Source organism: Planctomycetaceae bacterium (assembly GCA_041398825.1).
Taxonomy (GTDB): Bacteria; Planctomycetota; Planctomycetia; order Planctomycetales; family Planctomycetaceae; genus F1-80-MAGs062.
The window spans coordinates 346,028-403,698 of sequence record JAWKTX010000004.1 but is presented as its reverse complement, the minus strand read 5'-3'; the positions used below and the strand labels follow the sequence as shown (position 1 = coordinate 403,698).

Annotated in this window: 41 protein-coding genes and 1 pseudogene (2 of these 42 running past the window's edge); 19 read left to right on the top strand and 23 right to left on the bottom strand. The window is 54.5% G+C overall.

Annotated features, from left to right (window positions below; genetic code table 11):
• Window positions 1-697, bottom strand: the 5' end (the start) of a protein-coding gene (locus R3C20_09890; GenBank protein ID MEZ6040807.1) for a HEAT repeat domain-containing protein. The gene continues 2,657 nt to the left of window position 1, outside the view; the window shows 697 of its 3,354 coding nt (coding positions 1-697); it begins with the start codon at window positions 695-697; its stop codon lies off the left edge, out of view.
• 453 nt (window positions 698-1,150) lie between these two features.
• Between R3C20_09890 and R3C20_09885 the strand changes: the two genes are divergently transcribed.
• Window positions 1,151-1,834 carry a Maf family protein gene (locus tag R3C20_09885; GenBank protein ID MEZ6040806.1) on the top strand — a complete coding sequence of 228 codons (684 nt, stop codon included), beginning with the start codon at window positions 1,151-1,153 and terminating at the stop codon, window positions 1,832-1,834.
• The gene (locus R3C20_09880) at window positions 1,831-3,042 is read left to right on the top strand and encodes a tRNA-dihydrouridine synthase (protein ID MEZ6040805.1); all 1,212 of its coding nucleotides are present in this window, start codon (window positions 1,831-1,833) and stop codon (window positions 3,040-3,042) included. The genes R3C20_09885 and R3C20_09880 overlap by 4 nt, the downstream gene beginning before the upstream one ends.
• Window positions 3,043-3,108: 66 nt before the next feature.
• Here R3C20_09880 and R3C20_09875 read toward each other — a convergent pair whose 3' ends face one another.
• From R3C20_09875 to R3C20_09845, 7 genes are all read right to left on the bottom strand, one after another.
• Window positions 3,109-3,903 carry a response regulator gene (locus tag R3C20_09875; protein ID MEZ6040804.1) on the bottom strand — a complete coding sequence of 265 codons (795 nt, stop codon included), beginning with the start codon at window positions 3,901-3,903 and terminating at the stop codon, window positions 3,109-3,111.
• Between the two features lie 222 nt (window positions 3,904-4,125).
• Window positions 4,126-6,630, bottom strand: a complete 2,505-nt coding sequence (locus R3C20_09870) for a PAS domain S-box protein (protein ID MEZ6040803.1) — start codon at window positions 6,628-6,630, stop codon at window positions 4,126-4,128.
• Between the two features lie 371 nt (window positions 6,631-7,001).
• The gene (locus R3C20_09865) at window positions 7,002-8,018 is read right to left on the bottom strand and encodes a hypothetical protein (GenBank protein ID MEZ6040802.1); all 1,017 of its coding nucleotides are present in this window, start codon (window positions 8,016-8,018) and stop codon (window positions 7,002-7,004) included.
• Window positions 8,015-9,439: a DUF1501 domain-containing protein gene (locus tag R3C20_09860; protein ID MEZ6040801.1), complete on the bottom strand. Its 1,425-nt coding sequence runs from the start codon at window positions 9,437-9,439 to the stop codon at window positions 8,015-8,017. Before R3C20_09860 ends, R3C20_09865 begins: the two co-directional genes overlap by 4 nt.
• 16 nt (window positions 9,440-9,455) lie before the next feature.
• The gene (locus R3C20_09855; GenBank protein MEZ6040800.1) at window positions 9,456-11,588 is read right to left on the bottom strand and encodes a DUF1549 domain-containing protein; all 2,133 of its coding nucleotides are present in this window, start codon (window positions 11,586-11,588) and stop codon (window positions 9,456-9,458) included.
• A gap of 2 nt (window positions 11,589-11,590) precedes the next feature.
• Window positions 11,591-12,511, bottom strand: a complete 921-nt coding sequence (locus tag R3C20_09850) for a hypothetical protein (GenBank protein MEZ6040799.1) — start codon at window positions 12,509-12,511, stop codon at window positions 11,591-11,593.
• 297 nt (window positions 12,512-12,808) lie between these two features.
• A complete protein-coding gene (locus tag R3C20_09845; protein ID MEZ6040798.1) occupies window positions 12,809-15,583 on the bottom strand; it encodes a prolyl oligopeptidase family serine peptidase in 2,775 nt (924 codons plus the stop codon).
• 530 nt (window positions 15,584-16,113) lie between these two features.
• On the opposite strand from R3C20_09845, the gene tnpA reads away from it, so the two are divergent.
• Window positions 16,114-16,557: an IS200/IS605 family transposase gene (gene tnpA, locus R3C20_09840; protein ID MEZ6040797.1), complete on the top strand. Its 444-nt coding sequence runs from the start codon at window positions 16,114-16,116 to the stop codon at window positions 16,555-16,557.
• Window positions 16,558-16,859: 302 nt separating this feature from the next.
• Here the strand turns inward: tnpA and R3C20_09835 are convergent, their stop codons facing one another.
• From R3C20_09835 to R3C20_09820, 4 genes are all read right to left on the bottom strand, one after another.
• Complete coding sequence (locus R3C20_09835) at window positions 16,860-17,411, bottom strand: hypothetical protein (protein MEZ6040796.1); 552 nt, start codon at window positions 17,409-17,411, stop codon at window positions 16,860-16,862.
• Window positions 17,412-17,820: 409 nt separating this feature from the next.
• Window positions 17,821-18,405 (bottom strand): polymorphic toxin-type HINT domain-containing protein, encoded by a 585-nt coding sequence (locus R3C20_09830; protein MEZ6040795.1) that lies wholly within the window; start codon window positions 18,403-18,405, stop codon window positions 17,821-17,823.
• 563 nt (window positions 18,406-18,968) lie between these two features.
• Complete coding sequence (locus R3C20_09825; protein ID MEZ6040794.1) at window positions 18,969-20,396, bottom strand: SHD1 domain-containing protein; 1,428 nt, start codon at window positions 20,394-20,396, stop codon at window positions 18,969-18,971.
• Window positions 20,397-20,689: 293 nt separating this feature from the next.
• On the bottom strand, window positions 20,690-21,007 hold the full coding sequence (locus R3C20_09820) for a hypothetical protein (protein ID MEZ6040793.1): 318 nt from the start codon (window positions 21,005-21,007) through the stop codon (window positions 20,690-20,692).
• Between the two features lie 2 nt (window positions 21,008-21,009).
• On the opposite strand from R3C20_09820, the gene R3C20_09815 reads away from it, so the two are divergent.
• Entirely contained in the window at window positions 21,010-21,216 is a 207-nt protein-coding gene (locus R3C20_09815) for a hypothetical protein (protein ID MEZ6040792.1), read from the top strand.
• Window positions 21,217-21,717: 501 nt separating this feature from the next.
• Here R3C20_09815 and R3C20_09810 read toward each other — a convergent pair.
• Window positions 21,718-22,302, bottom strand: coding sequence for a hypothetical protein (locus tag R3C20_09810; protein MEZ6040791.1), 585 nt, complete (start codon window positions 22,300-22,302; stop codon window positions 21,718-21,720).
• Window positions 22,303-22,959: 657 nt separating this feature from the next.
• Between R3C20_09810 and R3C20_09805 the strand changes: the two are divergent.
• The 6 genes and pseudogenes from R3C20_09805 to R3C20_09780 all read left to right on the top strand — a co-directional run bounded on the left by R3C20_09805 (window position 22,960) and on the right by R3C20_09780 (window position 26,365).
• Window positions 22,960-23,574, top strand: a pseudogene (locus R3C20_09805) (DUF2202 domain-containing protein).
• A gap of 175 nt (window positions 23,575-23,749) precedes the next feature.
• The gene (locus R3C20_09800) at window positions 23,750-24,043 is read left to right on the top strand and encodes a hypothetical protein (protein MEZ6040790.1); all 294 of its coding nucleotides are present in this window, start codon (window positions 23,750-23,752) and stop codon (window positions 24,041-24,043) included.
• Between the two features lie 401 nt (window positions 24,044-24,444).
• The gene (locus R3C20_09795) at window positions 24,445-24,885 is read left to right on the top strand and encodes an ATP-binding protein (protein MEZ6040789.1); all 441 of its coding nucleotides are present in this window, start codon (window positions 24,445-24,447) and stop codon (window positions 24,883-24,885) included.
• A gap of 269 nt (window positions 24,886-25,154) precedes the next feature.
• Window positions 25,155-25,538 (top strand): hypothetical protein, encoded by a 384-nt coding sequence (locus R3C20_09790; protein MEZ6040788.1) that lies wholly within the window; start codon window positions 25,155-25,157, stop codon window positions 25,536-25,538.
• A gap of 117 nt (window positions 25,539-25,655) precedes the next feature.
• Window positions 25,656-26,078: a sigma 54-interacting transcriptional regulator gene (locus R3C20_09785; GenBank protein MEZ6040787.1), complete on the top strand. Its 423-nt coding sequence runs from the start codon at window positions 25,656-25,658 to the stop codon at window positions 26,076-26,078.
• Window positions 26,079-26,158: 80 nt separating this feature from the next.
• The gene (locus tag R3C20_09780) at window positions 26,159-26,365 is read left to right on the top strand and encodes a helix-turn-helix domain-containing protein (GenBank protein ID MEZ6040786.1); all 207 of its coding nucleotides are present in this window, start codon (window positions 26,159-26,161) and stop codon (window positions 26,363-26,365) included.
• A 508-nt stretch (window positions 26,366-26,873) separates the two neighbouring features.
• Here R3C20_09780 and R3C20_09775 read toward each other — a convergent pair.
• Together R3C20_09775 and R3C20_09770 are read right to left on the bottom strand one after the other, a co-directional pair.
• Entirely contained in the window at window positions 26,874-27,233 is a 360-nt protein-coding gene (locus tag R3C20_09775) for a hypothetical protein (protein ID MEZ6040785.1), read from the bottom strand.
• Window positions 27,234-27,597: 364 nt separating this feature from the next.
• On the bottom strand, window positions 27,598-28,272 hold the full coding sequence (locus R3C20_09770; GenBank protein MEZ6040784.1) for a transposase: 675 nt from the start codon (window positions 28,270-28,272) through the stop codon (window positions 27,598-27,600).
• A gap of 159 nt (window positions 28,273-28,431) precedes the next feature.
• Here R3C20_09770 and R3C20_09765 point away from each other — a divergent pair, with 159 nt between their 5' ends.
• The 4 genes from R3C20_09765 to R3C20_09750 all read left to right on the top strand — a co-directional run bounded on the left by R3C20_09765 (window position 28,432) and on the right by R3C20_09750 (window position 36,075).
• On the top strand, window positions 28,432-29,724 hold the full coding sequence (locus R3C20_09765; protein MEZ6040783.1) for a prenyltransferase/squalene oxidase repeat-containing protein: 1,293 nt from the start codon (window positions 28,432-28,434) through the stop codon (window positions 29,722-29,724).
• A 1,237-nt stretch (window positions 29,725-30,961) separates the two neighbouring features.
• A complete protein-coding gene (locus R3C20_09760; protein ID MEZ6040782.1) occupies window positions 30,962-33,289 on the top strand; it encodes a PSD1 and planctomycete cytochrome C domain-containing protein in 2,328 nt (775 codons plus the stop codon).
• A gap of 11 nt (window positions 33,290-33,300) precedes the next feature.
• Window positions 33,301-34,683 (top strand): DUF1501 domain-containing protein, encoded by a 1,383-nt coding sequence (locus R3C20_09755; GenBank protein MEZ6040781.1) that lies wholly within the window; start codon window positions 33,301-33,303, stop codon window positions 34,681-34,683.
• 825 nt (window positions 34,684-35,508) lie between these two features.
• Window positions 35,509-36,075 (top strand): hypothetical protein, encoded by a 567-nt coding sequence (locus R3C20_09750; protein MEZ6040780.1) that lies wholly within the window; start codon window positions 35,509-35,511, stop codon window positions 36,073-36,075.
• A gap of 505 nt (window positions 36,076-36,580) precedes the next feature.
• On the opposite strand, the gene R3C20_09745 is transcribed toward R3C20_09750, so the two are convergent.
• The gene (locus R3C20_09745) at window positions 36,581-38,734 is read right to left on the bottom strand and encodes an SUMF1/EgtB/PvdO family nonheme iron enzyme (protein ID MEZ6040779.1); all 2,154 of its coding nucleotides are present in this window, start codon (window positions 38,732-38,734) and stop codon (window positions 36,581-36,583) included.
• A 579-nt stretch (window positions 38,735-39,313) separates the two neighbouring features.
• On the opposite strand from R3C20_09745, the gene R3C20_09740 reads away from it, so the two are divergent.
• Both R3C20_09740 and R3C20_09735 read left to right on the top strand, forming a co-directional pair.
• Window positions 39,314-40,132: an alpha/beta hydrolase gene (locus tag R3C20_09740; GenBank protein ID MEZ6040778.1), complete on the top strand. Its 819-nt coding sequence runs from the start codon at window positions 39,314-39,316 to the stop codon at window positions 40,130-40,132.
• A complete protein-coding gene (locus tag R3C20_09735; GenBank protein ID MEZ6040777.1) occupies window positions 40,129-41,100 on the top strand; it encodes a hypothetical protein in 972 nt (323 codons plus the stop codon). The genes R3C20_09740 and R3C20_09735 overlap by 4 nt, the downstream gene beginning before the upstream one ends.
• Window positions 41,101-41,425: 325 nt before the next feature.
• Here the strand turns inward: R3C20_09735 and R3C20_09730 are convergent, their stop codons facing one another.
• The gene (locus tag R3C20_09730; GenBank protein ID MEZ6040776.1) at window positions 41,426-43,537 is read right to left on the bottom strand and encodes a serine hydrolase; all 2,112 of its coding nucleotides are present in this window, start codon (window positions 43,535-43,537) and stop codon (window positions 41,426-41,428) included.
• Between the two features lie 673 nt (window positions 43,538-44,210).
• On the opposite strand from R3C20_09730, the gene R3C20_09725 reads away from it, so the two are divergent.
• Window positions 44,211-45,560 carry a sulfatase gene (locus R3C20_09725; protein ID MEZ6040775.1) on the top strand — a complete coding sequence of 450 codons (1,350 nt, stop codon included), beginning with the start codon at window positions 44,211-44,213 and terminating at the stop codon, window positions 45,558-45,560.
• 61 nt (window positions 45,561-45,621) lie between these two features.
• Here R3C20_09725 and R3C20_09720 read toward each other — a convergent pair whose 3' ends face one another.
• The 3 genes from R3C20_09720 to R3C20_09710 form a co-directional block, all read right to left on the bottom strand.
• A complete protein-coding gene (locus R3C20_09720) occupies window positions 45,622-46,272 on the bottom strand; it encodes a hypothetical protein (protein MEZ6040774.1) in 651 nt (216 codons plus the stop codon).
• 261 nt (window positions 46,273-46,533) lie between these two features.
• The gene (locus R3C20_09715) at window positions 46,534-49,824 is read right to left on the bottom strand and encodes a M56 family metallopeptidase (protein ID MEZ6040773.1); all 3,291 of its coding nucleotides are present in this window, start codon (window positions 49,822-49,824) and stop codon (window positions 46,534-46,536) included.
• A 51-nt stretch (window positions 49,825-49,875) separates the two neighbouring features.
• Window positions 49,876-50,325, bottom strand: a complete 450-nt coding sequence (locus R3C20_09710; protein ID MEZ6040772.1) for a BlaI/MecI/CopY family transcriptional regulator — start codon at window positions 50,323-50,325, stop codon at window positions 49,876-49,878.
• Window positions 50,326-50,644: 319 nt separating this feature from the next.
• Between R3C20_09710 and R3C20_09705 the strand changes: the two genes are divergently transcribed.
• Together R3C20_09705 and R3C20_09700 are read left to right on the top strand one after the other, a co-directional pair.
• Entirely contained in the window at window positions 50,645-52,582 is a 1,938-nt protein-coding gene (locus R3C20_09705; GenBank protein MEZ6040771.1) for a hypothetical protein, read from the top strand.
• Between the two features lie 89 nt (window positions 52,583-52,671).
• Entirely contained in the window at window positions 52,672-54,708 is a 2,037-nt protein-coding gene (locus R3C20_09700; GenBank protein ID MEZ6040770.1) for a DPP IV N-terminal domain-containing protein, read from the top strand.
• 266 nt (window positions 54,709-54,974) lie between these two features.
• On the opposite strand, the gene xerD is transcribed toward R3C20_09700, so the two are convergent.
• From xerD to R3C20_09685, 3 genes are all read right to left on the bottom strand, one after another.
• Window positions 54,975-55,931: a site-specific tyrosine recombinase XerD gene (gene xerD / locus R3C20_09695; protein MEZ6040769.1), complete on the bottom strand. Its 957-nt coding sequence runs from the start codon at window positions 55,929-55,931 to the stop codon at window positions 54,975-54,977.
• Window positions 55,900-56,067: a hypothetical protein gene (locus R3C20_09690; GenBank protein ID MEZ6040768.1), complete on the bottom strand. Its 168-nt coding sequence runs from the start codon at window positions 56,065-56,067 to the stop codon at window positions 55,900-55,902. Before R3C20_09690 ends, xerD begins: the two co-directional genes overlap by 32 nt.
• 647 nt (window positions 56,068-56,714) lie before the next feature.
• A protein-coding gene (locus R3C20_09685) for a fasciclin domain-containing protein (GenBank protein MEZ6040767.1) crosses the window boundary here: on the bottom strand, window positions 56,715-57,671 show its 3' portion. The gene runs 96 nt beyond the window's last position; 957 of the gene's 1,053 nt are visible here — the last part of the coding sequence; the start codon falls outside the window, past its right edge — the gene reads right to left on this strand; the stop codon is at window positions 56,715-56,717.

Genomic DNA, 57,671 nt, shown 5'->3' with positions numbered 1-57,671 from the left:
GTTCTGCATTTAACAATTCATTCGACCGGTCGAATACATCAACAAATGCCAGACCCCTGTTCTTTGCAAACTGCTCAATGGCATCGCTGTACAGCTGCAGGTTGCTGTTTTCGGCGCTGCCATCAGGCAAAAGAGGATCCCCGGTAGCCTCAAATGCAATCGGTGAAATCAGGACGAACCGTGGTGAAGCTCTGGAATCGTCACGAGGATAGCGTTTGGCGATCTCATCCAGATACGTGCCATATTGTTCTTTGAATCTGTCCAGACCGTCCGCACCGGCAAACGATTCGTTGTAACCAAAGAAACAGAAGTATGTATCGGCTCCGAATGCTGCCATGGGATCGTCCAGGGCAGTGTAGTCATTGGACCTCTGGTGAACTCCGACTTCTTCAGCCGGGCGAGCAAAGTTGCGAACAACCAGTTGCTTGTCAGGAAATCGCGTGTGCAACAGAGTCTCGAAGTGACCAAACAGATTCATCCGCTCAGCCAGCGAGTTGCCCAGAAAAGCAATTCGTTCGTTGTTGATAAACTTGAGGGGGAGAGTGCCGGCTGGCAGATCGGGGCGTTTCGGTCGGGCAGGGAGTGCCAACAATTCTTTGGCAAGTTCTTTGGAAGGAGGCTGAGCAACCACTGATGGGCCCCAAGTGCCGGATATCAGGAAAGCTATGGCCAGAAAGACAAGGCTGGGGTTTCGCACGTAGAAAATACTCCTGAATTCAGGTCTTTTTATTTCAGGTCTCACCAACAATGAGCTTGTCCGCGGCTGCAATCAAACTCAAGATCTGATCGATCCTCAACCGCGGCGCCCTGTGAAAAAAATCGCAAACTGTGTTGTAAAGGAAAATACATGATGACGCGACAATTCTGCGTCTGAATTTCAAGGGACACCATGCAATCCCGGCAACACTGCTTCGTCAACTTCGGTCTCTGAGAATGAAGGCTGCAACTCGGCAGAGAATTCACTTACCATGATGCAGCCGCTACGCGGCCTGCAATGGAACACCACGACTCCAGCGAAATCTTTAGTCAGATCAAACGATCGCTGCCCACTTCTTTTTCATTGGTTTCAGTTCAGGCATCCGTCCCGAAGATCGAAGCGGCATATTGCACCGGTTGACTCTCAGCAAACTTTCTTCTGTCCGATCGAATCATGAATTCATCACCTGCAATTGTGCTTGGATCAAGATCTCCACGCCGTCTTGCTCTTCTACGGCAAGTGACGGGCGACATACCGATTGAGATTTGTCCGCCCCTTGATTCCGAAGAGCCGGGGTTTGAAGGTCTGTCAACAGACAACGAACTCGAACAACGACTGCTGAAGATCGTTGCCATGAAATTCAATGATGTGACAGCACAGGTTGAACAACGTACCGATCTTTCAGATCCTGCCATTCTGGTCGCTGACACCATCGTGATCGCAAAGGATAAGAGTGATCACAGCGTCGTACTTGGACAGCCCGACCCCGATCGTTGGCGGCATCAGGTGTTCGACTGGATGAGTGAATTGTTATCCGGGACCACACACTCTGTCTGGACGGGACTTATGGTGTCGCGTGCCGGACAGACATGGTCACATATCGTCAGAACCGAAGTCTCATTCGTCCCACTCAATGACGAACTGATTCGCTGGTACATCAGTACCGGAGAATCGCCAGGAAAAGCAGGCGGTTACGCCATACAAGGCCATGCGCAGGCATTTGTCTGTGGCATCAGCGGCAGCCTTACCAGCGTGATTGGCCTGCCAGTGCTGGAAGTCGTGCAGGCATTGCAGTCCGTCAATATCAGAATCCCTGCAACCATCGCCGGCAATCACGACGGAGCTGGCAACGCATGATGCCTGACCCATTTCCTGTATCCCACGAGGCAGCCTTCTTTCCCACCAGCAATGCCTTCATGCCGCACGGCAACGCCGATAACCGGCCGACACTCAGACAGTTGGCAGGACCGATCGAAATCGGAGGTCGCCCCATACCGACTCGATACTTCCTGGCTCCATTGGCGGGATACACCCACCTGGCCTTCAGGCGTGTCCTCCGTCGACTTGGCGGTCTGGGACTCGCCACGACAGATCTGGTACAGGCAACGATGCTTGTTTCAGAAACTCGAAAATCTCTGGAACTCGTCGAGACCTGCGAAGAAGACCGCCCATTGTCGGTGCAGATTTTCAGCGGAGTCACCGACCACCTTGTTGACGCGGCCCGCTGGTTAAACGATCGCGGTTACCAGGGAATCGACATCAACATGGGCTGCCCCATGGCCAAGGTAAATGGAACCGGGGGCGGAGCAAGACTGATGTGCAATGTGGATGGCGCCGTTGAGGCTGCAGCGCGAGTGATCGACGCCGTTCATATCCCCGTCACGGTAAAAATGAGACTTGGCTGGGACGACGACAACCTGACCGCCCCGCAATTGGCAGCCGAACTGGAACAAGTCGGCGTCGCAGCAATCACAGTACACGGACGAACCCGGGCACAGGGCTTCCATGGGGCAGTCAATCGCAGAGCGATAAAAGACGTGGTAGCGGCCGTCACATCTATCCCCGTTATCGCGAATGGAGATATTCGAACTGTCAACGATGCCCTTTCGATGTTCAGCGAAACCGGGTGTGATGGGATCGCGATTGGCCGCGGTGCCATGCTGGATCCATGGCTTTTTCGACGCATCGATCGTGTGATGAATGGTCTGGCAAACCTGGACGGTTCCGATGCGCAAAAAGGCAATGATTCGCTGAATCAAATTGTTCGCGAACAGCAGGAATGGACGCCAGGCGTTGACGAACAGCTGGATTTCCTGAGCAGACATTTCAGAATGATGGTCGAACAGCATGCCGAATTCAGTTGTCTGCTCTTCCGCAAGTTTGCGGCCTGGTATGGTGTCCGTCTGGGAATTCCTGACGACCTTGAAGCGCGTTTGCGACGTTTCGAGTCCTACAAAGAATTTGACGAAATCATGTCGCAAATTCGACTGAGACATGGTGAACGGGAAGTCTCAGTTCCAACGGCACTCATCAAAGTCCCCAACGGACCAGTATCGCATTGGTAAAAGCCGTCTTCAATATCGTGCGGATCATTCTTTATCCGGCATTCTCAGAACCTCAGCAGATGATTGCTAGTTCTTCGATCCGAACACGGGTAGCCTCGAATCCCCCGCCGCAGTCAGCGCCTGCACGCGTCCGAGTATCTTGCGAAGGTCTACTGGTTTGCGGATCCATTGGGTGAATTCACTCGATCGATCGTCTTCGCCTTCCCCGGTGATTGCCAGAATAGGAACACTGCGGCAGGCCGGGATCTCATGAATCTGGCAGGCCGCCGCCGCTCCATCCTGTCCTGGCAGATTCAAATCCATCAGGATAATGTCCGGCCGCTTCTGCGCGGCCAGTCTTACGGCCTCAACTCCATCGGACGCGATGTCGACTTCGCAACCACCACGCTGAAGCACCTGCACCATCAGATCTCTTTCACGAGGCTGATCCTCAACCAGCAAGACTCGAACGGCCCCCATTTCTTTCGACTCAACACCGCTGACAGCGGTGTGGGCCGATGATTGGATCGACGAGTGCATCTGTTGAAGCGTTGCCTGCACATCCTGCAGTTGACCACGTTCATGCTGCATCAACGCCGTCTGGATGGTCAGCGACAATTCATTTAACAGGTTTCGCAGGCGATGGATTTCTTTGGGATCACTGGTTGGATCAATCGCGACCGGCATCAACTTCCGCGAAGCCCCCGCGACGTCATCCGCATCGTCCAGCACCGGGAGCATTTCCTTCCGCAGTATTTGGATGTGCTGCGGTGCGAGGATCCCGATTCGAACTGTCGTACCACGAATACCAAGGACTCGGAATTCCACATTGACCTGTGGAATCACAATGTCTTCGCCCGTCCTGCGAGAAAGTACAAGCATCCCTTCGCTCCATGCTGAAGGTCGAACCAAAGCCCAAAGTCATTTCAGGCGAGATCATTCGATCAGTTGGCTCGGAAGAATAAAGGTGGCCAGGATCCTCCCACCCGTGTGATCCTCGTCGATTTCCTGCAGTAGTAAACCTGGAGCTGCATTCTTTCCGGCAACATTAGGGAATCCCCCCACATCATACATCACTTGCACAAGGTGAATGGGTGACGGAATTCACGGCGCATCCGGGTACTCCCCTGCTAATGCCAGGAGCATGGCTGACAAATCCACAGGTTTTGTCAGGTGTAGGTTAAAGCCGGCACCCTTCGACTTCAGCAGGTCACTTTCCTGTCCATAACCGGTGAGTGCAAAGAGTGGCAGATGTCTTGTTTCGGGGTGCTGTCGAAGTCGTCTTGCCACATCAAATCCTGAGATGTCCGGCAGCCCGATATCTGCAATCACTACGTCCGGGCGATTCTTTCGGGCCAGTTCAATTCCGTTTTCCCCCGTCTCGGCTTCCATGACTTCAAAGCCATTTGCAGTCAGACATCTCGCCAGCATGGCTCGCCCGGTTGGCAAGTCGTCAATCAGTAATATGCGGCGAATCTGAGGACGAATTGGGCTGTAAGTTGACTCGACCATTGAGCCCGAGGGCATTTGATCGTCGAAGGACGCGACGACTCCTGGAAGGGTGATTCGAAGCGTGCTGCCCCGACCCAACCCTTCACTTTCGGCCGTGACTGTTCCCCCATGCAATTGACAGATGGTACTGACCAGTGCAAGCCCCAGTCCAAGGCCTCCTTCTGAGCCAGCCGCGAGAGAATTTGCCTGACTAAACATCTCAAATGCCGTTGCAAGAGTCTGCTCAGACATTCCAATGCCGTCATCTGCGACAGAGATCTCCAGCTTTCCTTCATCCGCCTCCAGAGATACCTCCACGTTCCCTCCTGCCGACGTGTACTTGATGGCATTCGTGATGAGATTCAGGATGCACTGCATAATTCGATCGCGGTCTGCATCCACGAACAGCCCTTCATTCATCGCCGTCACTTTCAGCGCCACAGACTTGCTTTCAGCTTTAGCCTGCAGTGCGGAAATGGCGTCCTGCACGACTCTACAAACATTGAATCTGGATTTCCTGAGATTCAGTTTGTTGTAGTTCAATCGCGAAAGATCCAGCAAATCGTCGAGCAGCCGTCGCAGCAGTCGGGCCTGAGAATCAATTGTCTCCATGCATTCGGACATTTCAGTCACGGACAGGTTTACCGTCAGGCCAAGCTGCGCGGCAAGCATCAACGCATTTACCGGATTACGAAGTTCATGTGAGAGCATGGCGAGGAAGATGTCTCGCTTTCGCAGTTCTTCACGTAGCTGGATTTCCAGTTGCTTGCGGTCGCTGATCTTACGAATCGAGCCCGAAAAGAACCTTCTCCTCTGCGTCGAATCCAATCCAATCCGTCCCCGAGTGAGGAACCACTCACACACGTTGTCCGTTACGAAATAACGATGTTCAAACTCCAGTGATTCAATTTCACCCGCAATAAGTTTCTGAAGTTGTATTCGATAGTTGTCCAGGTCTTCCGGATGCACGCCCTGAAAGTATTCATCCAGTGTTGCCATCGGATCATGGTCTGGCTGACCAAGTTTCAACCAGAATCTCGGAGAGCCATAGAACTGCGGCGATTCGATGTCCCAGTCAAAGATGCCGTCACCAGTGCCAGCCGCCGCGCGCTCGTAGCGATTTTCCGCCTCCTTTAATGCTGTCATGTCAACGACAATAGCAACAACGCCCAGAACCGTATTTTCAACAATCTCCGGCGTGTAAGTGACACTCGCAAAAAACGGTGTACCGTCGTGACGCGGGACAATCAGTTCATAGTGAACCGTTTCTCCTGCCAACGCGCGACGAATTCTTGGCGCGGCCTGATCAAATGCGCCCAAAGTCACGAGCTCGCGGACATGCTTGCCAACAATCTCTTCCCGTTTCAAATTGAAGTATTCGCAATACCGCTTGTTGACGAATCGGTACCGCATATCCGGACCAACATAGCTGACCAGAGCTGGCACACTGTCGGCGATCAGGCGAATCCTTTGTTGCTGCCGTTCGATTTCCTGATGGGTTCGAATTGTTTCGGTCGTATCTCGAATGACGACAATGGAGCCGGTCTGTCCGGATCGGGAAGGGTACTCCGGCGAAACGACAAGCTCGACGGGAAATGATGTTCCATCTGCCCTTACAAGAGTATCCCGCGGGTTTCGACGTGCGAAACCTTCTTTTGAAACATCTGCGGCCGCGCAGTCGCCTGCGTTCAATTCGGTAACCGAACGACATTCAAACCCAAAGATTTCGGACACAGTCTTCCCGACAGCCTCATTCGCTTCACGTCCGAGCATGCGGGCTGCGGCCGCGTTCATGAATGTCAGACGACTGTCCGAATCGAATTCACAGATGCCCTCGCCGGTTGCAGCCAGAATGAAATCCGTTTTCTCCTGCAGCTCCTGAAGCGTTTGCTGCAGGTCGGAAGGCAGCGTATCGCGTTCACCTCTGACCCTGTTGAGCTCTCCGATCGCACTGTGCAGCTGTTGCCGGGATTCCACCAACTGTCGCCGTGATTCTACCAGCTCCTGCTGGGTTGCCCGAAACGCGTCACGCGTAAATTGAAGCGCTTGCTCCAGCTGTTGGACACGTTCGGCGGTCGTTGGAGTCGACGGGTTTTCATCCTGCTCAGAATCAGTCATGCCAGGAAACCTCAGGAAAACGATGCCGTGAAGAACAACCAACCAGCGAACATCGAATCAGGCTGTCGCAGGCCCGAACGACAGCGTGCCCGTTTACATTAGCGCAGAAAAGGGCAGTGTTCCAGTGAGTTCCGCAGAAATGATGCCTGTCAAAAATCTGACGAACTGATCCCACGCAGATCTGACTCTCGAATTCATCCAGAAAAAATCGGCCGGTGGGTGCCAAACTCTGATCCATTTTCAGGACGCCATTCATCCGGAACATGTCCATGGACATCCCTGAACACTGCAGAGCATCATCGCATCGGCACAAACACCACGTCGCCACGAAAGCGGCATGTCCATCATAAAGCGATGACAATCAAACCAATTCACTGAACAGCAGCGGTTGGGCGGCCCGGCAGCACATGGAGCTTTCCTGCGGCATTAGCAACCAGCGTGAAGCTTCCGTCCGGCGCTGTGGTCACGTACGTGATCCATTCTTCCGGATGGCAGCATGTTTCAAGCGTCTCAAGCGTGTCTACCTGGATGGTTCGCACGCGACCGTCCCACGATCCAGCAACCAGGTGGGTTCCATCGCCATCCCAGGCAAGGCTGGTCACCGGCGAACTCAATCGATGAAACCTGACAAGTCGTCCGATGGTCGGTTGCCAGAATCGAACCGTCCTGTCTTCAGACGCTGTTGCGATCATCGGTAATTGCCCCTGTCGCATGGGTCTCAGCGTAATGCAAGTGACGGGTTGTGTATGATTCGTGAGGGACCGCACCGATGTGCCACGGACACAGTCCCAGACAATCAGAGATTGGTCGACACTGCCACTGACCAGCGTTTGATCGTCAATAAAACAAACGGCTGTGACTGGACGCGAATGCCCGCGCAGCGTATGCCGCAGTCTCCCATCAGTCAGATCCAGCAACACGATGCTTTGGTCATGGAGTCCAAGAGCGAGGCACCCGGATGCGGGCGCCAGGGATACCGCGTATGCGACGTCGTCCGCAAAGGTTTTCTGCCAGAGCAGACGACAGTCCGGCCAGGAATACACCGCTACCCACGCGTATTCGCCCGGGTTCCCCCCGGCCGCCACCAGTCTGGTTTCATCGGCCGACAGACAGACGGCGTTCGTCATCCGGCAGGGCGAAGAAATGGTCCGCCGGACCAGAAGCGTTTTCGAGTCCCGAACGCGAACGCCAAGCTGTGATGCATCCAGCAAAGTGCCTGCATCAGCTGTGACAGTCATACAGGTGATCAGAGGCCGTGACGCTGAACCCTCGTCGTCTGCTGCCGCGTCGCCGACCGCCCAACCCCAGGAAAGTCCGGTAACGATCATTGCCACGGCCCGCATTTTGATGGGCCCATGCGCGCAGAAGCCATTCAACAGATTGTTCACGACAACAACTCCCGCACGACTTTCGCCTCGTCACCTGCAAGTCGAACCGGGCGGCCTGTGTCTGTGCGCAGTTCGTCTGATGGATTGAATCCCAGCATGTTGTAGATGGTACAGATTAAATCAGACGGAGTGACCGGACGTTCGGATGGGGATTCGCCTGTACTGTCGCTCGAACCAATCACCTGACCACCACGAACGCCTCCTCCAGCCAGCATCACGCTGAATACGCGTGGCCAATGATCGCGACCGCCGGAAGTATTGATCTTTGGCGTTCGACCAAATTCTCCCATCACAACAATCAATGTTTCATCCAGAAGAGCTCGATCACGCAGATCATCAATCAGTGATGACACCGCGAGGTCAAGTGACGGTATCAGGCCGACTCCGGTTTTCGCTCCCGTGTAACCTTCTTTCAGGCGAGTGTAAAGGTTGTCATGCGTGTCCCAGCCGCGATCGTTTACAGTGACAAAGGGAACGCCGCGTTCAATTAATCGTCGAGCCAGCAGGCAGCTTTGCCCAATTGTTTTCATGCCGTAACGTCGTCTGGTTGCCGGCGTTTCTTCCTCCAGGTCAAATGCCGCTCGCGCTTTGGCAGACGTCACCATAGCCACAGCGCGATTCAGTGCCGAATCCTGGGACGACGAATTCGAGCGTCCCTGATTCTCGTCCCATCGCGCGAGTTGTTCAGCAAACATCCTCCTTCGGTCGATGCGATCAAGCGACAACCCCGCAGGCGACTCCAGATCCTTCACACGAAAGTCCGGTCTTGACGGGTCAGCGCCAATTGAAAATGGACCGAATTCCTGCGGAAGAAATCCCGATCCCGTGAATCTGCCACCACCCACCCGATGATCGGGAATTGCAATGCTGGGCGGCAGCAAAGGCATGCCATCAGTTTGTCGTTTGAAACTGGCAACGGCATGAAAGGGCGGATACTGAAGAACGGGAGTGGGCTTATATCCCGTGAGTAAATAGTGCGTGCCCAGATTATGTTCTCCGAGCGGCGACGTCATCGAACGAATGATCGCAATTTCGTCCATTCGTAATGCCAGTTCCGGCAGACATTCGGAGATGGCGACCCCGGAAATACGAGTCGAGATGGCCGACAGGGGCCCCCGAACCTCTTTGGCTGCCTCCGGTTTCAGATCGAAAGTTTCCAGATGGCTTGGTCCACCATCCAGCCAGATCAGTATGCATGACCTGGCCAATGGCCGAGGTATTTGCGCAGTTTCTGAAGGCAGGGCTGATGTTTTCGACGCAACTGTTGAGGACGACACTCTCGCATCACCCACAGCAGCCGCGCTGACAGCGTTCCAACGGGACAATCCGATTCCAAGACCAGCGAGCTGTCCCAGTTGCAGCACCGCGCGGCGCGACATACCGTCACATCGTTTGAATTTGTTTGCGTAGCCTGTGGTCATGCCTCTTCGCCCCGACTTAGTGATTGGTGCAGAATTCGGTGCTGTTCAACAGACTCCAGACGAAGTCCTGTGCAATCTCAGTGGATTCCGGTCCCTTCAGCGTTCCGCCGAACTGACGCAACCAGAATTCCATTTCATGGTTTCTGGCAGGTCTCGACAAAACACGAAGATAAATCGCGGCAATGAATTCTTCCGGCCTTCCGCAGGCCTGCATTTCCGCGGTGATTGCGGTGCTGTCACTGAGTTTCTGATTGATAAACGACCCGTTGATCAGATGCAGTTGAACGGCAAGATCGTTGCGTCGCAAGGCAGACTGTTCGCAGGCATCGGAGCAACGCCCCAGCAGATCCAGAGGTTCGGAAGTTGCTACTAACCCATCCAGCGAAACCGCCCGCGATTGATGCCCCGAAAACTCATCGCTCTGCGTGACATCCAGAACAGCATCCAGAAAGACCTGCGGGGACATCGGACGCGAAATTGCAGCACCATGGAACCGGGCAACGGCCTGATTTCGATGCTCCGAAGTTTCCGACGACTGACGATTGTGATCAACGGCACTTCGGCGATACGCGGCACTTTGACAGATAGCTCGAAGCGTAGGACGCAGCTGACAGTCATTCTCCCGGAACATTTTTGCGAGCCCGTCCATGAGTTCCGGGTTTGTCGGCGAATTCGTGGCACGATGATCATCGACCGGTTCCACCAGCCCACGTCCCATCATGTGTCGCCAAAGTCGATTCACCATCGCGCGAGCAAAGTAAGGATTCTCAGCAGACGTCAGCCATTCAGCAAATTCTGTCCGCCCATCTGCATCCTCGCCCAGAAAGCCAGCATCCGGAAGTCGACGGATCGCGGGTTCTCCGGTTCCGGGATGAATTACCCGCCCGGTTGCCGCGGACCGAATGACATCTCCGGATTTGATGCGGGCGAAGATTGCAGCCAGGCCGTGGTAATCATCCTGCGTCCAACTGTCCAGAGGATGATCGTGGCAATTCGCACACTGCAATCGTACGCCCATCATTGTCGAAGCGACGAATTCGGCCTGCCCTCTCGGGTCGCCACCGATATTGTAGAAGGCTGCCGCACCTGTTTCGGAAACAAGGCCTTCAGCCAGAATCAGTTGGCGGGACATCTGGTCCAGCCCAATGTCAGTACGCACACAATTATGAATCCACTCGTAGTAGACTCGAGCCCATTCAGCATTCGCCTTCAGTGCGGAAACACGCAGTAACTGAGCGAGCTGGAACGTCCAGTAGCTATTAAACTCATCCGAATCCAGCAGACTCTCAATGAGGTGCTCCAGCTTGTCGACGTCTGAACTGCTAACAAACTCCTTCACCGATTTCGGAGAGGGCAGACAACCAGTCAGGTCGAGCGTCAGTCGACGAATCAATGTATACTCGTCCGCTTCGGATGTCGCTTCGAGACCGAATTGACGGAGTCGTTTCACCACCAGACGATCGATCGACTGTCCCGTGTCGGCAGACAATTCCTCGACATCATCGGCAGCATGACTTTGCCACGGGACAATGAACTCTAACGGACGAACCTGATCAAGAAATCGAGCGATGACCACATGCTGTCCGGCGGTACGCAGAACAATCCTGCCAGTCTCCTGCACATGCGTACTATCAGGGTCGTCCGGTGTCAGCACCGTCCAGGGGAGAACATCGGTGGTCGTTCCATCGCTGAAGCACGCAGTTGCGGAGATCTGATACGTCGGGCCCGTCGAATCCGACCGTTTTTCGGCATGCAGTTCAAAGGAGTCGAGTGTCCGGCGCGGCGTTCTTTGTGCGCCTTGTGAGATCCAGTTCAGAAGGATGGCATGGTCGGCACTTTCAGGCTGAATGCGAGTCCCGCCTTCATGGCTCAACTGTTCCGTTGGTTTCAGCAGGAACAGGCTCTGCGATGCATCAAGACGATCAATTCTGCGACCTTTCATGGCCAAAGCAATTTGATCAAAATCGGTGGCAGGGCGGCTGCCGTAAAGTGAAAGACGAAACCCACCACGCCCCGCCGCTGCACCGTGGCAAGCCCCCGAATTGCAGCCCGCCTTCGTAAGAATGGGCATGACCTGGGTGTCAAAATCAACCGGCTGATGAAGGATCGACGCACTGGCCGAAGTGAGACTCAGGACGAGCCACCACATGATTATTCTCGCCCCTGATTGCCAGTTTTGACGCGGCTGTCAGTGAACTCTCGGGACCATTTCTTCAGATATTCCTGACACTTTGGCGTACCATATCTCGCCAACATGTCAGCAGCGATAATGCGCCGGGTGATGTCTCCCACCTGAACTCGAAAATCCGCGTGTTCGGCGGCGAAGGCTTCGACTTTGTCCGCTGCGGCAACAACCTGTTCGTCAGTGGCCGTCTTCTGAATCAACGGGCCCAGTAATGGGCGAATCTGCGGATGCTCTGCCGCCGCCGCATTTGCTGCGTCCCCGCGTTTCATCGCTTCGTCTCGCTTCATCGCCCCATCTCGCTTGGCTGGAGCATCCGATTGCCTTCGTTGCGGCATGAAGTCTGCGACAGCGGGCACGTCCTTTTCGCCGAGCACTTCGGCAATCGCCTTGAAGATCTTTGGTCCGTCGACTTCAACGCTCGGCTGCACCAAAGCAAAATTTGCCGTCACCACATTTCTGTTCGCAACAAGAACGGTCAGCGCGACGTTGCGATTCAGCCCGTAAGCCCCCGGACCTTCGATTCCATCAACGGAAATCCCTGTTTGTACTTTCGAGGGAAAGTATCGAGGAATGCGATTCATCCAGGTCGACGCGTCTGTGGGGTCATCCGTCAGAACCACGAGACTTCCGGACAGCTTTTCCGGACCTCGAGCATCGGCAAGACGCATCACAAGATTCGCCACTCCAAGAGCAGGACGTGTTCTTTCGTGAACGAAAACAACAACCGATGGTGTGGAAACGTCACCCGGAACATCAACTTTCTGGTCGGCCTGTTTCCCAAAGACTCCCGTCATCACGAATGGAGCCAGAGTTTCACCAGGCTGCGGTCCGGAAAACACGGGATCGTCGACAAGAACGGAATTCAGCAGACACAGGATCACAAGCATCAAACATCTCCCGAACCAGACCACCAATTCGCAAGGCACTGACCGCCAACAACGCAATCACGCGTTCCTGTAGGGTACCACTGCCCAGCGAGAATCGCCAGACCTGACAACAAGTTTCAACGCCGGCACGAAGTCCGGTGGCCGGAGTCCGTCAAGATCTCAATGACTGAAGGAAAACATCGCTGAAACATGGTAGCCGATAGGCACCGTGAGATCGCGATCCGCCCGGATGTCTCGATCGGTCGTCACCACATCGAACAGACGGTTTTGCGGAGTATCCGATCGGGCGACGCCGTATCACTGAAGATGGGCTTCGAAGAGTTTCAGAATGCGTCGATATTCGTCAAACCAGCTTTCTGGTTGACGGAACCCGTGAGCTTCCACGGGGTACATTGCCACATTCCAGTTGTCCTTGCGCAGCTCAATCAGTCGCTGAGCCAGCCTGACGGTATCTTTGAAGAAGACGTTATCGTCAACCATTCCGTGACAGATCAACAGAGGGCGTTTCAATCCCTCCGCAAAGTAAATCGGGCTGCTGTTCAGGTACGCCTGAGGATCGGTTTCCGGAGTGTTCAGAATGTTGCTGGTGTACCCATGATTATAATGGGCCCAGTCGGTAACAGGCCGAAGGGCGGCTCCACAGGCAAACAGTTCAGGATCACGAAAAAGCGCCATCAGCGTCATGAAGCCGCCATAGGATCCCCCATACACACCCACACGTTTTGCGTCTACATTGTGTTCTTTTACCAGCCAGCGAACTCCATCCTGAAGGTCCTCCAGTTCTGCTGTTCCCATCTGTCGATAGATCGCCGTTCTCCAGTCACGTCCGTATCCAGCGGATGCGCGGTAGTCCATGTCGAGCACGACATAGCCGAGACGCGTTAACAGGCTATGGAACATGAATTCGCGAAAGTAGCCCGACCAGCCCTTGTGTGCATTCTGCAGGTACCCCGCACCATGAATAAAGACGACCGCCGGACGCTTTTGATTTCCCTTTGACTTCCGATCGACAGTTGATTGCGAGGAATCTGTGGTCTGCGAATCCAGTGCCGGCGCATCGATTGCTTTCGCGGCATCTTCCGGCAGGTACAATCGGGAATGTATCTGCTGGCCGGATCGAGAAGGAACCTGAACGAAATGCGGAGTCGTCCAGTCGATCTTTTCAAACCTGGGAGTTGTTGACTCCGTCAATTGAACCGCCCCGGCAATGGAGACAGCAGCGACTTCTCCATTGATAGATTCAGGCAAATGAAACAGAAACAATTCAGGCGGTTGCAGCGGGGACGAATGGATTGCCAGCGCCCGTGTTTCATCCGGCGAAACAATAAATTCATGGACACCTCCAAACCCCGTGAGGGATTTCAGTTCCGGTGTGACGCGACTGACAACACCCAGTTCATATTCGCCCGGGTGGTTTCGATTGTGTGTCACGAAAAAACGGGATTCATCTCTGCTGACCCGGGGATCAGAAATCTCGAAACTTCCGGACGTCAATTGACGAACCCGACCTGTCGCGGCATGACCTTCATACAGGTGCTGGTATCCCGAATCTTCACTCAGAAAGTACACCATCGATGAATGCCCGATCCAGTCGGCCGTACGTTCTGTCCAGTTGATCCAGGCCGGATCGTAACGATGGTGCAACGTCTTCAGGCCATCATCCCTGCCGACACGATTCAATGACTGCGTCATGATCCAGCGGTCTTTGTTGTCCGCCGAAAAGCATTGAAACAACAAGTATTTCGAATCCCTGGAAAACGACACCGACGGGATGGCGACGTCCCTGACAACCAGTTTTTCTGGGCGGGCATCTTCCGTGTCGCTCACATCGGCCGTGTCGCTTACATCGGCCGCGTGGCTCTTGTGCTCTCGGGCGGCAGAATTCCTGTCTGCCGTCCCCTGTCTGGAAGACTCATCATCCGTGCCGTTGTCAGGATCCTTGCCGTTGTCAGGGGAGCTTTCGCCGGAATCATTCCGGACCGGTTCGTTGGTAATAGCTGCAAGCCTGTCCTGCCCAATCTCAGGAAGTACGCTCAGATCGATTTCATGAATGGAACGCCGGCGAATATCGATCAGCGTGAGTTGATGGGCGGATTCCGTGGAGTGACCAACCAGCGAACGCACGCGACGACTGTGCACGTAGCCATCATCCCGAATCCATTCCGGCATCGTATCAGTTTTGTCCGTTGTGTCGGTGGACGATGTTGTTAGGACCGCCAGCCAGCGTCCATCGCCTGAAAGGATCTGACGAACGAGCCGACGCTTCCTGCCCAGGTAGAATGGTTCATCGACATCCAGCGGATTCAACCGATCGATCAGTTTGTCCTGCTTCTTAGAAACATCCTGATTGCGTTTTTCCTGCCGAAGGTACCGAAACAGTTCTTCCTCCTTCAGCTCCAAAAACGGCTTCCGGCCCTTGTCACCGCTTTCGTTGTCAGGCTTTGAGTCTCCACTCGCCTTTGGCCTGCGGTCGTCGGGCGGATCTTCAAAACGCAGCACGACAGGTTCTCGCTCGAGTCCCGTGGAAAGATCGCGAACAAGCAAAACACCATCTCTTGTAAACTGAACCTGGTCGTCCTGATGCATGAAGCGAGCGTCGGATTCTCGTGCCGAAGTGCGTGTCAGTTGAATCAGCGTCCGTGTATCGCGGTCATACAAGAAGAGATCTCCGCCCCTCGTACCAATGATACGTTTCCCTGCGGAATCTTCATCACCGGTCAATGGGATGCGCAAGCTGAATTCTCTGACAGGAACGCGATCATCGCGCAGCCTTTTCAGTCCGCTCGCAGTGACTGAAATTTCATGCCAGTCCCGAACTGGACTTCCGAGCCTCTTGCGTCGAAAGAAAACGACCTGCCCGTTGTGGGCCCAGGCGGCGTCTTCCGGGGACCGTGCGATCCAGTCCGGATCTGCCATGATCTGTTGCAGCGATAATCCATCGGGAAAACGAATCCCGGACCGGTCGTGACCTTCGCTCTTCGTTATTTCTCCGGCATTCCCACTGGATATGCAGACTAGGTACACAAACGCCAGGACGCCCCAAACAGCCAAACGCACATTTCTCGTTGCCATTGTCAGTTCCAAATCACATAGAAGGTCGTGGAACCGTACAAAATGCGATGGGTTGTTGCGTAATTCAACAGAAAGTCGACCACATGAACGCTTCGCAGAGATTCCACAGCCGAAACGCACTGATCATCCGAACGTTTTCCCTGTTGCTGTTAATCAGTAAGGCTGGCTTTCTTGCGCAACCAATACAGCCAGAACCGACGTCCATCGTCGTATTCATTGCCGGATCGTTCAGGACAAGTATGCACAACGAGTGAGAAATCGCTCAAGGGGAAATCCTGCATGTTCCGTCTATTGCGATTCCCCTGTCCCCTTTGCGATTCCCCTATTCGGGGACGGCGTGCGGGGTTTTGTTCCACAACGGGTCTTTGGCGTCATTTCCCCGACACTGCGAGTATGCTGTCTTCCCTCTGCGATTCAGCCCGGAGGGCTTATAGAAATTAGCCGGCGGTCAGCGTAGCGCCACCGCCGGTCACCAGCCCATAAACGCCCGCATCCTGAAGGGATGCCGGAACGATGCATCGGAGGTTTTCATGTCCACATTTCTCAGCCTGCACGTCCACATCATCTTCAGCACGAAGCATCGGAAGCCATGGATCGCTGACGACTGGATCGAAAGATTTCACGAGTACATTGGCGGAACTGTTCGAGGGCTCGATGGTGTTCCTGAAGCCGTCGGTGGGATTGCCGATCACGTCCACCTGCTGGTCGGATTGAAGTCCACTCACCGACTGTCGGATTTCATGCGTGATATGAAGAAGAGTACATCGAAGTGGGTTCACGAAACCATCAATGAACCGCGGTTTGGATGGCAGGACGGTTACGCCGCCTTCACCGTGAGCCCAACAGCGCGGGACGGCGTGCGGCATTACATCGGTCGACAGCGCGAGCATCATGCGAAGCAGTCTTTTCAAGAGGAACTGATTGAATTGCTGCAACGTGCCGGGGTGGCATTCGATCCGGAGTATCTGGAATGACGGTACGAAAGAATCTGGCATCCCTTCGGGATGCAATCTGGTTGTTGGGACCGCTTCCGGTGGTGCGCCGTTCGGCGGCGACCACCGGCTAATTTCTGATGTCCCTCTGGGACGAATCGCAGAATTCAGCCTGAGGCGTCGCGCGTTCCAGACGAGTCAGGATCGCCGTGTCGTCAGAGAACGACGCAGCCAGCTCGACATCAGCCGCAGGCCGAGCATCACTCTGACTGAGCTGCTCCGCACGCGGTATCCAAATAAAAGCGAGTGATTCTTCATGATGAAACTCCGAGGAGTGACCCTCGTTAGAATATGCCCATCACTTCCCTGCGAATGATTTCGACAACTTCGTCGCAACAAATCCCTGACCGTTTCAAGCGGGCTTTGTTCCATTTGAGTCGTCGCTGAATTGGTACAGCAACCATGTACCTTTCTGGGCTGAGTGGCGCGACGAGCACGCAAACATTTCCGGTGTTCTGCGCGGACAGAATCTGTACGCCGAGATCCTCTGGCTGCAAAAATTCCAGCCCCTCAGGAGGAAGGACGAATTGCGATGATTCGAATCCGTCAATTTCAGCAGAACGCGACAGAACCGTCAGCATCGCACCGCACAGACTCTGCAGATACGAATCGAGGCAACATTCAAGTCTTCTATATCGCCCCAAGACTTCAGCCAATTGCACTGATCGTTCTGTTCGATCTTCTTCCGATTTCCCAACAGCGGATACGTCAACAAGGACATCTACGACTCGTCCAACAAACACTTCCTCAACTTCAATGCTTGCGTCCTGCCACATGAGTTCACTACCGACGTAGGGAAATTGAATGACATAAGCACCTTTCCTTACGTGCCACATTACGGTTGCAGAAGCAGTCGAATTAGTTGAGGGACCGGTTAGGAACACAAGATGCAAATGGCTGAGACAAACGAAAACAGCCGTGTCGCCTGACATTGCGTCCAACCACTCTATCAAACGAAGCATTGCCGCAGCAGTTTCAATTCGATCACGCGACTGGGACTGGAGGTCTCTGATGAATGTGTCCCTGCTTCCGTCGCAGTCCTCGACAAAGATAATCATGGGTAGACAATCCTGAGACTCGCTATTTCCTCAAATATATCGCTAACCACACTACCATCGGCACGGACAAATGTAACCTTACCGAGAAAGTCACTGTTTAGCAGTTGCCTGAATTCCCAGCTCGTTGTGTTCTTGTTTAAAGTTAGGCTGAGAGGGCCGTCAAGTGCCCGTTTAATGTCAAATCACTTTAGCGAGAACACGATTCTATCTGCCCTTGTTGTGGCTTGCCAAAATGCCACCATGAAGTCTTCTGCCGTCCCCTTGCGCCAAATCCTGTAAGCCCAGCGTCCCGCCATCCGCCCCAGTCTATCGCGCCATGCAATGCCTTCAATTCGTCTGTTGCACCACCGATGCCTAAGCCAACAGTTTTCTGACAACTGTTATGCACCAGCACGCCGGTGGTGCCGACATGGTAGACGTGTGCGACGTGGACTTCGAGGTTGTAGACGAAGGTTTGGCCGGGGACGGTGGTTGTGGAGACGACGGTGGTCAGGCCGTTGGTGGTTCGCAGAGTTTCGCCGGGCTGCAGCGAGTCGGCTCTGACGAAGTCCTGCCGGTCTTCGCTCCAGAACGGATGATTGGCCGTGCATCCGATCGGTGAGGATTCACCGGCAATCGTCAGATCAATCGTACGGGCCGCTCGATGGCAAAACGTCCCCGTGACGACTTGACCGGGCCAGTCGGCAATCTCGGGGCGCTTCCATCGCCAGCACCTTGGCATGACCGTTGATGCCGCATTCGAGGACGGCGTCGCGGAATTTTGTTCCCGCATCACGTCGTTGGCGTAATTGCCCCGGCATGGCGAGTATGCTGTCCGTCACCTGCAATTCAGCCCGGAGGGCTTGCAGAAATTAGCCGGCGGTCAGCGCAGCGCCACCGCCGGTAAAGAGCCCACAATCGCCCGCATCCTGAAGGGATGCCGGAACATTGCATGGGAAGATTTGATTGCGACATCAAGAAATCCGGCATACCTCCGAGATGCAATTTCTTGTGGGGGGATCGGTTCCGGTGGTGCGCCGCTCGGCGGCGACCACCGGCTAATTTCCAGTGTCCCTCCGGGACGAATCGCAGCATGTCGCAATCCGGTGGACATCCGTTCCGGCAACGAAGGAGGATCTCTAAAGGGGACACTCTACTTTTCTTGTTGTGCCGAAGCGAGGTGACCGCTTAGACCCAATCCCATTTATTTACGAGCTCTCTGGGCCGCTTCGAGTTGTTGGTATCTGGCTGGACCATTCCCAGTCCTGACTTTGCTGCACCAAGTTCGCCCCCAGCGGATTCGTCCCGACATGACGCATCACCGTCAGATAGTGCTTACCGGGCTGCTCACCTTCATCACTTCCCGGACAACTTCTCAATTATCGCCTGATCAAAGTCGGACAACCTTGCCTTTGGAACCCGGATGGTCTTACCGTCTTTGTCTTTCAGCACGACCAGCCCCCCCTGCAGCTGCTGGAATTCGCCGTCGACTTTGAAGCGGCCTGACTTATCACTCCATGTGCGGATTCCCTTGCCACTGTCTGCGTCTTCGACTTCAAACGGGTTACTTGCCATTTCTTCATGAAGTTTAATCGAATCGGCTACTTGCTTCTTATCTTCTTCCGATGCGTGCTTCTCGACAGCAGTCCCCCAGCGGTCCCATAGGATCTGAGCGGCAGACTGAATCGTTGGATTCTTGTGCGAAAGCAGGAGTCCGATCTGCACAGGAAGAGCGATGTCTTCTTTGAGGATCTCTTTCCGTGAGGATCGGCTCAATTCTTTCAGTTCCCTAAGAATTCGGGCTTCATCGCCGGATGTCAAGTTACCGATGACTCGCTTAAGATCCTCCGGCGGGATTGGCCGCGAGAATCGTGTCGCAAATGCATGGGCTCTTGCTTTTTCTTCTTCCACTTTTTGCAGATGGGCGGCAAGGTCCTCATCGTTCATTCGCGTGAATGCAACAGTCACTGGGATCTTGATTTCCGAGCTATTACTTGTCACGCTGAGATTCAAAGTCATCTCCATCGACTCCGGAATTCCCTCAACTCGATTGAACACATAACTTCCGGATCCCTGCATCGCTAAACCCGTGTCGTTTGCTGTAGCCGATGGCGACGACAGAGTGTAAGTCTTGGTGATCGTCACTTTCCCCTCATTTTCACTCTCTATCCGGTAAGCAACCGTCTCGCCGCCCCCTGTCTTTTTCTCTTCCACATTGTTTTCAGCAAATGGACCGAATCGCGGACCAAAGCGGGAATTCGATCTGGAAGCGGATGTGATTGTCAATCCATTCTCTTCTTGCCACTCTTTGCTATCGTCGTCTGGTAGTGGCTCGAATGGAATCAAACACAGGTTGCCAAGCAAATAGGGAAGTTGTGAATCCCCCCGGAGATTCTTCACGGTGCCCAGGTCGCTCATCACGATCGTATTCGTCGACTGCACCAGTCCCCGAAAATCCGGCTGATCGAATGGACTTCGTGGAAAGTCGCCGAAACCACCTCTGCCAGCCCCAAATGAGCCACTACCTCCGCTATTTGACCTGGAAGTTTTTTTCAGGCCGCCGCTGTATTGCAGCGTCAGTGTTTCCCCCTGTGTCTGCAGACCCTTGAAGGAAATAACACCCTGCATTGTGTCCGTCGATGCAGGAGTTGCGGCTGTGATAGTGACTTTGTACGCCACCACCTGATCCGGCTTAATCTGATACCGCAACTGCTGTGCTGTCGCAGTGCCCACCATGAGGCAAATTGGAACAAACGCAACACAAAGGAACACTATACGTGACATCTTTGACTCCAGAACATCGCGGACGGATCAGCGACTAAGCTATCCAGTCAAATCAATATGGCAAATGTAAATCCGCAGTGCAACGTCGAGGCCAAAAGAATCGTACAAAGCTGGTGCCAGTCCCTCGCCTCTGGTAAGCCAGCAAGAAAATTCTGAATAGCTTGATTGCCGAATGCTTCACAAACAAGAAAACGCGTTGCCCCGGAAGATACCACGTTTGCGAGAATTCTTTTGCTCACAGGTTACTGCCGGAATCTGTAAAGGGGGGATCTGTAAAGGGGGCATTGTACTTATTAGATAAAGTAGAATGTCCCCTTTGTAATTCCCCATCGCGTGCGTGAACTGCACGTATCGGGCAGTTCACGTATCGGGCAGTTCACGCACGCGAACATCCGCAGGGCAGTGGTCAGCGAGTTCGCCGGGATACCCACGATGGTCTTGTGCCGGAAGAAGTCTTCGCCGCGCTGCCGGAAGTCCTGCGGCGATGTCCCAATGTGCAGGCTGTGATTCTCGAACGCATGGATGGCACGATTGATATCACCGATGTGGCGGCTGTAGGCGGTTTCCGTGACGATTTCCGCCGACTCCGATCCATCGTTAGTGAGGTTCAACGATGACGAATGATCGTCTGCAACTGGCTGAGTATCAGTCTCGACTGCTGTCCGTGCTGCACACGGCAAAGAGTCCGGAAGACGCGCTCGACGCCATGCATCAGATCGCCGTTGAAGCCGGGCTGCACAACGACGCAAAGGCTGCAGAATTGCGGATGGTGGATGTGGCGATGTGTCTGACAAAAAAATGGGGATTGAAGGCGCAATAGAGGCATCTCTAAAGGGGAATATCAGAATTTCCCCTTTGTTGATTGCCCCTTTGTTGGTCGCCCCTTTATTGATTGTGCGAAGCTTATTTCTCCGGGGCGGCGTGGTTCCTGGGGAGTTCGGCGTAGCCGTTCTTGATCCACAGCGAAACCACTTTGGCGTGTTCGTGCAGAACCTCACAGTGTAGCTGTCCTTTGATGTTTCGGTGACGCGCACTCCTTTTTTCGGTAGGTTCAACGTTCATTTTGACGTTGTCGGCGTTGGCAAAGACGGCTCGAAAAGAGGGTCCCGCACACGGATCGGGTTGGAGTTCTCCAGTCAACGTACATCGCCGCGACGCACCTGCAAGCATTTCTGTCACTTTGGGGTCATCCGATTCGGTGACTGATTCAAAACCGTCCGGCAGCTCCTTCACGGTGCGGCGAATTTTGTCTTTGTTTTCAATCAGGAAGAAGAAGTCTTCGTGATCCTTCTGATGCTGAGCATCACCGGCGTACCTCGCATCATGCCTCGACCAGAGCCAGGGCCGTGACCAGACCAGACCCGGGCTTTCCGCTGTGTTGGATGCGGCTGCGGATGTTGCCGTGACTTCCTTTGCTTCTGCACAGCTGGTGTGACTTTCCTGACAACCGTCTTTGCAGAATTCGCATTTCGGGGCCGCTGTCATTAAAGGTGGTGGTCGCAGCCTGATCGCCCGCGGAGAACGGACATGCGACAGAATCGTCCGAGCAGGCTTTGCTCAGGGGGGACTGCTTTGCGGAAGCCAGCTCTGCCAAAGTCAGCGTTGCGGGTGTTGTCTGCGACACATTTGCCGCCGCATTCAGCGGCCGAACATTTGCCTGGCTCGCACTCACCAGACTGGCTGGCAGCGAGACATTGCCCCGCCTGGCAGCCGCCAGGTTTTCCTGCCGCCTGGTCCTCGCCGTGACCTGCCGCGTCGCCCGCAAGCCTGGCGCACAGAGGACACGCGACTTTGCCATCGCCGGCATCGGATACATCCGACGACCTGTCGCACGACGCATCTTTGTAGGTGACTGCGACAGCGCCTGAAATAACGTGACGACGGCCAGCATGATGATCCTGTTCATTGATTTTCTTTATTAAGCTGAATCCTGAAAGCTCCCACGCGAGCGGGCACGAGTCCAGGCGTCGCAATCTGCGTGCCGATCGGCCCACGGGAGAAACTGTTGCGGGTTCTTCGCTAACGGAACTCTGACATCCTGCTTTGCGAATGTTTTCAATGCAGAGACGAGGCGGCACACGCGGGATCGGCAGATCGCCGGCGTCGCCCTGTCCCAAACCTTCAGAAAATCTGCGCGCCGCTGGCTGACGGCCAGGCACGGAATGCAGAGTTGACGCGAAGTGTCTTCCACCGGCGGCACACCACTTCGTTTCAATTCGCGGAGTTCGATTCGTTCACGCTCCGATTTCGCCTCCGCTTCGGCAAGTCGGTACCAGAATTGCATTGTTGAATGCGTATTGGTGTCGAAACGGATTTGCTGTGACGAACCATTCAGAAGGGGATTGAAATGAAGAATCTACTCATGAGTTTCAGCCGCTCCAGCGGCTGTTACTGATGCTGCGCTGCGGATGTCACTGCGCAGGGCGGGCGAGGAGGCCATGGCAAACAGGGGCGAAATGTTCAGAGTTCATAGTGTCGGTCGAGGACCGCAGCATGGAGGTCTGGTCGGGCAGAATTCCCAAGCGCGGTGGTTTCGAATGTCGGTGGTCTGAATCTGCTGAAAATGTGGGAAGAAGAAAAGCTGGCTCGGGATGTCTACGCAGCTGGCGAAGACCGGGTTTCGCCCGTCTTCCAGAATATCTCACGTTCAGAAGGCCAGCACATGCAGTGCTGGAGCGATTGCTGCAGCGGCGGGGGAACGGCTTCTGTCAGTCTGAATAAGACGCCCGGAGTGTTCACGGTTCCGGAATATCAGCAGCTTTATGCGACACTGGTTGCCGCCGGTTCGCGAAGCCCTCTGGACTCGCTGATGGTCGGAGCTGAAGATTGAAGAAATGGATATCGCTGACCTGAACCGGCCCGTTATCTCAGGCCCCCTGGTCCTCAGGTCGGCCAGGTTCTTGCACATTTGCTGCAGGGATCGCACAACCATTTACGGGCGTTTGCGTCACAGATCGCTTCGCAGGGTGCCACGTACAAAGCTCAGTTTCTGACTCAGGCCGAATTCAATACCATCGCCACTTCAACAGGTCCCGACATGGGGCAGGAGGAGCCGGTGCGGCCGCGGGCCGGGCAGCGGCGGTTCGGGAAATTCCGCTTCAGGGAGTCGGCGGACGAAACGCAAAGCAGAAAGGACGCGCGGTCGTTCCTGAACGGTCATGCGACGAAGAGTGTTTGAACGCCTCAGGCGGTTCAAAGATGGCACGATCGCAGAAGATCGGAACGCGAATGTGAAAGTGACCGATGCAAAGTGAACCAGGATCGTATTCTCGGGCAAGAATCATTGGGCTTTCGTTCGTTCTTGTGCTGTGGTCGATGTTCGCCGTCTGGGCGCTGCACTGGCGCGTTCACCGGTGCGCGCTGATCGATGGTGCCCTGTTGTTCAGGCGGAAGCGGTGTCTGACGGTCGGCAGCAGCGTGCAGTCACATCGCTGGTTCTCGCCGTCGGTACAGAAGCAGTTGCCGGAAACTCTGGGAGTTCTCGCTCGGTCGAAAATGTGTTCGCGATCGCACTGGTTGTGAATAACAACGAAGAAGATGTCTACCTTTCGGGAGACCGTTCGCTGGTCGACTTGCTCTGCCTGTCGGCGAACATGCTCAGGGTGACACGCTGTTTTTTGTGCGAGCGCGTTCACGGTGCAGAATGATCCTCCGGCCATGGCACACGACGTTTTTCCTGGAAGCGGCGGGGCGCGAGCAGCCACGGATTCGTTCCGATCGATTGTTGTGCTGGATCGCACGGCGGCGCGTGGACACAGATGCAGCGGAAGCTCGGAATCGTCTTCTGATTTTCGTGATGGGAACGCCGTTGCTGCTGGCCGCCGGTTCTGTGTGGCAGTCCACCGTGCGACTGGCTCAATCCGAAGGAACCACGCGTCTGCTGGACAGCCGAGACTCGGCATCTTCGAGAACTCGGACAGGCTGCCGCCGGACTGGCCCATGAAACTCGAACCCGCCAAGCTCATTCGCGCCGGATCTCAGCGACTGGTGGTGCCGGGCCTGCCCAGCGACGATCAACAGGAACAGGCGGAAGCGGTGCTGGAAGAGTGTGACCGCGTCACTGCAAGAATCAACCAGTACCCTGGCGTTTGCTCGACAGGCGGAAGCCAGCGTTCAACCGGTCGCGGTCGGAGAACTACTCCAGGAACTGCAGACGCTGCTTCAGTCGGATCTGGACGCTCGCAACCTGGTGCTGGAAACCTCCGGTCTGAATGATCCGACAACCGTTCTGGCTGATCGAGACCAGTTACGACAGGTACTGTTCAACCTGCTGCAAAACGCCATCGCCTTCGCGCCGGAAGGAAGTTCCATTGCGGTATCGCTGTCGAAGTCCGGGCAAGTGGGGAATGTTTCGCCTGGAAGTTTCAGATCAGGGACTGGTGCGGCTGACGAAATCATTGATTCGCTGTTTGAACCTTACGTGACGAAACGTCCGGGCGGAACCGGTCTGGGTTTATCGATTGGTTCGTCGCATTGCGGTCGCTCATGACTGGACCGTCGGCTACAAATCGGGGAACCTGGCAGGAGCAATCTTCTGGATCGACGGAATCCGCAGTGCAGCGAAGTCGCTGCGGCTGTAAGAGAAGCAGGCGTCGCCATACGACGCCGTGAATTGACAAGAGAACAGAAATTAACATGAAGACTGCCGCCACGAATCATGTCCTGATGATTGTCGATGATGAACCGTCTCAGCGAAAGCTGATCGGGGGTTCTTCCAGACCTTGATTCACGATCGTTGAGCGCCGTCTGGCAGAACAGATGCTGACACTCATCGCATCGCAGGCTCCGGACAAGGATTTTGCTGGATGTGCGTTTGCCCGGGATCAGTGGCATCGACGCGTTACCACAACTTCGAGAACAGCTTCCGTCGACTCCGGTCATCCTGATCACCGCCTATGCTACAGGCGGCAGGCGGTGGCCGCCGTCAAAAAGTGGAGCAGACGATTACCCGTCAAACCCATTGATCTGCTGAATGAATTGAAAACGGTCGTCTTTGATGCCCTGGAATTGACCTCGGGTGCGTTAACAGCAGCCTGGGAAAGCCGCCGCCGGAAGTGCCGGCTGACTTCGTCTTCGAGCCGCGCGATGCGGCAACTGCTCGAAACACCGCCGTCGTCGCGCCTTCGGATGCCGCGATTTTGATTCAGGGGCCCAGGAGTTGGCAAAGAACTGGATTGCCTTTGCTGATTCATCAATGGAGCTCAGCGAGCGTCGCATTCTCTGGTGGCGACCAACTTGCCGGCCTGACAGCGACACTAATTGAAAGCGCGAGCTGTTTGGTCAGCAAGAAGGGGCTTTTACCGGGCTTTGCAGAACGCATGGGCCTGTTTCGAACGGCAAGCGGCGGCAGTTTGTTTCCTGGACGAGATCGGTGAGATGCCGCTGGAGATGCAGCCAAAACCGCTGCGAGCAACGAGGCCAAAACAGGTCACGCCCGTCGGTGACGATCGTTCTGTGAAGGTCGACACACGTCTGATTGCAGCGACCAATCGAAATCTGCTGGATGAAGTCAACGAAGGCCGGTTTCAAGAAGATCTGTATTACCGCATTAACGTCGTGGAACTGATCGTGCCGCCGCTGACCGACCGGGCGAAGATATCCTTCCGCTGGCCAGGCATTTCGCGAGTCAGTTTGCCAATCGCCAGGTACGGCTGTCTCCACAGGCATCGCAGGCCATGCTGACTCACGCGTGGACCGGAAACGTGCGAGAGCTGCGGAACGCCATTCAGCGAGCGTGCCTGCTGTGCCAGGGCGACGTGATCATGCCCGAACATCTTCCCGCCAATATCGCGGTGAAAATCAGCGACGCCCCGCCCGACACCGGTCGCCTGTCCCAGGTGGAAAGAGCCACCATCCTGGCCACGCTGCAGGAATGCGACGGCAATCGTACCCACTCCGCCAAAAAACTGGGCATCAGCCGCCGAGCCCTGATCTACAAGCTCAGGGAGATCGAAGAAGAACAGGGTTGAAGGGTCGGCCAACGGGGGGCAAACGGGTTCAGGGGTCGGCAAACGGGGGGCAAACGGGTTCAGGGGTCGGCAAACGGGGCAGGTGTTTTTGATTGACCTCGGATGTCGGATGCCGTTCGGTCGTTCCTCAGCGAAGCCGTCGGGAAGCAATAGTGCTTCCAGCAAACCACCTCCCTGGGGGGCCGCCAGGCCGTTTCTCACTCCACCGGAAACACCCTCGCCGGTCGAGCAGAACCGGGACGCAGTGCTTTCGACCACTTCATACTGAACGCGTGGGCCGCAGAGCTGGAATTTTCCTTTCTTCAATATGCCGACGCACACGACGCACATATCGATTCCACTCTGCCAACTCGCGACTTCATTCGCCCATAGTCAAAAACGTCTCCGCAACGCAAGAAAAGAGTCCTGACCCGTTTTAATCCTCCCTCACTTTCTTCGCACGTGTCCAGACCGAAATCTCTGCATTCTCAGTTCGGCCAAAAACTCAAAATCAAAAAAAACATAACACTTAAGGACTATTCCGAAGCAGATCTTCACATTTACGGAGCAAGTCTCTTTCGACTCCGTTCGAATCTCGCCAGATACCTACGATGTCTCGAGATTCCATTCGAATCGCATCCCCAACTACTATGGAGGCTTCGTTCACCAGGCAGCACAAATATGCAAGTCCGCGTAAAGGAAACAACTTCTTGTCGCCATACTTTATGAGGACGCGCGGACCGATGCAGATTTGTTGCAGTTGTGGCATTGCGTAAGGAAACAGAGGTCGGAGTTCGCACATAAGAGCACGAATCGTTGCAGTGGCGAGTGGCAAATTCGGCCCACCGACAGTGTTGGCAATCACCCTGCAGTCCTCGTTGGTCCACATGCGTGTTAAGCCCTGAAGATGGACCACGTTCAGAATCCCCCAACTACTTGAAATGCAGATTGGATTTTCGAACCCGCATTGGGTTCTTGACATTCTTTGGAGACACGAAAGAACCAGAGACCGTTCAGTATTTCGGACGCTCTCTGCCACTCCCTGGTTCACTGCCAAGCTCCAGGCTTTCATTAGTTCCAGATCACTAATGCCTTGGGGATTCTGAATAATGGTTGACAAGCGGATCGACAGGTCGGACATCTGGCTGCGCCCCCTTCGATGCAACTCAGCAGAGATTTCTGGGAATTACGGATTGTCTTTGCAACTTCTGCTTAACGTAATTGTCGCCCAATATCAAGAAGTGGCAAAGAGGTCAGGTCTCTTTCTTTGGTCTTCCCCTTGGGCGAGTTGTGGATTCGAGCCCGAGACGAAGGGCGCAGCTTTTTGTCCATCGATTATCGCCAAACGGCAGGCCGCGTTTCACGCTGATGCGAAGTGCGTTCAACTCAGCCTCCGTCTCGACCTTGTTCACCCATGAACGCCAGTTACGCGGCAATGGGGGATCATCGGGAATCGCCAGCCATCGACGTTCGTCTGCAGGTCCTCGGCGAGCATGAGCGGAACCCCATTGCCATTCTTCGGCGAGGTCAATCAATTTGGCTCGTACGGGATTCCGTTCGACGTATCTCATGACTGTCAGCAGATGTCGGTCTGACTGGATAGGAAACGACTTGAAACGCCCCTGATACAAATGGCCGGTCCCGCCGGTCTTGTATTGAGCATGCCAGCGCATCGTGTGCATGACAGTCAGTCGACGGAAGAACTCACTGACCTGATCGCTGGTCTCGGGCCGGACCACAAAATGCCAGTGATTCGGCATTGCCACCATCGCATAAATTGGAAGTGGCACGATTTCCCACGTTTCCTGCACAACGCACATGAATGCGGCATAGTCTTCGGGCTTTTCAAAAATCGTCAGCCGAGCCACCGCTCGATTCAGAACGTGGAAGACTTCACCAGCCGGACAAATGCGTTTCGTGCGTGCCATGGCGAAAGTCTAGCAGGACAACAGTAGAAACGCAAAGCAAAGAGACCTGACCCCGTTTTCTCCGTTTTCTGTTGTCAATTCTGAATTGTGGTTTTCTTTCTTGTGTCTCTTAGGGGTCGAGCTGGTGTTTTTTTCTCGTTCGCTCGCGTAAGCTCATTGGTGCGGTCGCCGTTCGTTTTCGGGGTGACTTCAAAGCTGACTGACATCGACTTTGTATTCAGTATGGATGATCGACATGATCCTTTGCCGGAGACCCTCATGGTGAGTGAAGCGCGACGGTATCCTTTTTCTGTGCGACGAATCAGCGTTCTGGGTGTCGCGTTGTGGATCGGGATTTCATTGGAAAATCCTGTGCACGCACAGCAGAAGCGGGCGCTGGAGTTTCAGTATGAATCGGGGGATATCCGTGTGCCGATTCCTTCCGCCGACGAACCGCGAGTAACTTCGTTTGGTGAGACATCGGTGAAAGCAGCGGTCGCCTATCTGGAAGACGGTGCCGTCAGCTGGGTGCGGGAGAGAACGTGCGTCAACTGCCACACGACGGGGCCGTACATGACAGAGCGTCCTGCATTGAGCCCTCTGTTCGGTCCGCCTAGTCAGGAGGTTCGAGACAACTTTGCACAATCCGTTCCGAAAGAGATAACGACCCTCACCCCGACGGATAAGAACGGACACGTTTATTATCCCGGTACATTTACTTCCGTCTGGCGAGCTCTCGGTCTGGCCGTGTGGGATCAGCATCTGAGCGAATCGACCACCGAACCGACGGATCGTGCACTGCGCGATATGTTTGCGCATCAATCCGAAGACGGTTCGTTTGTGACACACGGTGAGGTCGAGATTCCGCATATCACAACAGATTTTGAACTGTCGCTGCAGGCAGCGCGTGCGATCACCGCGGCTCCGGGGTGGCTCGACAAACTATCCGATCAGGACCTGCGTGCGCGAGTCGATCGATTGAAAGAGTGGTTCAGCACGGCAGAACCGGCGAACGACTTTGATCGCATCCTGAAACTTCAGTTGGCGTCATATCTGCCGGATGTTGTTTCGGAAGACGAGCGGCAGGCTGCGATGGCGATTTTGACAGCCAGGCAGCACGAAGACGGCGGCTGGAGTACTCGTGATCTGTCGGCCGTGAATGACTGGCACTTTGAGATGAGCGACACGGTCGTCAATCTTATCACCAGCCTTCCTGATGCTGCCTCCCCGGAAAGCGATGCGTACATGACCGCACTGGCTGTCGTTCTGTTGCGACAGAGCGGAGTGGCCGCGTCGGATGATCGCATTCAACGCGGCCTCACGTGGCTCAAACGCGAACAGCGAGAAAGCGGCCGCTGGTGGATGCATTCGCTGTATCGTGGCAACTATCACTTCACCACATACATCGCGACGGCCGAAGCGTTGAAAGCCCTGAGTCTCTGTGACGAGCTACATAAGCCGACCACGAAGTGAAGCAGATCGCCGCTGTCCGTTGAAAAATCGGGACGGCACACAGGACTACGGGAAACCATTGTGTTTTAAGGTCTCCTGCTCGAGCCAGTCCCGTTCTTCAATAGGCTGCTAAGTTAAACCAGACCGCGGGGACTCGGAGCCGACTTGTTCCCTGGGTAAACAATCGGCAATGGCCTCTTCCTTCTGATTCGGACAGTAGAATGGGCCCCCATCAAAGGCATTGCTAATGCCTTAAAGGTCCTCCCAGATCGAATGACCTGAGAGGCTGAGACACGGGGTGGCAAGATTCAGCCGAGACGATTTGTGCCGAGGTTGCGACCTGCACCTCAGCGACCAACGGAGCGACCATTTCTGCTCCGAGCGGCTGTTCGAACCCGCGTCAAAGTACGCTGCCTTACCCAGGCTCTCTCCCCAAGGTTTGTATTGGGACGGGATCACAGGATTGACAGGAGAATGCTGAAACTTCAGTCAGGCATCCTGTTGATCCTGTCATCCTGTCCATTCACTTTGCGATTGTCCCCCGTGCTCGAAAAAAGTCTGAACGGACTTCCCGCATCCGAACAGCGATCTGCACCTCAGCGACCATTTCTCCTCCGAGCGGCTGTTCGAACCCGCGTCAAAGTACGCTGCCTTGCCGAGGGCTCTCTCCCCCGAGATTTGTATTGGGACGGGATCACAGGATTGACAGGAGAATGCTGAAACTTCAGTCAGGCATCCTGTTGATCCTGTCATCCTGTCCATTGTCTTTGCGGCGACGGGCGTGTTAGACGAAAACAGACTTCGGGTGGCCCTGACGCATGTCAAAGTCAGTCCCGGTTTTGAATGCATTTCTATTCTGCAGCCCTCAGTTGAGCATTACGAGTTTCAGGTCGTTGTCTTCATCGGCGATGGGGAAAGGGCGATCACATCCTGTGGCAGGTGGGGGGCGATTGCCGTTTTCTCAAAATGCTGAATCGATTTGGTCAGATGCTTTTCAAACGCCGCACTGTCACCGGAACGTCCGGCAATCCAAGCCTGCGGACACAGCTTCGGTCCTCTGCCTCGACCTTTCAACGCAGCCGCCTCTCATCAAGACGCCGCGATTGCAGCAGCTAAGTCATCAGCAGTTTCGAGGCTGATGCTGCACTGGGGGATGGTATCCAGATTTACCTGAATCCCCGGTAACAGGTTTACTTTTGGTTCCAGTTTTGGCAATAATCTGAGCCCGCCAATTTTCCTTCCACGTGTTGACCACCCGATGCAAGTTGCCACAAAGACAATTTTTCTGGTTGTCTCCACCCTGATGTTCAGTCAGGCCTGTGCTGGTGATGAGCCTCAGTTAACAGCAGCTGATGTGCAATTTTTTGAAACTAAAATTCGACCGGCGTTAGTCAAGCATTGTTATGAATGCCATTCCGCAGGTTCGAAGGAAGTCGGCGGGAAACTCTTGCTCGACAGCCGCGATGGTTTACTGCAGGGCGGCGAAGCTGGAACGGTTTTCGTGGCCGGGCAGCCCGACGAGAGTTTGCTGATGCAGGCGCTCCGTTACGATGGCATTCAGATGCCTCCTGAAGAGCCGCTACCGGAAGCAGTCATCAACGATTTTGCGGAATGGATCACACGAGGCGCACCGGATCCTCGCACGACGGAAGCCATGGCAAAGGAAGCTGCCGCCCATGATGCGGAAGCGTTGTGGGCATTCGAACCCGCAAAGAATCCAACAATACCAGACGTAAAGGACAACGCATGGTTGCGAAATTCGCTGGATAACTTCGTGCTGGCAAAAATCGAAGCTGCTGGCTTAACACCCAATCAGGATGCCGCTCCACGAACGCTCGTGCGGCGTCTTTACATTGACCTGACGGGACTTCCTCCGTCGTTTGAAGACATTGACGAATTTGTGACAGCCTATGAACAGCATGGTGAAAAGGCCACTGAAGAACTTGTCGATCAACTTCTGGCGAGTCCACAGTATGGCGAACGCTGGGGGCGACACTGGCTGGATGTTGCCCGCTATGGAGAATCAAACGGCAACGATGGACTTGGTCGCAATCCTACGTTTCCTCATGCGTGGCGGTATCGAGACTACGTGATTGAGGCGTTCAATTCTGACACACCATACGATCGATTTCTGATCGAACAGATCGCCGGTGACCTGTTACCTGCGGAGACTGATGCTGAGCACGATCGACATGTGATTGCCACCGGTTTTCTGGCAATGGCCGCCAAACCTGCCAAAGCGATGAATGACAACTTCGACATGGACGTTGTGGCTGACCAAATCGATGTCATTGGCAGCGGAGTCATGGGAATCAGTGTGGCCTGCGCACGCTGCCACGATCACAAATTCGATCCCGTGCCGACTCGCGACTATTACGCCATCGCCGGAATCTTCACCAGTTCTGAAACGATGTGGGGCTCTGCTGCAAATGAAGGCCTCACGGCTCCGAAAACGGATCTGCACGTTCTCAAAGCGGCCGCCCATGTGCCGCCGCCCAAAGATTTTGTTGAAACGGTGCTTGTGCTGGAATCCAACACTGGAATTTCAAAGCCGATTCCAAAGTCGAAGTGGCCCGTTGGAACGCCATTGGCAATGGGAGTTCGTGATTCAGAGAAGCCAGCAGACTGCAAACTGAATATCAAAGGCGAAGCTAAGAAACTGGGCGACGCTGTGCCTCGCGGTTTTCTGACAGCATGTCGGCTCGAGTCGGCTGATATTCCTGCGATCAATCCACAGCAGAGCGGACGTCTTGAATTGGCTCAGTGGTTAACTCGCGGGGACCATCCACTCACCGCACGAGTGATGGTCAATCGAATCTGGCAGCATCTGCTTGGTGAAGGCATTGTTCGCACGCCCAACGATTTCGGAGTTTACGGCGAACGTCCAACTCATCCAGAGCTACTGGACCATCTTGCCATACGATTTGTCAGCGAACGCTGGTCGATGAAGACGATGATTCGAAACATCGTGCTCAGCCGAACCTATCAACTGAGCAGCGATACGGATGAAACGCTGCTCAAAGCCGACGCAGCCAACGCGTTGCTGACGCGGCATGTGCGCCGGAGAATGGATGCCGAAACGCTGCGGGACAGCATCCTGAAAGCCAGCGGACAGCTGGACTTAAATCCCGCAGATGGCTCGATTGTTCGGCACCGAGACATTCTGGTCAACCTTGCCGGTAATCTGCATGAACCCAGTCATCACCGCAGCGTGTATTTGTGCTATCTGCGAAGCTCGCCACCGCCGGAACTTGCAGCATTTGATTTGCCCGATTTCACAGCCGTAATCGGAAAAAGAGATGTCAGTACCGTGCCTAACCAGGCACTGCATCTGTACAACAATCCGTTTGTGATTGAGCAGTCTCAACATCTGGCCGCTGTTGTGACGAAAACGGAAGTAGACAACTACGACCGAATCCGTCTTGCGTGGCAGCGGGCTTTGGGTCGCAATGCGACGCCGGAAGAACTTCAGCTGGCCGATGAATTTCTGCGTCTGACACAAAATGAATTGGGCTCAGAAGAACGGGCATGGGCAAGTCTATGTCAGGCGTTGCTGATCACGAATGAATTCCGTTACGTGGATTGAGATTGATGACCATGAATCACTCACGACGAAGCATGTTGCAATCTGCAAGCTGCGGTTTTGGCTTTCTGGCTCTTCAGGGCCTTTGTGCACAGCAAGCATTTGCCACGGGGTTAGCGTCGGCCACGGGGCAAGCCTCAGCCGCCGGACAAGGCAATCTGGCTCCACAAACACCTCGACTGCCAGCGACTGCGAAGCGAGTGATCTTTCTTTGCATGAGCGGCGGGCCCGCTCAGATGGACACCTTCGACTATAAGCCGCAAACGGGCAAAAAGCCGCACCCCGGTTCCGTTGCCCGCTTTCGTCAACATGGCGACAGCGGCCTCTGGATTTCGGAGCTGATGCCCGAAACCGCCAGACATGCCGACAAACTTTGCGTGATCAACGGCATGTACGCAGACACGGGCATTCACGCTCAATCGTTTTTGCAGCTGCATACCGGCGAGCGTCTTCGCAAGCGTCCAAGTCTTGGTTCATGGATCAACTATGGTTTAGGAACGGAAAATCAGAACCTGCCCGGATTTGTTAGTCTGAACACATCGAAGAGCTCGATCTATACGAGTGCTTTCCTGCCTTCGATTTACAACGGTACGCCAATCGGAGTCAACGGCGAAGACATGTCAGCCGCCACCATCAGCAATGTTGGCAGCGATCATTTGCCACTGGCTGCCAAACGCCGACAACTGGATTTTGTACAAGCGCTGAACCGAAGGCACCTGGGTGAACGACGCGGTGATGACAAGCTGGACAGCGTGATTCAGTCCATGGAACTCGGCTTCCGCATGCAGGTGTCGGCTCCGGAACTTCTGGACCTGTCGGATGAAACGCAGGACACTCTCGAACAGTATCGCGTTGGCAGGAAACTGCAGATTGGCACGTGTCGTCCAACCGACTTCGGTCGCCAGTGCCTTTTGGCACGACGCTTTGCAGAAGCCGGTGTTCGGTTTATTGAAGTGAATCACGGCGGTTGGGACCAGCACAAGAACCATCGTCGCGACCTGAAGGCGAATTGCGATACGGTTGATGCGCCAATCGCTGCATTATTGCAGGACCTTGATCAACGCGGACTTCTGGAAGACACGCTTGTAGTTTGGGGGGGCGAATTTGGGCGGCCCGGATTAACTCCCAACGACGGCAAAGATGAAACCGGCCATAATTCAAACGGCTTCACGTTCTGGCTGGCCGGTGGTGGGGTGAGGAAAGGCCATGTTCACGGAAAGACCAGCAACACAGGCGATCGAGCCGTCGAAGGCAAAGTGCATTTTCGAGATCTGCACGCGACTATCCTGCACGCCCTGGGCTTGCCAGCTAATGATCTGACGTTCTGGCACGAAGGCCGCGACCACCGACTCACAGGACCTGAAGGCGGCAAGGTCGTGAACGAACTGTTTGCCTGACAAGGGCTTCGCCCTTGACCCGGTAGCGTGGCATGCAGGAAGACGTGCAATGCTAAAACCGCCAAGCCGCTCCGATGTCGCTACGACCAACATGCAGTCTGTGCGCGCATCATTCCAACTTCGACTCGAACTTCAGCGGCTCCCCTGGAAAACACCTTGAATCTACAGATTTCCCCTAACAACTTTGAATTGCCGACGAGGTATGAGAAAAGCTAAAAGGGGCAAAGAGTTAGAAACGGCGAATCAATGGTGGTGATCTCGAAAACTTATTACGACCACGCGCCCGGCGAGCCCACAGCGTAAGCTGTGGGGTCAGGGGTCTTGTAGATCACCTGTGGTGTCTCGTGGTTCCGAAACTGACAGAAATTCGAACCCGCACGGCTGACGCCGTGGGCTCGCCTGGCTTACGACTGGACAAGAACCATTCTCGGTTCAGGGTTGGTTTCCTTTGCTGTTTCGATTGTGATGATCACACTCACATCGGCGAGCCCACAGCGTAAGCTGTGGGGTTTACGTCCCTGCAGGTTACCTGAGCGTATCCTCGTTCCGAAACTGACAGAACAACACACCCGCACGGCTGACGCCGTGGGCTCGCCGGGTTTGCGACTGGACAAGAACCATTTTTATTTCAGGGGTGGTTTCCTTTGCTGTTTCGATTGTGAAGATCACTCTCACATCGGCGAGCCCACAGCGTAAGCTGTGGGGTTTGAGCGCACTTGCCGGTGATCTGGGAGGATTCTCGTTTCGAAATCTACAAGAGATTGGACCTGCACGGCTGACGCCGTGGGCTCGCCGCGTTGGGGGACTTCCCAGAGGTTTTTTGTCATGCATTGCGATCGGTACTGGTTTCTGACATGGACAACATACGGCACGTGGTTGCCGGGGGATCAAAGGGGATTTGTCAGCGACATCAAACGCGATGACGGCACGACCGTGCGGCACAACCTCCCAGGGACTGAATACGATGCGAATGTCCGGGCACTCGAAGCCCATGCCGCGTCCCTTCAGAAAGCGTCCTCGGTTCGACTTACAAAAGTCCAGGCGGAACTCTTGATGGATCAATTTCTGGTGACAGCCGAAGTCCGTCGATGGATTCTCTTTGCCGTCGCGATTATGGCCAATCATTGCCATCTTGTTGTCGGCGTTTCTGGTGATCCAGACCCGGAAAAGCTGCTCGGAGATTTCAAAAGTTACGGCAGTCGGAAGCTCAATCGTAATGGTCAAACTGTGCCGCTCGACAAGCGATGGACAAAGTCCGGATCGAAACGCAAACTGGCAGACGACCAGGCAGTCCTAAACGCGATCCAATACACGATTGACCAGGAATTCCCGCTCGTCGTCTGGGTGAACGCCGTACCAGAACTGAGTCTCACACGCGGTCGGCTTGTCTGAAGGACGCGATTCGAGGCGATTTCGACATCGGCGAACCCACAGCGTCGGCTGTGCGGGATAAACGTCCCCGACATGATATTCACACCTGTGACGTTCGGTTGTTATGGAAACACACCCACACGGCTGACGCCGAGGGCTCGCCAAATTGATTCGAGCGGTGGATGATGCAAATTCAACTTACTTATACAACTGCAGCGATCTCTTTGCCTGACATCCAGCGTTGACTTATGAGGTGGTGTGGTCACGCGATCCAGGCCGACACGTATCAGTTGCTGTGCTCGCTCAACCATAACGCAGCCAATGTGCGTTTGCCCAACCGCAATACGAACCAGGCGAATAACCGTAACAACAACGGGTTCCGTGCTTTAAGTACCTTGCCATGCCGGAATTCGCAGAGTGACATCTGCAAAGAGTGCCAGGGTATTAAGTCCATGGGCCTGGACGATAGCCTTTACACATTCATCTGCAGGCCGTTTCCGCAGTCACTCTCACTGGACGATGTCCGTCATTTCTTTGGCTCCAGAACCAGACGAACACCAATCACTAAATGAGGAGTTTGCCCACAACCGGGGGCAACCGGAAAACGATAGTCGCTCGAATAGCGATAGCAGCCAGGCTTGTCTGCGTTTTGACGCATGCCGCGAACGACTCTCGCGTTCTTTCCTTCAGCAATCAAACGCAACGAAGGATCGTCATTTCGGTTGTACAGATCGGAACAGTACTCGCCGTAGACGCCCAGCATGTTATGAAGTCCGAACGGGTTTGGTTCCGACTGACGCGTCCAGCGATTCGTGTTTCCACGATCTTCGCATACCGTCCGTGACACCGGTGGTGCGCCGACTCCGCCGGTGCACGCGAACTCCCATTCATCCTCGGTTGGCATCCGGTAGGTGTACTTTGTGTCCCATTGATTGAGCTGAGCGATAAATTTCGCGACATCATCCCAACAGTCAAAGTCCTGTGGGAACAACGGCTGATCCGATGGAATCAATTCGGCCTGCGTGGTCGTCAGTCCCGCAGCGAACTTGAACTTTCGATATTGTTCATAAGTCACTTCAGCCTCCTGCATGTAAATCCTGGTCGGTTGACTTCCAGGCACAGCCATTGGAATTGGGATGAATTTCATACCCAGCGCATTCTTGATCGTAAGTGGCCCGCGATCTTGTACATGAACCGCCTCGAGCTTCGGCAACGACTGGATGGCCTCCCAATTGACGAAACGCGGATCAGCCAGAATCGTGAGGGAATTCAATTCCGATAACTCGAGTCGCCCGATTGGCTTTCTCACGTCGCTCCATGTACACGTCAGGTGCTGCAGGTTCTTGAATCCCTCCAGATACTTGATTCCACTGACTGAAGGGTCGTAGTCGGGCAATTCAAGCGATACCAGGCGGCGAAGTCGTGCGATGCCTTCCAAGCAGGGCTGATCGACCGGGCCATCGAAAGCCAGGTGCCTTAGCCGTAGCATGCGTTCGAGGCGTCCAACTTCGTGACAACGCAACTCGGTGTGTCGGCTGATCTCAAGCCGCTCCAGATTCTCCGACTGGGCGATCGAGTCGAATACCCACGCGAAATCGTCTTCATCTGTCTCAGAAAACCGGCAACGGCCGTCGATGGCTAGTTCACGAAGGTGAGGACTACGGGCCGCAAGAGACAGTATCGACTTGTCGATCCGGAGGTCCATTAAAGTGAGCCGTGTAATATGTGGCATGCTTGCGATGCCACGCATCAGTTCCTGACATTCTGCCGTGGCGATCGGCCATCCCAGCAGCTCGACTTCGTTGACGGTTGGATGCTTCGTCAGGATTTCAATTGCTTCTTTCACCGTAATCTCGCACGCTTCCGAACATGGCCCCAGTCCAATGGACACAGTGGCTGGCTGGAGCAGCAATTGGCTTCCATCCTTCACTGTGCCGCTCACTCGCACGCAATTCGGCAAGACACTTGACTCAACTTGTGCAGACTGTGGATGGTCCTTAACCGGAGAGGCAACAATTCGGAATTGCTTATCGCCATCAAGCCGAAGCGTAAACCGACCGTTTCTCTCGATCGCCAGCGTGTCGCTTTGAAAGTGGATTTGGTCAGCCGCCGCGGGTAGCGAGATTCGCATCGGAATGTCGATCCCGGTAGGCAGACCAGAGATCACAACTCTGCCGTCCTTGCCCGATGCCGCGCCAAATTCGTGGTCTAAGACGAGAGCGTGCGCGGTTGCATCTGTCTGAGCAACTGCGGAGATCCTGATGGGAAGCACCTCTGTTTTACCGAACGTATAGCTTCTAATGACGGCTGGATCGGGGCCGATCGGTGGATTCGATAACATCTCCAGCGAGAGTGGGAATTCTGAATTCAGCCATCGGTCTAGAGAGTCACCCACCCGAAATACTGCAGCAGCCGGCACGATTTCTCCGGCTTCCAGTCGGAACTGATGCCGCCTGGCGTTGCTGTGCCTGGGTTGAGTGTCGAGCCAACGCCGCATTTGCGGATACTTGCTGAAGTTGGGTGCATCGGTTGGCGGAACGAAGACAAAGCAGGACTGGATGGGCTGGTCGGACAGTGGGACCGTACTCTCTCCACGCAAATGAGCCCCGGCATCGCTGACCACGACAAAAGTCGCGGTTGCCAGATTCTGTTCGTCCGCACCGACTCGTGGGATCGTCATGGCTGTGACGAAGGCACAGTAGCCAACACAAAAGACGACATGTGCCAGGCGGTCATGATTTGGTTTCGTTATACACGCCATGTTCGTTCTGACAGCCTTGCAATCGATTCACGGAATAACACGCAACACCAGTGATTTGTCAATATGCGGGCGATACATGACTATAGCCGAAATGGAGGCAGATTTGGACAGGGGGGTTGCGGGATTGTGCAAACTGGGTGCCGTGCCTGCATCATGCGGGAGCACTGGGGGCGCAAGGACCTTGCACCGAAAAACGATGCGTCGTTTGTTTGAAGAGTACTGCTTATACACGAGAGACACGCGGCGACACAGGAAAGATCGAATTCCCCATAAGTGAGTTAAGAAGCAGGGAAAGCTGCGAGACGAGCTTTTCAAGCAACATCCGAAACTGCAAACTTTCGCCAGTAAACTGCAACACGCCGCGACCAACACATCACTCACGACCTCAACGACAGGTGAAAGTCAACTACGGCGAGTTTGGTGACCTGAATGCCGAAGTGGAATTGTTTACCGGCGGATGAGACGAGGAACAACTGTGCATAGTTCAGGAGATCGCACATGAGTTTTCATTATGACCTGACGCCATTAATTGCGAACGAAAAAGTTTCCATCAAATGGAGCAAGTCACCGCGAAAGAAAGCGATTCTGTTTGTCCACGGATATGGTGGCAACACGACCGGGACGTGGACCGAATTCGATCGGTTGCTGTCCGACGAAGAGAAGGCGGCAGGATATGACCTGATCTTCTACGGCTATGATGGACTCCGCGGCACGATCTATTTTCTGGCCACAGACTTGCGTTCATTTCTGACTGGCGTATTTGGTGCGCCGGCAGATTTAAAAACCGAAACGTCCAGGCCACCTGAATTGCCCGCGATGGACACGTACGAGGAAGTCATTGTTGTCGCCCATTCACTGGGTGCGGTCATTTCACGCTGGGCACTTGCGATGGCCGTCCAGTTGAAAGACTCGTGGGTTGGCAAGACAAGCCTGGCCCTGTTTGCCCCGGCTCACAACGGCTCACGCCCGGCAGCGATGCTTAGGCTGGGATCGAGCGGAATGCCATTCCTCAGGTTTTTCGTTGCTGGGTTCCTGCACAGTTCGCCTCTCGTGGATGAGTTGGCTGAGGGTTCATCGGTTCTTCAGGATTTCAGGGCGGCAGTAACATCGGCTTTAGCGGATCCCGCCAGGGACACTGTGATCGCTGATCTTGTCGTTCATGCGAACAAAGAACGTGTCGTCATCAATCGGCCTTTTGAACAGGATCCCCCTCCGGCGTTCCCTGAATTGTTTCGGGATGCAGACCATCTGTCCGTCTGCAAACCGACACGCTACTTCCCAGCTCCACTGATTGCATTAAGGAGCATCCTCCGATGAATTTTGAAGGCGAGAAAAGCGAATCAATACTGCGACTGGCGGAGTTGACGGACATTTTTTATGAACGCACGAATGCGACTCTTGCATCAGTCATGGTCGACAAGTGCATTCGCACCGACAGCCCCAACTTACACACCAAGCTTCGCCACCATTCTGCGCCCCCGGGGTACGTTCGTGGTAGTCTGATTCGAGAGCGAGACTGGTTCGATTATCTTCTCGAGTACTACAGCATTCTGGAAATTGCCGGTGCACTTCAGTCATTACCGGATCCGCTGCCAGATGAACTCAAGAATCGCGCGTTGCAGGACCTCAGTCACCCGGCCGTTCGGCTCTATTACGAGCGTCATTACCCCCTATTGCTTCCTCAGTTGTTTCGAAGGCGTTTGGAGACTGGTGAAGGCGTTCAGGTGCAGTTTGGTGCCAACGGAGCGGAAGATTCTCGAGAGAAAGCGTACTACTTGTTTTCGGTGTTCATCGGACTTGCCACATGGATGTGTAATGATCCTGAAATAGAAACGTTTCAGTGGTTTCTTGATGACGGGATGCGAGGTGGTTTCAAGATCCGAGACACGATTCGGGTCATCAGGAACAGAGATCAGTTTGCGAATTCCATCACCAAATCAGAAAGCAAACGGAATACCCTGGATAAGTCGATCATCGGCTTTCAGAAATTCGTGGAGTTCTGCATCAGGTTTCATCAATTGCTGGAATCTGCTCACCCGTTTCCTGTCTTGCAGGGGCAGCTGTGGCAATTCTTCGAGTACTGGTTTGTGGCATTGAGCGATAAAGTCGGGCGCTACGTCCTGGAGGCCGTTCAGCACTTTGCCGACTGGGAGCCGCTGGACAATCTTGATCGGCAGCAGGCAAAGAAAGAAGTTGAGGAGTATGTGAGGTTAGCACAGACATCGATTAGCTCTCTGCTCGCCCGCAACGGATTGGCCTCTGGCGGAGGGCTGGCGGGACCATGACCAAAGTCAACGACGGCGAGTTCGACGTTCTGCCTGCAGAAGTGAAGTCCATTTTGGGGGCGAATGAGGAGGTGAATGGTCACTCTCAGTTCCTCGCAATATCCATACGCAGATAATTATTGAGGAACACGAGTCACGTGGGCTGATACAAACGTCAACCGGCGCGTCGCATAATGTACCGACGTTTCGCAAACCGGAGACCCGCGTTTCGCAACTCACAGCCGCGATTCGACTTCGTCTCATTCATCTCACTTTGGGTCCGGAACAGAAGGCAGCCTCTTGTCGAACGAGAGATAACTGCATCAATGGCATCGACAAGGACCTCCTATTCCTGGCGATCATTGATGACCGTATCGCACGCTCTGCGCAGGTACTCTTCGAAGTCCCACTGTCCGCTGGCGCCGGTTTGGCGGGCGATGACGAGGTCGAGGCTGGGGACGAAGGCGAGAAGTTGCCCGCCGCTGCCGGGTTTGTAACGAGCGTCGGCAGGGATGCCATTGATGTGCTTGTTGCTGTCGGGATAATGATTCGCGGGTAATTCCCAGCCGAGCGTGAAAACTGCCGGATTCAGTTTCCACCGGAGCTCCGGCGTGGTGACGCTGTGCGATGGCTGGCCGGTCTGTTCGACAAACCATTTTGGAATCACCTGTTTGTCCCGCCAGCGTCCGTCCCGCAACATGCAATACCCGATTCTCGCCAGATCGCGAGCTGGCATTCCGAGCCCGTGCGACGGCTTTCGTCCGACGTTACCTCCGTCGTAATATTGAAACCACCAATGCTCGATTCCAAGTGGCTTAAACAGCGACTCGATTGCGAATTCATCGTAAGGTTTGCCCGTCACGGTTTCGCATACAAGCGATGCGTGTACCAGACCGTGTGTTGAATAGCCGCAGCCAGTGCCGGGCGTGAATGCAAGCTTTGCAGTTCGCTCGTCGCCACTGTGTCCGAGCACGTAGTCCCACGAACCATCGTTCGGAGCTCCGGTTGCTTCGGGACAAATTCCGGACGTGTGATTCAGGAGCTGCTTCACAGTGATGTCGGCCTTGCGAGGGTCGCTGAGCGGTTGGGCCCACGGGATGAAGTCGAAGGCCTTATCGTCGAAAGTCATCTTTCCTGGAGTCAGTCCCTGCTGACTGCGTTCGGAAGCGATGGCCAGGACTGTGGAACAGATTGCTTTCGAAACAGACGCTACGCGCCGCGAGTCCGTCACCGCACTGTTGCCGCGTTCGACCTGCAGCACAATTGTGCCGTGACGAATTACGACGGCGGCAAACGGACGATGATCTGATGCCATCAGCCATTGTCGCAGTGCGGCGATCTTCTGTTTGTCCATGCCACCGACAATTTCAATTTCGTCGTCGTTCTCAACGGATCGCCAGCCACCCTGAGATTCCGCCGGAGGAAAGTACGTCGTAGCTCGAGCGGCAGGTTTCGATGATGGACTTGCCACAGTTCCTTTCGCCAGCGTTTTCAGGGCTGCATAGAACTCAGGATCATCGGACGCTCCGGCGAATTGAAATGGAAACGTCTGGTTGTGATCTTTGAGCATCAGCCCGTATCCACAGCCGTTTTTGACCGAAGCCTTCAGAGCCGCTACAGCATCGGTTCCGGTCTTATCGTCTTCGTTGCATACAATCGGCTTGCCGAAACGCTTCAGGGCGGTGACTCTGGCTGCGATATTCTGGGGTTTCGTGCCGTTCCAGTGCGGCGTCAGGAAGTCGCAGGCTTCCGCCACGTCGTCATGCACTTTGCCATCACCATAACCACTGGCTGTGACCAGTAGTCTCGGTGCCGTCTGTTTTGCCAGCCGCAGTAGCGACGCCTGCCCTTGCGGACGGCGAATCACGGAATGTACGAATCCGCCGTGTGGGTACTCGTTTGCGATCTCGATGACCACGTTCCTGTATCCTGTCGAGTCAACCCAACGGACTGCGTTCACTACGCCGGCACGCACCGCGGCTTCGTCACGCAGGATCTTTGACTGTCGCTGATAGTACAGTCCAAGAATCACCACGGCACCATGCTCATCGCAGGCTCGGATCACTCGTTCAATCCGATTCAGATATTCTTTGCGAAGTGATCCGTCAGTATCAAATGCCGAATTCACAGCGCCTTCATAACCCGGCATTCCTCCCTGCAGATTCAGCGTGAACGCATTGATTCCGTGCTCAACGTAGTTTGAGATCTGCTGAATGAACTCGGTCGTATTCTGCTCAGTGTCGAATTCATTTCGTCCCCGATCTTCGAACGTAGCGTTGACCATTCGCACGTTCATCAGCAAACCTTCACACGGCGTTCCTGCATTGGTTGGTTTTCCATCAATGAACCATCGCGTGTCCGAAATGGAAACTTCCGTCGCACAGAGCTGATTGACACTTGCGATTTGTGCGAGAACTGCGAATACGATGACCGCATTCTTGATCCTGTTGCTTGCCATTCCGTAATCCTCCAGTTCTTTTGCCGCTGGACTTTCATTCACTTCGACAGCCGTGTTGTGCAGTTGCTGAGCATTAGGATCGCCGACAACGACTGACAGGCTTCAACACTCAGCGATAACCCATCATTGCTGCGGTCGCAATAAAGCAGACCAGGCGTGTTGTTCACTCGGTGACATGGTGATTGAGCTTTGCAATCGAATCATAGAGATTCAGGAAGAGGAGTCCTATTCACTGCCACGGCGTGACGCCTTCAACGCGGTCCCCGACAGTTCAATCGCTACGGGAGGGATCAAACACGCGTCATCCATTGAACATCTGCCGTGATTAAGAGTCCTGCGATGGCGCAGAAGTATCGAATCCCGCGCGTTGAACTGTGATTTCTCTCATCGTTCTCCGGTAAAGTCGTACAAACTTAACCTGCGACACTCTGCCGGATTCAGCGGCTGGATATTTGACTTTGGTGTCATCGCAACGCGGATCCGTTTCGTTTAGGATGGTGCAGTGACACTTTGGTGTTGGCACACATCAGGATCGGCACACATCAGGATCGGCACACATCAGGATCGGCACACATCAGGATCGGCACTCTGCAGCATCGTGCCCTGACCGTTTCATCAGATTCGTCAGCCGGTCACGAATCCAGTTGATACTCTCTTTGACAGGTTTGAAATCGTGCACAGACGACTGCTCGGTGTTGGCGTCGCCCTCGTATGGCTGGCTGGAACAACATGCAATTCCACGTTTGCGGACAAGCCGAATTTTGTCATCATCTTTACCGATGATCAGGGATACGGCGATTTGTCCTGCTACGGATCGGAACTGATTGCGACTCCTCACATCGACAGGCTCGCTGACCAGGGGACTCGGTTCACCAGTTTTTATGCTCAGGTTGTCTGCGGGCCTTCCCGATCTGCCCTGCTCACAGGACGATACCCCGTTCGCAGTCAGGGCTGGTCGATGCCCGCGAGCGAGATTACAGTGGCCGAATTATTGCAGCAGTCCGGTTACCGCACCTGTTGTGTCGGCAAATGGGACGTTTCCAATCGGGCGGCGATCGTCGATCGTATGCCGCTTGCACAGGGGTTCGATGAATACTTCGGGACCCTGGGCGCCAACGATAACGGTAAAGTCACCTTTCATGCAGGGAATGAAAAGGGCGAGCAATCGGCCGATATGGCCAGCCTCACCCGAATCTATACTGACCGTGCTATCCAATTCGTTGAGGACAACAAAGAACGCCCGTTCTTTCTGTATCTCGCGCACACAATGGTGCATTCTGTGATTGATGCATCCCCCGAATTCAAAGGAACGTCGAAGGGTGGCCTTTATGGTGATACCGTCCAGGAACTGGACCATCATGTCGGACGGCTGGTCGCGGCCATTGATAAGAACGGCTTAAGTGAGAACACGCTGATCATTTTTACCACGGACAACGGCCCGTGGAGCAATGCAGCCGACTTTCTGGGAAAACGACACGGGGGACAGATTGCGTGGGGATCGGCCGGACCGCTGCGTGAAGCCAAGGGATCGACCTATGAAGGTGGGCTGCGCGTGCCGTGTATTGCACGGTGGCCGGGACACGTCCCGAAAGCACGAACGAGCGATGCCGTCTTCGCAACTATCGATTTTCTCCCCACAATGGCGTCGATCGCAGGAGTTTCCATCCCGGAAGATCGCCTCATCGATGGCGTCAACCAACGGGAACTGCTGACCGGAAAAAGCGAAACCGGTGCACGCGATAGTTATGCCTATTTTTGCCAGGGCGAACTGCAGGCGATCCGCAAAGGGAAGTGGAAGGTTTTTAAACCCAACCGTACTCGATTTTACGGTTATGTGGACGACCGGGGGTCGCCCGATGCAGAACTCTACGATCTTGAAAATGACATTGGCGAAACAACGAATCTGGCCAGTCTTCATCCCGAAAGAACGGCCGAACTATTAAAGCTGTTGTCCGATTTTCCGGTGCCCACGACTCCTTACTATCCTGGAATTGGTCTTCAGCGCAAGGCCGCCGGCAAATGACCGTCGCGTCATTCACCGCTGTTTTCGCCCATGCCGATTCTGCTGTGGCGACCAGTATTCTTTAGTCCCGCAGCAGGACATAGATTTCGAAGGCCGTCTCGAACAACTTGCGGACGTCGCCCGGTTTGCTGCGCCGACTTCCGTACCAAAGCAGCAGATGATCGCCCTTTGCCTCGATCGAAATCCCCGGGAAATCCGCGATTCGTTCCAGGTCGACCGCTTCCAGCTTCTCACGAATTTCCGTTTCGTTGGGTCCACGCAGCAGAAATGCAGCTGAGAAACGCGGGTACTGAGCAAAATCGATATCCTGATAACCCAGCGCTGTGGCAAACTTGTGGAGGAAATGCTCCGGTGAGATTGCAAAGGCAGGCAGATTCAAACCGGAAGACTGAATCGAAACGACAGTCTGCTTATGCGTCTGAGAGCTCTTGCCACTACCCACAGTGTACTGATGATCGAAGATCACGACATCAACTTCGTCAGTCGACCTGCGCAGGTAATTGCAAGCCTTATTTCCCCGGCCCCTCGAAAAGAGCTCTGTCCGGGAAAGATACGTTCTGGCTGGTTCATCAAGCGCGGCCGTAAACTCAAAGCCAAGACTCTCGGCCGCAACCATCATCGCTTCAGTACGCTTCTTCTCGAAGTGCGAACTGAGATAGATGGCGATCAAAACGAATCCGACGATTGCCGAAATAACATAGACAACTTCCATGGCTGCCCCTCTACGACTTCTATAGTGTCCCGACATGAGCCTCACGGAACGGCTGCTTATGGACACCATGAATTCTACGTGATCGATACACCATCACAAAGCAGGCTTTCGCACTCAGAAAACAGCTTCGCAACGGATAACGCAGCAAGTCATAGTACAGCGCAAAGAAGTTCTGGAAATCGATCGGCTTTTCCCCTCATTAAAATCGAAAAGGAGGTCTGATGGGTCCTCCGAAACGTCCTGAAGTGAGCGGCCTGCTGGCTATTTGACTTCGCGTTCCGGTAATTCCGTGACAATCGGGGCTCGGTCTGGCTTCGCAGTCGCCCCATTGGCTTCCTGGTCTGACAAGACAAATTCACCAAGGTCAATTTTTTTTGTGCGATCCATCTCCAGATCCCTGGCAATCCGCACCCTGTTGTTTTCATAGGCCACCCTGATTTCGTACTTCGTACCGACGGGCACGAAATATTCAAAGTGTCCATCTTTGTCTGTCCGGATCTGTTGTTCTGAGCCCCAGGAGTCCGGGTCGTTTTGATGTGACGCCTGCAGTACGGCGCCGACAATCGGAGCACGTTCTGTATCGACCAGTCGCCCTGTGATCACGCCGGGGCGTAACAGCTGGATGGTAACAGCCTCTTGCCCCGGCTCGGGGATGATTCGAGTCATCACAGTCAAACTGCCGGACTCATTGCTGAAGTGTGCGGGACGAATGCCACCGATTTCAAGGCCTGTCGCGACAGGCTGATCCGTGTTGATTACCTGCCAGTTTCGATCTGAAGTCAGACCATAGCCTCGCAGGTTCGTTAGCGGCTTGCCCTGTGGATCAATGAACTGCACACTCAGCGAAACGCCGCTATCAGCTTCCATTGCGACATCGTATGTTTGCACGGTCCGGGGAACATCGATCTCCTGCAGTGCATGGAATGATGATGCAATCATGTGATCTGAAAGCTTGCGGGATAATCCGCCCTCAGTGCTCTGGAATGCTTCGATGTCCCGGGCTCCATATCCGGAAATGTATCCACCTGTGGGTGCCCTCGCCCCGATTACACCTCGTCCGGGAATAATGGGAAGGTCAAACTCACCATTGTCATTCGTGTAGTAGCGAGTATCGTTGCCCAGCATTTCTATCGAGCCATCCGCGTAGCGGTGATACTTCGATACGTTCTCGTTCTCAACATAAGGAGCGTAGTAGAGTTTTGCTCCGACAATCGGATCCCCGGTGGACTTTACTGTGAGTCGCCCTTTTGCGATGACTGCACGACGAAGTTCAATATTGAATTCAACGGGGGCGGTATTGTCCCCGGTCGATGGCACTTCCAGATCGGTTTCGAGGTACGGCAGCCCCGACGGTCGAACGGTCAGGGTGTTACCCCTGTATCGTTTTGTTCCCTCCGGCGGAATCGGCAGGCCTTCGATGCGATAGTGCCCCTCGGCATCGGTTCTCGATTTCATGTATCCCTCCCGGGACATGACCGAACCATAAGCCTGACGGACTGCCACCCACACATTCGCGAGCGGTTTCTTCGTCTCAATATCCCGAACGAATCCCTGAATCGGTACACTCGGTTTCAGGGCCATATTGAATAGGCGACCGTGATACGCCTCATATCGAGTGAAACGGGTGGTGGATCGGCCATAAACGGGCTCCATTTCGCGAGCCACGACGTGGGCTGTCGTATCGACGACGTTGTCCCCCCGGAAACGAAGTACCGCCAGATCATCCTTTCCAACCAGGTCCGTGATTTCGAACACCCCGAGATTGTCAGTCATCACTGGTTCCATCACTTCGGTGGGTATCCGAAGATTTTGTCCCGGAAACAGAGTGCCTTCCTCCGGTGGACCACCCATCATCGACAGGGCGTTCATGTGGTCCTGAGGTTTGGGTTGCTTGTCAGCACGTGTGAGCCAGTTTGTCAGTGGGGTAGACTCGGTGGTCATCAAGTGATGCAGCGACACATTTGCGTTGGCAATCGGAAGGCCCTCAGTCGACAGGAGACGTGCTGAAATCGTCACCGAAACCGGCAGTTTTATCGTCACGAATTCTTTCAGGAAATTGGGGTTGCTGACATTCACCGAGTCGGTTCTTTCCATCCCCGTCATTCCTCGAACAGCAAAGCCTGGAGCGGATACCACAAGCACTGACCAGCTGTGATCACGTGCATCCTTAGCAACGGGCAACTCGCTTGCCGCGAATTTCTGATCGAACTGTCCGTTTCTATCCACCTTCAATACACCGACCCTGGTATTCATACTGTCCGCCGCATACCAATCCGGCCGTTGCGATCTCCACACAGTCACCCGAGCTGTTGACAGTGGCCTCCCACTCTCATCCAACACCTGACCGCGCACACGCACCATTTCTTCAAGGGATGCAGCCGTTGAGTTCTCTGGAGGCTCATCCGCCACAGCGATGTTCTGAGGATTTACAGGTTCAAGGGCCGCTGCGGATGCAATCACAGGTGCAGCAATCAGGGCGATTCCAGCAGTCGTCTTCCAGGGAAGACGTTGCGATAAAGGCCGCTGAAAATCCAGGATGGTCGCGATGCGAGATTCCACGTTCGATTCACGCGCCATTGACAACCCCGGTTGGACTCTTCGACCGCCGCCGGACAGCTGCGATGCAACTTCCAGCAGATACCGCGCATACCCGGTTCGATCACCGGTGCAGCCGATGGCCGCGTCGTCGCAGGCTTCTTCCGCAAGATCAGACAGTCGTCTCTGCAGGAACCATGCCACCGGATGGAACCAATACACGCAAAAATTCAGTTCGCCCGCAAACGCAACAAGAAAGTCGCGTCTTGCCACGTGGGCGAGCTCATGGGAAATGATGGCCTTCAGCTTCCCCGAACTCCAGCTTCTCCATTCTGCCGGCAGCAGGACCGCAGGGCGACACCACCCAACGGTCATCGGAACGCGAACCTGACATGTTTCGCGGATGGTGACACCTCGCACTCCCGACAAGGTCAGTGGTTCGATGACGGCATCGGAAGTGACAACAGTGGCCCCTTTCAGTAACTGCGACGCGGACCACAGGCCGACCAGCAATCGCAACACAAGAAACGCCGCGACAAGCCCCCAGATGACAATCAAGGAAACGATCATCACCGTCATGACTTGATGGGGATTCCCTGAAGCAGATGCCGCTTCTGCTGCGGGCAGTGTCTCCGGACGGACAAGCTGCGTATCGGTCGATCTTACCAGTCCCGGTCCACCACTCCGGCTCATCCGGAATTCCGGTAATCCCTGCTGATCCGCTGCGTGCCAATGTTCGGAGGGAACGGATTCTGTTGCTGCGACACTGACATCCGCAGAAGTCTTCGGAGCACTGATCCAGTCCATTGAAACATAGACGGGGATCGAGGGAAGAAAGCAGGTGAGAATCGGCAATGCCAGCATTCCAAACAGAACGCCAGACCAGATTCGGTGTTCCAAATTCGAATCGCGCAGTCGAAGCAGTTTGATGGCTGCAAATGCGATCGCAGCCAAAAGCAGTGATTTCACAGAAACGTCAATCAGGATCTGCAAGCACTGTTGTGAGGTCTGAAACATGACATGCTCCGAATTCTGGATTGAACGAAAGAGCCACCATCGCAGGTGTGCTTAACTATGCGCCTTTTTTTTCATCTGTGACTTGCCAGTTTTTCTAATGTTCTGCTTCTGAGCCGCCTCAGCGGCAGCAATTTGATTCGCCAGTTCCTGTAGTCGTTCCGGGGAGATCTGTTTGTCGTCGACAAGTCCGACCAGCAGATTTTCAACGGAACCTGCGCAAAACTTATCCACAATCGAACGAACCGCAGAGGCAGCGACATTTGTCTGTGCAACCGCCGCGCGATAGATAAAAGTTCGGCCGTCTACATCGTGTTCCACGTAGCCCTTCGCCTCCAGTCGACGCAGTAGCGTGCGAACCGTCGAATCCTTGAGCTTGTGAGAAGCTTCCATTCGCTCGCGAACAGCCTCCGCGGTCATAGGCTGTCCCTCCCAGACGACACCCATAACCGCATTCTCAAGCGGACTTAGCGCCGCCTGTTTCTGACTTGCCTTCTTTGTCATGACGCCTTTCTCCCCTGGACGGTTTAGTGTTACACAATGTAGTGCTACAAAATGTAACATACAAGGTGATTCCGTGAAATTTGGCCAAACATGGCCCGGAAATCTTTTACCGTACGAATGTTTCGACAGTCTCGTGCGCTGATCGTATCGTCGTTAGTTGCGTACATCGCCCTGATCAACGAAAACCCATCGCTCGGGAAACCTACTGTTCATGCACCAACGGATCCTCAGAGGATGGTTGGATTGCTGGCCGCAACATGCAGCAGTGGAAAATCTGATCAGGTCAACTTCGCCAGGCGAACAACAGAATTTCGGAATAATGAACACATCGGATCGCACCCCCGTTTCATTGGTCAACGCTATCTCACTTCGCTCGCGGTGGCCATCAATGGTCGTACTGCTGATCCTCATCTTCCCGAATGCTTCCATCGCTCAGAACCGGCGAATGCCGCGCGAAGACGTAGTAGAGGTACAGGCAATTGGTAACGGCTTGTGCGTCAGCAATGTGTTTCAGTCGAACATGGTACTGCAGCGCGACAAGCCGATTTCGGTTTGGGGATGGGCGGACGCGAGCGAAAACGTGACCGTGTCCATCGGCGGCAACGAACAAACGACAACCGCGGCTGAGGACCGATCGTGGAAGGTGACTCTGCCCGCAATGGCGGTCAATTCCACACCGCAGACGATGACGATCAAAGGCGGCCAGACCACGCTGACTTTGGGCAATATTCTGATCGGTGATGTGTGGGTTCTGGGTGGGCAGAGCAACATGGAATTCCCGCTGGATCGCATCGAAAACGGCGAACTGGAAATCATTTCTGCCAACTTCCCCAACATCCGAATCCTCACGGTTCCCGCGATGAACGGCCCCGATAAGAAGCCGGGGTTTGCTCGACTGCACGAATGGAGCGGCTGGTTTGGGCAGCATTATCGTAAAGGCGACTGGGATGTTTGTTCGCCGGAAATCGTTCGAGAATTATCGGCCATCGGGTATGTGTTTGCTCGGCGAATTCACATGGCTTCCCAGGTTCCGATTGGTGTGATCGACGCTTCACGTGGCGGCACCACAGTCGAAACATGGACGCCGGACAGCGTGCTTCGGACAATCGATTCACCGCAGGTGAAAACGCTGCTGAAGGAATGGGATGAAAAAGTGGCTGCCTGGGATGCTCAGGCAGATCTCGATCAGCGCATTGCCAGCTATCGACAAAAGGTGGAACGCTTCAAAAAAGAAGGCCGTGAAATGCCGGCCAACGAAACCGAACCCGCCGACCTGCGTCCCGGCCCACCGATGGATCAAAACCGCCCCGGCAATTGCTACGCCAGCATGATTGGTCCGCTGGAAGGTCTGCAGATCAAAGGCGCCATCTTTCATCAGGGCTACAACAATTGCTTCAACGGAACCCAGGGCACCATCATGTATCGCCATGTGTTTCCGCAGATGATTGCCTCGTGGCGAGCGGCCTTTGACGATCCCAACCTCCCTTTTGGTATTCTGTCGTTGTGTACCGAAGGCACCGTGCAGACGCTGGACAATTACTGCGAAATGATGGCCAATCCCGGCCCGTTCATTCGGGAAGCGCAGTATCAAACCTTTCTGGATCTCTATCAAGCCGGCGACAAAAACATCGGCTTCACCAGCACGTATGATTTGCGTCGTCGTTGGTATCATCCGCAACTGAAAATTCCTGCCGGCGAACGCATCGCTCGCTGGGCTCTTGCGACTCAGTATGGCTTCGACCGAGCTATTCGCTGGAAGCCGCCGATTGTTGTGGGCATGACTGTCAAAGACGACCACATCGAATTGCAACTGGACGAACCGGCCGGCGCAGTGGATGACGGCGGCCCGATTCTGGGGTTTGCCGTCGCGGGAGAAGATCGAAAGTTTCACCCGGCCACGGCTGAACACCTGGTGACTGGCAAGAACGATCGAGGTCAGTTGCAAACGGATAAGAAAGTGCTGGTGCTGAGCAGTCCAATGGTCGCTCGTCCCGTGCACTACCGCTACGCCTGGGGCCGCAGCCCGCTGGGCAATCTGCAGGCCGAACGGATGACCGACATTCCGTTTGCAACGCAACGCAGCGACGACTGGTCCCTGGAAAACGTCCCGCTGGGTGTGCACGAAGAAGAAGTGACTGAAGAACTGGATCGACAGCAGCAACGCAAATTGATTGAAGCTCTTCGCAGGCAGGATGTCGAACGCATTTTGTTTGAAGCCGACGCGTTAAGGACAGTCGCGCCGGCAGCAGCCAATTGAAACGGCAGCCTGACCTGTCGGCCACGGGTGAAACGGGGCATTGACTTATCCGACTGTTCACAAATAGAAATTTACAGGTCTCCAATTCGATGAATCAAAATAAGAAGCAGTTGGTCAGTGCAGCGATTTTTCTGCTTTGCGGAATGGCAAGTCTTCACGCTCAGCAATTGCCTCAACCCTGGGTCGACGGGACAACGCTGGATCAGTTGAAGGCGGTTTACGAACGTGGCGAGTATCAGCCAAAGCCATTCTCTGCACAGTGGTTGCCGGACAGCACCGGTTACTCCATTCGGCAGATCTATTACGACGTGCAAACCGGTGAACCATTCGATTCGCAACCGCAAGTACAGTCTGCTGCCCCAGCTCGGCCGATGGTTTCGCCGGATGGTCAGCAGAGGCTGGAATTCCGCGACGGCGATGTATTTGTCAGAAACGTGGAAAGCAACCAGGTAACTCAGCTGACTCATCGTGATGCAGATCGAGACGTGTCGTTTCAGAATCTCCGCTGGAGCCCCGACGGAAAATTCCTGGCCCTGATCGAAACGGATTACACCGACGTAAAAATGCGATCAATGCTGGTTCCCGGCGATCCATCGTTTCCTGGAGTTCGAGAACAACGTTTTGCTCGCATCGGTGAAAACATTCCGGCACTGAAAGTTGGACTGATCAATGTTGAGGCTGGTGATCTGCGATGGCTGCCCATCGAATCACCGGACGAAGGCTTTTATCTGGGACTGGTCGAATGGGCGGAAGGTGATTCCGGCGAATTATTTGTTGAGCGACTCAGCCGCTCTCGTGATGTCCGCGAATTCTTCCTGGCGTCAACCGATGGCACGATGAAGCGGATCTTTCACGAAACCGATCCGGCGTGGGTGGTGGCCAGTCAGGGAAAGAATTCCGGCTTGATGTGGCTGCGCGATGGCAAGGCCTTCATTGTGATCAGCGAAAAAGATGGCTGGCGACACGCTTATCTGTATTCTCGCGAAGGCGAAGAATTGTCACTGCTGACGCCGGGCAACTATGACATCATCGACCGTGCTGTAGTGGATGAGGCGGGCGGCTGGTACTACTTTTACGCGTCGCCTGAGAACGGGACAGAAAAGTATCTGTATCGCGTCCCGCTGGATGGCACGGGCACGCTGGATCGGATCACTCCGGCCGATCAACCGGGAACCCATGACTACGATTTTTCGCCCGATGCGAAGTGGGCGTTCCATACCGTATCAACCTTCGATTCGCCTCCAACGGTGGAGCTGATTGAGGTTAAAGGGCATCGCACGGTGAAGGTTGTGGAAGCCAATGAGCAGCTTCACCAGCTGGCAAAGTCGGTCGTGCATCATCCCACGGAATTTTTGCAGCTGAAGATTGCCGATGGCATCAGCATGGATGCGTGGCTGATCAAGCCCAAAGACTTCGACGAAACAAAGAAATACCCCGTGTTTATCTACGTCTATGGTGAGCCTCATGCACAAACCGTACTGAACAGTTGGGGCGCTGGGCAAAGTCATTTTCTGCGGGCCGTCGCGGACCTGGGTTACCTGACGGTATCGATCGATAATCGAGGCACTCCGTGTCCCAAAGGCGCGGCGTGGCGACGGTCCATTTTTGGAAGTCTGGGGCCGCTGTCGACGGAAGAACAGGCGGCCGGATTAAAAGAGCTGGGCCGCATGCGTTCGTTTGTTGATCTCTCGCGAGTCGGCATCTGGGGCTGGAGCGGTGGTGGTTCGAACACGCTGAACGCGATGTTTCGCAAGCCCGACGATTACAACGTCGGCATTGCGGTTGTCCCCAAGCCGCAACCGCACCTTTACAACGCATGGTTCCAGGAAATCTTCATGCGGACGCCGGAAGCAAATCCCGATGGCTACAAACGATCGGCTCCGATCAACTTTGCCGACGGTCTGAAAGGCAAGTTGCTGATCATCACAGGTTCCGGCGAAACAAATACTCACATCCAGATCATCGAGGGCCTGATCGATCGGTTGATCGAACTTGGCAAGCCCTTCGACTACATGGTCTACCCCAACCGAGATCACGGTCTTCGCGAAGGCGAAGGAACGGTAGTCCATGTGAGAATGCTGATCGCTCGCTATCTGCTTCAGAATCTTCCACCGGGGCCGCGATGATCCGGGGCCGCGCTGGCAGCCTGTTGGAGAACAGGCCTGGCTCGAGCAGGACACTGTAAAACACGACGGTTTACAGCCGTCCGGCGTGCCTGTCCGGGTTTTCAACGGACAGCTAACCCGGACCGCGTCGATCTGTAGAACTTCAGGGTCGCTCGAACAAAGAAACGGATACGACCGACCGCTGAACAGTAGCGTGGCTGATGGCCTTCACACTTTCAGGGTGAGGGTCATCCGGCTGGGCGGCGGTTCGTCGAGAGTTGCAGGCATTATCCTCGTGGATGACAGGTCTTATGGACCGCTTTCAGACGACTGTGATCCACGTGTGTATAAATCTGAGTCGTCCGAATGCTGGCATGTCCAAGCATTTCCTGCAGTGCTCGAATGTCAGCTCCGCCAGCAAGCAGGTGAGTTGCGAAGCTGTGTCGCAGCGTGTGCGGACTGATCTCGTCGCCTGCGCCAATCCGTCGCGCGTAGCGTTGAATCAGCTCCCACACGGTTTCGCGATTCATTCGACGGCCGCTGCGTGTCACAAACAACCAGTCGCCGTCTTCATCCCGATTGCGGACCATGTCCGCTCGTTCACGTTCCAGCCAAAGCTGGATCGCAGACACAGCTACGGGAGTCAGTGATACCAGTCGTTGTTTATTCCCTTTGCCCGTGCATCGGCAATACAGCTCTTCAAGATTTAAATCTCTTAGTTTCAGGTTGCAGACTTCTGATACGCGACAACCCGTGGCGTACATCAACGCCAGTATTGCTCGATCACGGCGGCTGTATCGGTCGACATGGGGCAGTGGAGCAACCAGCAGCTGGTCAACCATGTCAGGGCTGAGAACACGCGGAAGCCGCTGCCAAAGCTTGGGAGAGCTGACGAGGTCAACCGTACTTTCTGCGATTACGCCCTCCAGCATCAGATAGCGAAAGAACATTCGTATCGAAACCAGATTGCGTGCAATGCTGCTGGCGGCAAGTTCGAAGGTTTGCAGATGCTCCAGAAACGCGGTCATGGTGGGAAGCCCGATTTCCTGAATAGGAGTCTTCGCGTTCTCACGATTCCAGCTGAAGAATTTGTCCAGATCCCGATGGTAAGCCGCGATCGTGTTGGGCGACATACCGCATTCAGCTTCAAGATAATTCAGAAAAGGCTGAAGCCATGTTCCAGGATCTCGATGCGTGCTCAGGCTGAATTGGCTATCGCCCGGCGGTCGCTTTCGTCGCGTCATCGGAAATCCCCTCGTCGTTCACCCACCCGGAACAGCGCTTCACCAGCGGCACCTTCTTCAGTGCGGCCAAGTCAATTTGCAGAAACGATTGTTCACATGCAAGACGCGGCCCGGCGATAGACAAAAGATCGACCATTTGGCCCCATCCGCATCAAACAAGCTGCGATTACCGGTTGGGGAACTCAAAACGAGCCGGAATTCCAGGCCAACTGCACAGAAGGGGTCAGCAACGGTCAGTTTGCCGGATGGATCGGTTCTCAGGATCGACACAGAGGCGGAGTCAAAAGAAGATCGCCGTCACCGTTCAGAGGGGGGTGAACGATGACGGCGACAGCTGGAAGCCGCATCGCGGCTTACATAGTTCATTCAAGGCGGGTGTCTTAACGGAGCGTGTTCCTTAACATCGTCCGATTGAGTACCACAGATTGCGTGAAGCAGGCAAGATTCGGGATGCCACGATTGCACAAAGTTCGCACGTTGAATAGTGGATAAATACACCTACATTTGCGGTCGGTCGTTGGCGAGAGATTCTCGAATACCCCACCAGATGACGCCGAAATGACAAAATGGGCAGGGATCAGTCATCTGAGATCTGCAAAAACAAAAAGCCTGCGGACGGCCGTCGCGCAGGCTTTCTGACTGGACTCAAGTGGATCGGAACCAAACGATCACAGATCTGTTCAGCCCTTCATAACGCCCCTGGATGGTTTGTTGATCATGAAACTTTGTCATCTGATCAAAACGTCAACGAGGGTGCAGGCCATTCCTGCGGCAGCATTCTTCTTACGGCAGCATCACACTGTCGATGACGTGTACGATCCCGTTACTGCATTCAATATCCGTTGCTACGATCTTCGAACCGGCAATCGCAGCGCCATTCTCTGTCGTGATTTTGGCAGACTTGCCATTCACAGTTGGGAGCTCAGACTTTGCGACGACATCACTGGCCTTCAGTTTACCGGGAACGACGTGATAGGTCAGAACTGCCACCAGCTGGTCCTTGTTCTCCGGCTTCAACAGATTTTCAACGGTGCCCTTGGGCAACTTCGCGAAGGCATCATCGGATGGAGCAAAGACAGTAAATGGACCTTCACCCTTGAGCGTTTCGACAAGGCCAGCGGCTTTAACGGCCGCGACAAGCGTCTCAAAAGTTCCGGCACCGATCGCGGTGTCTACGATGTCGGGCTTTGCCGGAGATGCCGCCTTCGGAAGGATGACCGAATCAATCACGTGAATGACCCCGTTACTGCAGGCAATGTCGATCTTCACGACGTTCGCATCATCGATCTTCACTTTGCCGCCTTCGACAGCGACGGTCACTGACTGCCCCTGAACAGTCTTTGCAGATTTGACCTTCACAACGTCCGAAGCCATCACCTTGCCTGGTACGACATGGTAGGTCAGCACCGAAATCAGCTGGTCTTTATTTTCGGGTTTCAGCAGGTTTTCGACCGTCCCTGCGGGCAGTTTGGCGAAAGCATCGTCAGTTGGTGCAAAGACAGTGAACGGACCTTTGCCCTTGAGTGTCTCCACCAGCCCGGCAGCTTTGACTGCCGCCACCAGAGTCTTGAAAGACCCTGCGGAAACCGCTGTATCGACGATGTCGGAATGCTTTGCGTCAGCGGCGTTGGCCACAGTTGCATGGGGCACAGTACTCGCGGCGGGAACATAAGCCACCGTCGTCCATGCCGGATTGCTCCGGCATGCTGGAGCCGAAGTCGAATTACACTGAGAGATGCG

What these genes read in the sequence shown, in the direction of transcription:
- R3C20_09835 (MEZ6040796.1), bottom strand. Translation starts at nt 17,411, where the DNA reads ATGTGGCACGTAAGGAAAGGTGCTTATGTCATTCAATTTCCCTACGTC.
- R3C20_09750 (MEZ6040780.1), top strand. Translation starts at nt 35,509, where the DNA reads ATGCATTGCGATCGGTACTGGTTTCTGACATGGACAACATACGGCACG.
- R3C20_09850 (MEZ6040799.1), bottom strand. Translation starts at nt 12,511, where the DNA reads ATGCTTGTGATCCTGTGTCTGCTGAATTCCGTTCTTGTCGACGATCCC.
- R3C20_09755 (MEZ6040781.1), top strand. Translation starts at nt 33,301, where the DNA reads ATGAATCACTCACGACGAAGCATGTTGCAATCTGCAAGCTGCGGTTTT.
- R3C20_09860 (MEZ6040801.1), bottom strand. Translation starts at nt 9,439, where the DNA reads ATGACCACAGGCTACGCAAACAAATTCAAACGATGTGACGGTATGTCG.
- R3C20_09870 (MEZ6040803.1), bottom strand. Translation starts at nt 6,630, where the DNA reads ATGACTGATTCTGAGCAGGATGAAAACCCGTCGACTCCAACGACCGCC.
- R3C20_09845 (MEZ6040798.1), bottom strand. Translation starts at nt 15,583, where the DNA reads ATGGCAACGAGAAATGTGCGTTTGGCTGTTTGGGGCGTCCTGGCGTTT.
- R3C20_09855 (MEZ6040800.1), bottom strand. Translation starts at nt 11,588, where the DNA reads ATGTGGTGGCTCGTCCTGAGTCTCACTTCGGCCAGTGCGTCGATCCTT.
- R3C20_09825 (MEZ6040794.1), bottom strand. Translation starts at nt 20,396, where the DNA reads ATGTCACGTATAGTGTTCCTTTGTGTTGCGTTTGTTCCAATTTGCCTC.
- R3C20_09690 (MEZ6040768.1), bottom strand. Translation starts at nt 56,067, where the DNA reads ATGGTCGATCTTTTGTCTATCGCCGGGCCGCGTCTTGCATGTGAACAA.
- R3C20_09700 (MEZ6040770.1), top strand. Translation starts at nt 52,672, where the DNA reads ATGAATCAAAATAAGAAGCAGTTGGTCAGTGCAGCGATTTTTCTGCTT.
- R3C20_09875 (MEZ6040804.1), bottom strand. Translation starts at nt 3,903, where the DNA reads ATGCTTGTACTTTCTCGCAGGACGGGCGAAGACATTGTGATTCCACAG.
- R3C20_09780 (MEZ6040786.1), top strand. Translation starts at nt 26,159, where the DNA reads ATGCCCGAACATCTTCCCGCCAATATCGCGGTGAAAATCAGCGACGCC.
- R3C20_09760 (MEZ6040782.1), top strand. Translation starts at nt 30,962, where the DNA reads ATGCAAGTTGCCACAAAGACAATTTTTCTGGTTGTCTCCACCCTGATG.
- R3C20_09740 (MEZ6040778.1), top strand. Translation starts at nt 39,314, where the DNA reads ATGAGTTTTCATTATGACCTGACGCCATTAATTGCGAACGAAAAAGTT.
- R3C20_09830 (MEZ6040795.1), bottom strand. Translation starts at nt 18,405, where the DNA reads ATGCGGGAACAAAATTCCGCGACGCCGTCCTCGAATGCGGCATCAACG.
- R3C20_09770 (MEZ6040784.1), bottom strand. Translation starts at nt 28,272, where the DNA reads ATGGCACGCACGAAACGCATTTGTCCGGCTGGTGAAGTCTTCCACGTT.
- R3C20_09735 (MEZ6040777.1), top strand. Translation starts at nt 40,129, where the DNA reads ATGAATTTTGAAGGCGAGAAAAGCGAATCAATACTGCGACTGGCGGAG.
- R3C20_09745 (MEZ6040779.1), bottom strand. Translation starts at nt 38,734, where the DNA reads ATGACGATCCCACGAGTCGGTGCGGACGAACAGAATCTGGCAACCGCG.
- R3C20_09790 (MEZ6040788.1), top strand. Translation starts at nt 25,155, where the DNA reads ATGCTGACACTCATCGCATCGCAGGCTCCGGACAAGGATTTTGCTGGA.
- R3C20_09705 (MEZ6040771.1), top strand. Translation starts at nt 50,645, where the DNA reads ATGAACACATCGGATCGCACCCCCGTTTCATTGGTCAACGCTATCTCA.
- R3C20_09885 (MEZ6040806.1), top strand. Translation starts at nt 1,151, where the DNA reads ATGAATTCATCACCTGCAATTGTGCTTGGATCAAGATCTCCACGCCGT.
- R3C20_09880 (MEZ6040805.1), top strand. Translation starts at nt 1,831, where the DNA reads ATGATGCCTGACCCATTTCCTGTATCCCACGAGGCAGCCTTCTTTCCC.
- R3C20_09715 (MEZ6040773.1), bottom strand. Translation starts at nt 49,824, where the DNA reads ATGTTTCAGACCTCACAACAGTGCTTGCAGATCCTGATTGACGTTTCT.
- R3C20_09775 (MEZ6040785.1), bottom strand. Translation starts at nt 27,233, where the DNA reads ATGTGGACCAACGAGGACTGCAGGGTGATTGCCAACACTGTCGGTGGG.
- R3C20_09730 (MEZ6040776.1), bottom strand. Translation starts at nt 43,537, where the DNA reads ATGGCAAGCAACAGGATCAAGAATGCGGTCATCGTATTCGCAGTTCTC.
- R3C20_09710 (MEZ6040772.1), bottom strand. Translation starts at nt 50,325, where the DNA reads ATGACAAAGAAGGCAAGTCAGAAACAGGCGGCGCTAAGTCCGCTTGAG.
- xerD (MEZ6040769.1), bottom strand. Translation starts at nt 55,931, where the DNA reads ATGACGCGACGAAAGCGACCGCCGGGCGATAGCCAATTCAGCCTGAGC.
- tnpA (MEZ6040797.1), top strand. Translation starts at nt 16,114, where the DNA reads ATGTCCACATTTCTCAGCCTGCACGTCCACATCATCTTCAGCACGAAG.
- R3C20_09815 (MEZ6040792.1), top strand. Translation starts at nt 21,010, where the DNA reads ATGACGAATGATCGTCTGCAACTGGCTGAGTATCAGTCTCGACTGCTG.
- R3C20_09810 (MEZ6040791.1), bottom strand. Translation starts at nt 22,302, where the DNA reads ATGAACAGGATCATCATGCTGGCCGTCGTCACGTTATTTCAGGCGCTG.
- R3C20_09720 (MEZ6040774.1), bottom strand. Translation starts at nt 46,272, where the DNA reads ATGGAAGTTGTCTATGTTATTTCGGCAATCGTCGGATTCGTTTTGATC.